39 protein-coding genes, 3 tRNA genes and 2 pseudogenes are annotated in these 49,294 nt (G+C 70.1%); 31 read left to right on the top strand and 13 right to left on the bottom strand.

The window, feature by feature from the left end; all coding sequences use genetic code 11:
* Both QM611_RS11520 and pepN read right to left on the bottom strand, forming a co-directional pair.
* A partial coding sequence (locus QM611_RS11520) for an ATP-binding cassette domain-containing protein (RefSeq protein ID WP_415080058.1) occupies positions 1-427 on the bottom strand: 427 nt, incomplete at its 3' end.
* 91 nt (positions 428-518) lie between these two features.
* Positions 519-3,101 carry an aminopeptidase N gene (pepN, locus tag QM611_RS11515; protein ID WP_415080057.1) on the bottom strand — a complete coding sequence of 861 codons (2,583 nt, stop codon included), beginning with the start codon at positions 3,099-3,101 and terminating at the stop codon, positions 519-521.
* 153 nt (positions 3,102-3,254) lie between these two features.
* Between pepN and QM611_RS11510 the strand changes: the two genes are divergently transcribed.
* From QM611_RS11510 to QM611_RS11485, 6 genes are all read left to right on the top strand, one after another.
* Positions 3,255-4,466 (top strand): ferrochelatase, encoded by a 1,212-nt coding sequence (locus QM611_RS11510; RefSeq protein ID WP_415080056.1) that lies wholly within the window; start codon positions 3,255-3,257, stop codon positions 4,464-4,466.
* 102 nt (positions 4,467-4,568) lie between these two features.
* On the top strand, positions 4,569-5,057 hold the full coding sequence (locus QM611_RS11505) for a ribose-5-phosphate isomerase (RefSeq protein WP_415080055.1): 489 nt from the start codon (positions 4,569-4,571) through the stop codon (positions 5,055-5,057).
* Positions 5,058-5,062: 5 nt separating this feature from the next.
* The gene (locus tag QM611_RS11500) at positions 5,063-5,767 is read left to right on the top strand and encodes a hypothetical protein (RefSeq protein WP_415080054.1); all 705 of its coding nucleotides are present in this window, start codon (positions 5,063-5,065) and stop codon (positions 5,765-5,767) included.
* Between the two features lie 22 nt (positions 5,768-5,789).
* A complete protein-coding gene (locus QM611_RS11495; protein WP_415080053.1) occupies positions 5,790-6,791 on the top strand; it encodes an Fpg/Nei family DNA glycosylase in 1,002 nt (333 codons plus the stop codon).
* A gap of 18 nt (positions 6,792-6,809) precedes the next feature.
* The gene (locus QM611_RS11490) at positions 6,810-7,454 is read left to right on the top strand and encodes an FMN-binding negative transcriptional regulator (protein ID WP_415080052.1); all 645 of its coding nucleotides are present in this window, start codon (positions 6,810-6,812) and stop codon (positions 7,452-7,454) included.
* Positions 7,444-8,955 carry an amidohydrolase gene (locus QM611_RS11485; RefSeq protein WP_415080051.1) on the top strand — a complete coding sequence of 504 codons (1,512 nt, stop codon included), beginning with the start codon at positions 7,444-7,446 and terminating at the stop codon, positions 8,953-8,955. Before QM611_RS11490 ends, QM611_RS11485 begins: the two co-directional genes overlap by 11 nt.
* Positions 8,956-9,032: 77 nt before the next feature.
* Here QM611_RS11485 and QM611_RS11480 read toward each other — a convergent pair whose 3' ends face one another.
* Positions 9,033-9,515, bottom strand: a complete 483-nt coding sequence (locus tag QM611_RS11480) for a Dps family protein (protein WP_415080050.1) — start codon at positions 9,513-9,515, stop codon at positions 9,033-9,035.
* A gap of 174 nt (positions 9,516-9,689) precedes the next feature.
* Here QM611_RS11480 and QM611_RS11475 point away from each other — a divergent pair, with 174 nt between their 5' ends.
* Together QM611_RS11475 and QM611_RS11470 are read left to right on the top strand one after the other, a co-directional pair.
* Positions 9,690-11,822 (top strand): acyltransferase family protein, encoded by a 2,133-nt coding sequence (locus tag QM611_RS11475; RefSeq protein ID WP_415080049.1) that lies wholly within the window; start codon positions 9,690-9,692, stop codon positions 11,820-11,822.
* 247 nt (positions 11,823-12,069) lie between these two features.
* Positions 12,070-12,606, top strand: coding sequence for a gamma carbonic anhydrase family protein (locus QM611_RS11470; RefSeq protein ID WP_415080048.1), 537 nt, complete (start codon positions 12,070-12,072; stop codon positions 12,604-12,606).
* A 68-nt stretch (positions 12,607-12,674) separates the two neighbouring features.
* Here the strand turns inward: QM611_RS11470 and QM611_RS11465 are convergent.
* Positions 12,675-12,748: transfer RNA gene (locus QM611_RS11465), tRNA-Gly, on the bottom strand.
* A 285-nt stretch (positions 12,749-13,033) separates the two neighbouring features.
* On the opposite strand from QM611_RS11465, the gene QM611_RS11460 reads away from it, so the two are divergent.
* The 5 genes from QM611_RS11460 (at position 13,034) to clpX (ending at position 17,342) form a co-directional block, all read left to right on the top strand.
* Positions 13,034-13,107 (top strand) — tRNA-Pro (locus QM611_RS11460).
* Between the two features lie 75 nt (positions 13,108-13,182).
* Entirely contained in the window at positions 13,183-14,541 is a 1,359-nt protein-coding gene (gene tig, locus QM611_RS11455; RefSeq protein ID WP_415080047.1) for a trigger factor, read from the top strand.
* A gap of 170 nt (positions 14,542-14,711) precedes the next feature.
* Complete coding sequence (locus tag QM611_RS11450) at positions 14,712-15,299, top strand: ATP-dependent Clp protease proteolytic subunit (protein WP_415080045.1); 588 nt, start codon at positions 14,712-14,714, stop codon at positions 15,297-15,299.
* A gap of 28 nt (positions 15,300-15,327) precedes the next feature.
* Positions 15,328-15,996: an ATP-dependent Clp protease proteolytic subunit gene (locus QM611_RS11445; protein ID WP_415080043.1), complete on the top strand. Its 669-nt coding sequence runs from the start codon at positions 15,328-15,330 to the stop codon at positions 15,994-15,996.
* A gap of 77 nt (positions 15,997-16,073) precedes the next feature.
* The gene (clpX, locus tag QM611_RS11440) at positions 16,074-17,342 is read left to right on the top strand and encodes an ATP-dependent Clp protease ATP-binding subunit ClpX (protein WP_415080042.1); all 1,269 of its coding nucleotides are present in this window, start codon (positions 16,074-16,076) and stop codon (positions 17,340-17,342) included.
* A gap of 110 nt (positions 17,343-17,452) precedes the next feature.
* Here clpX and QM611_RS11435 read toward each other — a convergent pair whose 3' ends face one another.
* Entirely contained in the window at positions 17,453-19,561 is a 2,109-nt protein-coding gene (locus tag QM611_RS11435) for a M3 family metallopeptidase (protein WP_415080041.1), read from the bottom strand.
* A gap of 235 nt (positions 19,562-19,796) precedes the next feature.
* Between QM611_RS11435 and QM611_RS11430 the strand changes: the two genes are divergently transcribed.
* Positions 19,797-20,474, top strand: a complete 678-nt coding sequence (locus QM611_RS11430) for a hypothetical protein (protein WP_415080040.1) — start codon at positions 19,797-19,799, stop codon at positions 20,472-20,474.
* Between the two features lie 25 nt (positions 20,475-20,499).
* On the opposite strand, the gene QM611_RS11425 is transcribed toward QM611_RS11430, so the two are convergent.
* The 4 genes from QM611_RS11425 to valS form a co-directional block, all read right to left on the bottom strand.
* On the bottom strand, positions 20,500-22,266 hold the full coding sequence (locus QM611_RS11425; RefSeq protein WP_415080039.1) for a PTS transporter subunit EIIC: 1,767 nt from the start codon (positions 22,264-22,266) through the stop codon (positions 20,500-20,502).
* Positions 22,267-22,275: 9 nt separating this feature from the next.
* Positions 22,276-24,864, bottom strand: coding sequence for a phosphoenolpyruvate--protein phosphotransferase (ptsP, locus tag QM611_RS11420; protein WP_415080038.1), 2,589 nt, complete (start codon positions 24,862-24,864; stop codon positions 22,276-22,278).
* Between the two features lie 108 nt (positions 24,865-24,972).
* On the bottom strand, positions 24,973-25,197 hold the full coding sequence (locus tag QM611_RS11415) for a hypothetical protein (RefSeq protein WP_415080037.1): 225 nt from the start codon (positions 25,195-25,197) through the stop codon (positions 24,973-24,975).
* Positions 25,197-27,779 (bottom strand): valine--tRNA ligase, encoded by a 2,583-nt coding sequence (gene valS, locus QM611_RS11410; RefSeq protein WP_415080036.1) that lies wholly within the window; start codon positions 27,777-27,779, stop codon positions 25,197-25,199. Before valS ends, QM611_RS11415 begins: the two co-directional genes overlap by 1 nt.
* Positions 27,780-28,157: 378 nt before the next feature.
* Here valS and QM611_RS11405 point away from each other — a divergent pair, with 378 nt between their 5' ends.
* From QM611_RS11405 to ndk, 5 genes are all read left to right on the top strand, one after another.
* Entirely contained in the window at positions 28,158-29,018 is an 861-nt protein-coding gene (locus QM611_RS11405) for an endonuclease domain-containing protein (RefSeq protein WP_415080035.1), read from the top strand.
* Positions 29,019-29,339: 321 nt separating this feature from the next.
* Positions 29,340-32,747 (top strand): isoleucine--tRNA ligase, encoded by a 3,408-nt coding sequence (locus tag QM611_RS11400; protein WP_415080033.1) that lies wholly within the window; start codon positions 29,340-29,342, stop codon positions 32,745-32,747.
* A gap of 133 nt (positions 32,748-32,880) precedes the next feature.
* On the top strand, positions 32,881-34,221 hold the full coding sequence (locus QM611_RS11395; protein ID WP_415080032.1) for a bifunctional folylpolyglutamate synthase/dihydrofolate synthase: 1,341 nt from the start codon (positions 32,881-32,883) through the stop codon (positions 34,219-34,221).
* Positions 34,218-34,631 (top strand): DUF4233 domain-containing protein, encoded by a 414-nt coding sequence (locus QM611_RS11390; RefSeq protein WP_415080031.1) that lies wholly within the window; start codon positions 34,218-34,220, stop codon positions 34,629-34,631. The genes QM611_RS11395 and QM611_RS11390 overlap by 4 nt, the downstream gene beginning before the upstream one ends.
* Position 34,632: 1 nt before the next feature.
* Positions 34,633-35,046, top strand: coding sequence for a nucleoside-diphosphate kinase (ndk, locus tag QM611_RS11385; RefSeq protein WP_415080030.1), 414 nt, complete (start codon positions 34,633-34,635; stop codon positions 35,044-35,046).
* A 31-nt stretch (positions 35,047-35,077) separates the two neighbouring features.
* On the opposite strand, the gene QM611_RS11380 is transcribed toward ndk, so the two are convergent.
* Positions 35,078-35,695, bottom strand: a complete 618-nt coding sequence (locus tag QM611_RS11380; protein WP_415080029.1) for a vitamin K epoxide reductase family protein — start codon at positions 35,693-35,695, stop codon at positions 35,078-35,080.
* Positions 35,696-36,104: 409 nt separating this feature from the next.
* Between QM611_RS11380 and QM611_RS11375 the strand changes: the two genes are divergently transcribed.
* Positions 36,105-38,477, top strand: coding sequence for an Rne/Rng family ribonuclease (locus tag QM611_RS11375; protein ID WP_415080028.1), 2,373 nt, complete (start codon positions 36,105-36,107; stop codon positions 38,475-38,477).
* On the opposite strand, the gene QM611_RS11370 is transcribed toward QM611_RS11375, so the two are convergent.
* A complete protein-coding gene (locus QM611_RS11370; RefSeq protein ID WP_415080027.1) occupies positions 38,440-38,742 on the bottom strand; it encodes a DUF4031 domain-containing protein in 303 nt (100 codons plus the stop codon). The two genes, QM611_RS11375 and QM611_RS11370, sit on opposite strands and share 38 nt — an antisense overlap.
* 160 nt (positions 38,743-38,902) lie before the next feature.
* On the opposite strand from QM611_RS11370, the gene rplU reads away from it, so the two are divergent.
* From rplU to QM611_RS11320, 10 genes are all read left to right on the top strand, one after another.
* The gene (rplU, locus tag QM611_RS11365) at positions 38,903-39,211 is read left to right on the top strand and encodes a 50S ribosomal protein L21 (protein WP_415080026.1); all 309 of its coding nucleotides are present in this window, start codon (positions 38,903-38,905) and stop codon (positions 39,209-39,211) included.
* 21 nt (positions 39,212-39,232) lie between these two features.
* Positions 39,233-39,490 carry a 50S ribosomal protein L27 gene (gene rpmA / locus QM611_RS11360; RefSeq protein WP_415080025.1) on the top strand — a complete coding sequence of 86 codons (258 nt, stop codon included), beginning with the start codon at positions 39,233-39,235 and terminating at the stop codon, positions 39,488-39,490.
* 80 nt (positions 39,491-39,570) lie between these two features.
* Positions 39,571-41,082: a GTPase ObgE gene (obgE, locus tag QM611_RS11355; protein WP_415080024.1), complete on the top strand. Its 1,512-nt coding sequence runs from the start codon at positions 39,571-39,573 to the stop codon at positions 41,080-41,082.
* Positions 41,079-41,891, top strand: coding sequence for a glutamate 5-kinase (gene proB, locus QM611_RS11350; RefSeq protein ID WP_415080023.1), 813 nt, complete (start codon positions 41,079-41,081; stop codon positions 41,889-41,891). Before obgE ends, proB begins: the two co-directional genes overlap by 4 nt.
* Positions 41,892-41,893: 2 nt before the next feature.
* Positions 41,894-43,153 (top strand): glutamate-5-semialdehyde dehydrogenase, encoded by a 1,260-nt coding sequence (locus QM611_RS11345; RefSeq protein WP_415080022.1) that lies wholly within the window; start codon positions 41,894-41,896, stop codon positions 43,151-43,153.
* Positions 43,154-43,221: 68 nt separating this feature from the next.
* Positions 43,222-43,458 (top strand): hypothetical protein, encoded by a 237-nt coding sequence (locus tag QM611_RS11340; RefSeq protein ID WP_415080021.1) that lies wholly within the window; start codon positions 43,222-43,224, stop codon positions 43,456-43,458.
* 9 nt (positions 43,459-43,467) lie between these two features.
* Complete coding sequence (nadD, locus tag QM611_RS11335; protein WP_415080020.1) at positions 43,468-44,067, top strand: nicotinate-nucleotide adenylyltransferase; 600 nt, start codon at positions 43,468-43,470, stop codon at positions 44,065-44,067.
* A complete protein-coding gene (locus tag QM611_RS11330; protein ID WP_415080019.1) occupies positions 44,064-45,107 on the top strand; it encodes a hypothetical protein in 1,044 nt (347 codons plus the stop codon). The genes nadD and QM611_RS11330 overlap by 4 nt, the downstream gene beginning before the upstream one ends.
* Positions 45,104-45,475 carry a ribosome silencing factor gene (gene rsfS, locus QM611_RS11325; protein WP_415080018.1) on the top strand — a complete coding sequence of 124 codons (372 nt, stop codon included), beginning with the start codon at positions 45,104-45,106 and terminating at the stop codon, positions 45,473-45,475. The genes QM611_RS11330 and rsfS overlap by 4 nt, the downstream gene beginning before the upstream one ends.
* A gap of 267 nt (positions 45,476-45,742) precedes the next feature.
* A tRNA-Ala gene (locus QM611_RS11320) sits at positions 45,743-45,815 on the top strand.
* Positions 45,816-46,419: 604 nt separating this feature from the next.
* Here the strand turns inward: QM611_RS11320 and QM611_RS11315 are convergent.
* Positions 46,420-47,463: pseudogene (locus QM611_RS11315) on the bottom strand (recombinase family protein); the annotation flags it as partial.
* Between the two features lie 406 nt (positions 47,464-47,869).
* Between QM611_RS11315 and QM611_RS11310 the strand changes: the two are divergent.
* On the top strand, positions 47,870-48,565 hold the full coding sequence (locus tag QM611_RS11310; RefSeq protein ID WP_415080017.1) for a hypothetical protein: 696 nt from the start codon (positions 47,870-47,872) through the stop codon (positions 48,563-48,565).
* Between the two features lie 33 nt (positions 48,566-48,598).
* Here the strand turns inward: QM611_RS11310 and QM611_RS11305 are convergent.
* A pseudogene (locus QM611_RS11305) lies at positions 48,599-49,294 on the bottom strand (MFS transporter); the annotation flags it as partial.

Below are 49,294 nucleotides of genomic sequence, written 5' to 3'. Positions count from 1 at the left end.
GCAGCGCTGACGCGATGCCGAGGCGCTGGCCCATGCCGAGCGAGAACTTCCCGGCGCGCTTGCGGGCCACCGTGTCGAGCCCGGTGAGCCCGATCACCTCGTCGACGCGGCGATTCGGGATGCCGTGGGTGGCCGCCATGGCCCGCAAGTGGTTGCGGGCGGTGCGCCCGGTGTGCACGGCCTTGGCGTCGAGCAGCACGCCGACCTCGGTCAACGGCGCTCGAAGCCGCTTGTACTCGCTGCCGCTGACTGTCGCGCGGCCCGCCGACGGGCGGTCCAAGCCGACGATCATGCGCATCGTGGTCGACTTGCCGGCGCCGTTCGGCCCGAGAAAGCCCGTGACCTTCCCGGGCTGGACGGTGAACGACACGTCGTCGACGGCTGTCTTGTCTCCGAACCTCTTCGTGAGGTGCTCTGCTGTGATCATGCTTCGACGCTATGAAGCGCCGACGTCGTCGCGCGTCCTCCCGAGGCGCCGTTCTCGCCCCGTCGGACTCATACCGCGGGACCACACGGGCTCAGCCTTCGGCGTCGCGCTCCTGCGCCGCGAGGGCTCGCTCGACGCCGGCGAGGTTCTCGCTCACGAGGCGCCGCAGAGCGGGGATCTCCTGGAGCTCTCGAAGCCATGCCCGGGTGGCGTCCCGCAACTCCTCGTTCGCGAGCGGCGCGGGGTACAGGCCGGAGACGAGGTAGGCCGCGATCTGGTAGGTGCGGTCCTTCCAGATCGGCTCGAGCGCCTCGAAGTACCGTGGGACGAAACTGTCGAGCAGATGGCGGCCGGTCGGATGCTGCAGGCCCACTGTCGTGGACCGCACGATCGTGTTCGGCAGCCCGTCGCTGTCCACGAGAGAGGCCCACGCCGCCGCCTTCGCCTCGATGGTGGGGATGGCGGCCTTCGCGGTGGCCGCGGCCTCCGCGCCCTTGGCCGTGTTGTCGAGGGCGAGCGCGGCGTCGATGTCGGCGGACGTTGCCGCTCCGCCCGCAGCCAGGCCGATGAGCAGTTGCCACGACAGGTCGGTGTCGATCTCCAAGCCGTCCAGCGAGAGCTCGCCGTCGCGGAGTCGGGACAGGACGGACGCGTGCTCGGCCGTGGCCACGGCCTGCGCGAACGCCGTGACGAACTGGAACTGGTTGTCGCTGCCGGCATCCGCCCGCTGCGCGAGCTCCCACAGGCCGTCCGCCACCTTCTCGCGCGCCGCGGCTCGCGTGTGCGGGGCGACGTACGAGTTCGCGGCGAGCTGCAACTGGGCGAGCGTGGTGCGCACGGTGGTCGACTCGGTCTCGCGGCCGATGTTTCCGAGCACGAGGTCGATGTAGTCGCTGGCCGACGACTCGGCGTCTCGGGTCTGGTCCCACGCTGCGCCCCACACGAGAGACCGGGCGAGCGGGTCGGAGATGTCGGAGAGGTGCGCGATCGCGGTCGCCAGCGACCGCTCGTCCAGACGGATCTTGGCGTACGCCAGGTCTTCGTCATTGAGCAGCACGAGGTCGGGACGGACGAGGCCCTTCAACTTCGGAACCTCGGTGAGGTCGCCGTCCACGTCGATCTCGACGTGGTGCACCCGCTCCAGCGCGCCGTCGCGCATGCTGTAGAAGCCCACGCCGAGGCGGTGCGGCCGGATGGTCGGATAGTCGGCCGGGGCGGTCTGCACGATCGCGAAGCGAGAAATCGTCTCGACGCCGGGCACGGCGCCGGCCGTCGAGGCGATCTCCGGCGACAGGGTGTTCACGCCCGCGGTCTCCAGCCACTTCCTCGACCACGTGTCCAGTTCCCGCCCGCTGGTGGTCTCGAGTTCGGCGAGCAGGTCGCTCAGCTCGGTGTTGCCCCACTGGTGCTTCTCGAAGTACGCGCCCACTCCGGCGAAGAACGCGTCGATGCCCACCCACGCGGCGAGCTGCTTGAGCACCGAGCCGCCCTTCGCATACGTGATGCCGTCGAAGTTGACCTGGACGTCCTCGAGGTCGTTGATCTCGGCGACGACCGGGTGGGTGGACGGAAGCTGGTCCTGCCGGTACGCCCAGCTCTTCTCCATCGCGTTGAATGTCGTCCACGCCTCGGTCCACTCCGTGGCCTCCGCGGTGGCGATCGTCGATGCCCACTCGGCGAACGACTCGTTGAGCCACAGGTCGTTCCACCACTTCATCGTGACGAGGTCGCCGAACCACATGTGCGCCAGCTCGTGCAGGATCGTGACGACACGGCGCTCCTTGACGGCATCCGTCACCTTCCCGCGGAAGACGTACGTCTCGGTGAACGTGACCGCTCCGGCGTTCTCCATCGCGCCCGCGTTGAACTCGGGAACGAACAGCTGGTCGTACTTCGCGAACGGGTAGGGGACGCCGAATTTCTCCTCGTAGTAGGCAAAGCCCTTGCGCGTGATGTCGAAGATGTAGTCGGCGTCGAGGTACTGCCACAGGCTCTTGCGCGCGTAGACGCCCAGCGGGATGGTGCGCCCGGACGCGCTCGTCAGCTCCGAGAAGACCTCCTCGTAGGGGCCGGCGACGAGCGCCGTGATGTAGGACGAGATCGGCGGCGTGGGCTCGAACCGCCACGTGGCCGTGCCGTCGCCGTGCCGCGTGGGGTCGGGCGTGGGGGAGTTGGACACCACTTTCCACGCCTCGGGCGCGGTGACGCGGAACTCGAACGTCGCCTTCAGGTCGGGCTGCTCGAACACCGCGAAAACGCGCCGCGAGTCGGGCACCTCGAACTGGCTGTAGAGGTAGACCTCGTCATCGACCGGGTCGACGAAGCGGTGCAGCCCCTCGCCGGTGTTGGTGTAGAGGCAGTCGGCGTCGACCACCAGCTCGTTGTGGGCGGCGAGGCCGGTCAGCGCGACGCGCGAGTCGGCGTAGGCCTCGGCGGGGTCGATGCTCCGGCCGTTCAGCGTGATCTCGCGCACGTCGCGCGCGATCAGGTCGATGAAGGTGTCGGCGCCTTCGGCCGCGGAGAATCGCACGACGGTGCGCGAGCCGAACACGTCGGCGCCTTTCGTGAGGTCGAGGTCGATCTCGTACGAGATCCCGGCTCCTGAGCGCGCCGAGGGGTCGACGATCGCGCGGCGCTCCTGCGCTTCGACGCGGGTGAGGTTCTCTCCAGGCACTGCGGATGCTCCCGTGGGTGAAGGTCGTGGCAAGCGTTGCGGCGGTCGGCCCCGGCGACAACCCTCACAGCCTACGCTCTGCGCGGACTCCGTCGACGTGCGCGGTGACCGGCGTCGCGCGAAAGGCGCTCAAGCCGATGACAGGATGGAGGGATGAGCACTCCGGGGACAGCACACGCGACGACGGCGACGGGCGCCGCGGCCGTGCCGTTCGCGTCGCCGGCGGCAGCGTCCGGCGCCCCGTTCGTGGAAGAGCCGGTCGCGTACGACGCCGTGCTGCTGGCGAGCTTCGGCGGCCCCGAGGGGCAGGACGACGTGATTCCGTTCCTGCGCAACGTCACCCGCGGGCGCGGCATCCCGGACGAGCGGCTGGAGGAGGTGGCGCACCACTACCGCCACTTCGGCGGAGTGAGCCCGATCAACGAGCACAACCGGCAGCTCAAGACGGCGCTCGAGGCCGAGATCGCGCGCCGCGGCCTGGGGCTTGCGGTCTACTGGGGCAACCGCAACTGGGAGCCCTACCTCGCCGACGCGGTGCGCGCGGCGCACGCGCGCGGCCACACGACGCTGCTCGGGCTCGCCACGAGCGCCTACAGCTCGTACTCCAGCGACCGGCAGTATCGCGAGGACTTCGCCCGCGCGCTGCTGGACACCGGGCTCGACGGCCAGGTGTCGATCGACAAGGTGCGGCTGTTCTTCGACCACCCCGGGTTCGTCGCGCCATTCGTCGAGGGTGTGCGCGACGCGGTCGCCGGGCTCCTCGCCGACGGCGTCGCGCCCGCGGCGGTGCGCGTGCTGTTCTCGACGCACAGCATTCCGGTCGACGACGCGAACCGGTCGGGTCCGCGTGACGTGGAGTGGCCGCACGGCGGAGCGTACGTCGCGCAGCATCGCGCGGTGGCCGAGCACGTGATGGGCGAGGTCGCGCGCGAGGTTCCGGGCGCCGCCGCGATCGCGTGGGAGCTGGTGTTCCAGTCGCGCTCGGGTCCGCCGTCGCAGCCGTGGCTCGAGCCCGACGTGAACGACGTGGTCGAAGGGTTGCCGGCGCGCGGAGTGGAGGCGGTGGTGATCGTTCCGCTCGGGTTCGTGAGCGACCACATGGAAGTGCTGTGGGACCTCGACACCGAGGCAATGCAGACCGCCGCCCGCGTCGGGGTGCGCGCGGTGCGCACGCCGACGCCCGGCATCCATCCCGCTTTCGTGGCCGGTCTCGTGGACTTGATCGAGGAGCGGCTCGACGGCATTCCCGCCGACGAGCGCCCGCACGTCACGCCGCTCGGCCCGTGGCACGACGTGGCCCGCCCCGGCTGCTGCGAGAACGCGCGCGCCGGCTTCAAACCGGCCGCCGCCGGCGTCGTCCCATAGGGGTGGATGTCGGAGAATCGCCTGGATGTCGGAGCATCCGCGCGGAATCCTCCGACATCCGGCCTATTCTCCGACGTTCGCGCCGTCCCTAGGATGGGGTCCATGCGCATCCACATCGGCACCGACCACGCGGGCCTCGAGTTCTCCCGCGACCTGCAGCAGCACCTGGCAGGCCAAGGGCACGACGTCGTCGACCACGGCCCGACCGAGTACGACCCGCTCGACGACTACCCGTCGTTCTGCATTCGCGCCGCGCTGGCCGTCGTGCGCGACCAGGAGGCCGGCGTCGAGGCGCTCGGCGTCGTCTTCGGCGGGTCGGGCAACGGCGAGCAGATCGCCGCGAACAAGGTGCGCGGCATCCGCGCCGCCCTCGTGTGGAACGCGTCGACCGCAGAGCTCGCGCGCCAGCACAACGACGCGAACATCATCGCGATCGGAGCCCGACAGCACACGTTCGACGAGGCCGTGGCGCTGATCGACCGGTTCGTCGCGACTCCGTTCTCGCACGACGAGCGGCACGCGCGCCGCATCGCGCAGCTCGCCGAGTACGAGACGACCGGCGACATCGCGGCGTACCCGATCCACGGCTAGCCGCGATGACCGCTGCCGTCGAGCAAGGCGCCGCGGTGGCAAACGCGCCGCGGCGGCGCGCCTTGATCGTGCCGGCGGTCGCCCTCGCCGCGGTCGCGGTCGGCGCGGTCGGGGTCTGGGTCGGCATCGGGGCGTCGGCCGCGAACAGCGTCGAGGTGTACCTGGACGGCAAGGCCGTGGTGTGCACAGGCCAGGACGCGACCTGGTGGTCGGAGGACGACCCGGTCGACGACGTGTCGCACACCGCGTACAACACGGCGCCGGCCATCCAGCTGCGCGAAGGCCTGGACTGCGAGATCCGGTATTTCGTGCACAACACGAGCGAGCTGGAGGTCACAGTGACCGCGCTGAGGCTGCACCTGATGGCGCCGCACAGCACCGGGATCGAGGCGGTCAGCGTCAACGGCATCCCCGTCGATCCCGAGCCGTCGGCCGACCACACAGACGCGACGCTCACGTTCGGCGAGCGCACGGAGCAGGCCGTCGGCATCGGCGCGGTCGTGCTCGAGGCGGACGAAGCGCTGCCGCTGGCCGTCCGCGTGCGCCTGAGCGACCAAGCCTGCTACGCACCGGGCGACAGCATGATCTTCGACGACGGCGCCATCTCCGTGTCGACCGCCGCCTGGGGGATCGACGCCACAAGGCCAGGAGCTCCGGGCTCGCTTATCGCCCTGGTCGGCACCGAAGACACGGACTGCTACCAGCGGTAGCTCCGTGCCGTAGCATCGAGCGGTGCCCGAGGGTCATTCCGTCCACCGCATCGCCCGCCAGTTCGACCGCAACGTCGTCGGTCGCGCCGTGGCGGCATCCAGTCCGCAGGGGCGCTTCGCCGAGGGCGCGGCGGTCATCGACGGCCGCACCGCGACGAGCGTGCGCGCCCACGGCAAGCAGATGTTCCTCGAGTTCGACGACGGGCTCTGGCTGCGCGTGCACCTCGGCATGTACGGCGCGTGGGACTTCGCGGGCGACATCCTCGTCGATCCGACGATCGCCTCCGCGAACGGCCGCATGGGCCAGACGAACCAGCGCGGCACGGTGCTCGACGACGAACCCGTGCTCGACAGTGCGGGAGAGAACTCGCTCACCTCGATCGGCGCCCCGCGGCGCGCGCGCGTGCACGTGCGGATGAGCGAGCAGACGACCGGACTGGCCGACGACGGCGACCAGTGGCCGCCGCCCGTGGTCGGGCAGGTGCGGCTGCGGCTCATGACCAGAACGACGTGCGCCGATCTGCGCGGCCCCACCGCGTGCGAGCTGCAGGCGCCCGACGAGATGCGGGCGACGCTCGCGAAGCTCGGGCCCGACCCGCTGAACGGAGATCCTGCCGAGGACGAGGAGCGGTTCGTCTCGGTGGTGCGGCGCAAGCCGACATCCATTGCCCTGCTGCTGATGGACCAGGCCGTCGTGGCCGGCATCGGCAATGTGTACCGCGCCGAGCTGCTGTTCCGCGCGCGGCTGAACCCGCATACGCCCGGGCGCGACGTGCGCGAGGAGGCCGTGCGCGACCTGTGGCGCGACTGGGTGCGGCTGCTGGCCGTCGGCGTGGAGACCGGCCAGATGATGACGATGGACGACCTGTCGCCCGACGACTGGCGGCGGGCGATGGCCAGCCGCGACGACCGGCACTGGGTGTACCACCGCACCGGCCTGCCGTGCCGGGTGTGCGGGACGCCGATCGCGCTGGAGGAGCTCGGCGGCCGCAAGCTGTACTGGTGCCCGTCCTGCCAGGCGTGAGGCTCGTAGGCTGAGTGCATGCGCCAGAACCCGAGCTTCGCGATGACGGATGTCGGCGAGCTGCGCCGCCTCGTCGACCGGAACCCGTGGGCGACGCTGGTCACCTCCACCGACGACGGGCTCGTCGCCTCGCACTACGCCGTGATGCTCGACGAGGGCCGCGACGACCTCACGATCGTCGGCCACGTCGGCAAGCCCGACGACATGGTCCACGGGCTCGGGCAGCGCGAGCTGCTGGTGGTGGTCCAGGGGCCGCACGGCTACATCTCGCCGGGCTGGTACGGCGGCGTCGAGTCGGTGCCGACGTGGAACTTCGTCTCGGCGCACTTGTCGGGAGTTCCCGAGCTGCTCACGGCCGAGGAGAACCTGCGGGTGCTCGACCGGCTCGTGGAGCGGTTCGAGAGCAGGATGCCGGATCCCCGCCTCATGTGGCGGCCACCGAACACGGCCGCGTACGTCGAGCGGCTCGAGAAGGGCACGGCCGGGTTCCGGCTGACGCCTGCCAAGGTGGTCGCCAAGCGAAAGCTCAGCCAGAACAAGCCCGCCGAGATCGTGGAGACGGTGATCGCCGAGCTGTCCGGCGACGGCCCGTACGCCCACGGCGAGCTCGCCGCCGAGATGCGCCGCGCCCACGAGCAGATGGCGGCCGGCCGTGGTGCTTGAGCGCGGCGCCTCGCCATCCGTCATCGCGAACGCGCGCCTGACCGGCCGCGACCGCGTCGACCCGTTCGGAGACGACCCGGTCGACGTGCACCTCGCCGACGGGGCCATCGTCGACATCGCCCCGGCCGGCGCCCTCGCGCGGCGAGGCGCGGTGCTCGACGCCGGGGGAGCGTGGCTGGTCCCGGGCCTGTGGGACCATCACGTGCACGTGGGCCCGTGGGCGCTGTCCGCGCAGCGGACCCCCCTCGGCGACGCGTCGTCGGCGGCTCACGCCGCGCGGATCATGGCCGACGCGCCGGTGCTCGCCGACGGCCGACGCGTGGGCATCGGGTTCCGCGACGGCCTGTGGCCCGACGCCCCGAGCCTCGACCTCCTCGACGCGGCGACCGGAGGCATCCCGACTTACCTGTTCAACGCCGACCTGCACAGCGCGTGGCTGAACACCGCGGCGCTGCTCCGCGAGGGCTTCGCGCCGGACGGCGACGGCGTGCTGCGCGAGGGCCCGGCGTTCGAGGTCGGCGGGCGAGTGAGCGAGGTCGGGCCGGCAGCGCTCGACCGCGCCGTCGGCGAAGCCGCGCAGGCCGCGGCAGGCCGCGGCGTGGTCGGCATCGTCGACCTCGACATCGCGTGGAACGAGGATGCCTGGGCCCGCCGCCTCGCCGGCGGGTTCGACGCGCTGCGCGTCGAGTTCGGTGTGTACCCCGACCACCTCGAGCGGGCCCTGTCCGAGGGGCTGCGCACGGGAGACCGGGTGCGCGGCGCGGCCTCGGACCTCGTGCGCGTCGGGCCGTTCAAGGCGATCACCGACGGGTCGCTGGGAACCCGCACGGCCGCGTGCTCGCACTCCTACCCGGGCGACCCGCACAACCACGGCGTGCTGGCCATCGGGCCGGAGCGGCTGCGCGAGCTGATGACGGCGGCGACCGCCGGCGGCTTGCGCTGCGCCATCCACGCGATCGGCGACGTCGCGAACACCCACGCGCTCGACGCGTTCGCGGCCACCGGAGCGTGGGGGTGCATCGAGCACGCGCAGCTGGTGGCGCACGCCGACATCCCACGCTTCGCCCGGCTGGGCGTGGCCGCCAGCGTGCAGCCCGAGCACGCGCTCGACGACCGCGACATGGCCGACACGATCTGGGCGGAGCAGACGGCGATCGTCTATCCGCTGCGCAGCCTCGCCGCCGCCGACGCGACGCTGCTGCTGGGCTCCGACGCCCCCGTGGCGCCGCTTGACCCGTGGGCGGCGCTCGCGAGCGCGGTGTGGCGCACGCGCGACGGGCGCGAGCCGTGGCGCCCGGAAGAGGCGCTGGATGCCGCGACGGCGCTCGCCGCCTCGACGCACGGCGGGTCGGGGCTTGACGCGGCCTCCATCGAGCCCGGCGCGCTCGCCGACCTCGCGCTGTGCGAGCACGACCCGCTCGCCGCGTCCGAGACCGAGCTGCGCGCCATGCGGGTCGCCGCGACGCTTCTCGCCGGCCGCCTCACCCACCTCGCCCTGTGACGAACGCGGGATGCGGGCGCGGCGCACACGACGAACGCCCCCGGTTTTGCGACCGGGGGCGTTCCTCGTGAGAGCTGTTACTCGGCGAGGTGCGCGAAGAGGAACCAGCGGTCCTTCTCCAGGCCCTCCTTGATGCCGATCGCGACGTCCTGGCTGGTCAGATCGACCTCGTCGAGGCCGTCGATGGCGGCCTGCAGGTCGGCGATGACGGCGTCGATGTCGGAGATCACGTCGCGGATCATCGGCTCCCACTGCGTGAAGCCGGCCTTGACCTCCGACGAGGTCTTCGAGGCGATCGTGCTGAGGCGGGCGTCGATCGGCAGGCCCAGGGCGACGACGCGCTCGGCGGCCTCGTCAGCCCAGTCCTGCGCGTGGTCGACGACGGAGTCGAGCAGCTCGTGGATCGCGATGAAGTTCGCACCGCGCACGTTCCAGTGGGCTTGCTTTCCGTTGACGGCGAGCGCCTGCAGTCCGAGCACGACGGGTGTGAGGAACTGCGCGGACCCGGCGGCGACCGTCGGGTCGACGGCGGCAGCGGGTGTGGTCTGAGTCTTGGTCATGTTGTTCGCCTCCGTGGGCAGATCGAGGGTGGCAGATCGTGCCTGGTGTCTTCAACGGTACTCAGCCCGGGGCATTCCGCAAGCAAGCTCAGGCTGGTCTTACTTGAGGCGTGACGACCGCTGTGAGCATCGTCGTTGCACCGTTCCGAGCGCTCCGGCGGGTAGCGTCGAGGGGTGCCATCCGCCGATCACGAACCCGCCGGCTCGCCCTCGCCCGCGCGCACGCGCCGAGGGCTGCGCGCAGACCGCGCGCGCGAGCACGCCCAGGCTTCGCGGTTCATCCCGCACGTGCAGGGGCTGCGGGCGATCGCGGTGCTGTTCGTGGTGCTCTACCACTTCTGGCCCGGGCGGCTGCCCGGCGGCTACGTCGGGGTCGACGTCTTCTTCGTGATCTCGGGCTTCCTGATCACCGCTCACCTCATGCGCGAGCTGGAATCCACCGGCCGCATCCGGCTCGGGCAGTTCTGGGCGCGCCGCGCGCGGCGGCTGCTGCCGGCATCCCTTCTCGTCCTGCTGTTCTGCGCGCTGTGCGTCATGTCGCCGTACCTCATGCCGACGTCCGCGCTGCCGAATGAAGTGCGCGAGATCGTCGCCTCCACGTTCTACGTCGAGAATTGGCACTTGGCGCTGAACTCGGCCGACTACCTCAACCACGGCGGCGACCCGACGACGGTGCAGCACTACTGGTCGCTGTCGCTGGAAGAGCAGTTCTACGTCATGTGGCCGCTGCTCATGCTGCTGGCGGCATGGATCGCGGTGAAGTGGATGCCGCGGCAGCGCTACCGCGCGGTGGTGTGGACCCTCGGCGTGGTCACGGCGGCGTCGTTCGCGTTCTGCGTCGTGTTCACGCTGACGAACCCCGCGCCGGCGTACTTCGTCACGTTCGGGCGCATGTGGCAGTTCGGGATCGGCGCGCTGATCGCGCTCGTGCCGATGCTGCGCGTGCGCAACGCGGCGGCGAGCTTCGTGCTCGGGTGGGGCGGCGTGCTCGTGCTGCTCTACGTCGCGTTCCGCTTCGACGCGCTGACCCCGTTCCCCGGCTACGCGGCGCTGCTGCCGGCTCTCGGCGCCGCGGCGGTCATCGCCGCGTCGAACGCCGATCGGTGGTGGCACCCAACCCGCATCCTGTCGCTACGGCCCGCCCAGTTCGTCGGCGACATCTCGTACTCGCTGTACCTGTGGCACTGGCCGCTCATCATCATCGCGCCGTCGGTGCCGTTCTGGGGCCTGACCATCTACCACCGGGTCGCGCTGCTCGTGCTGTGCTTCGTGCTCGCGTGGCTGACCAAGCGCTTTGTCGAAGACCCCGTCCGCGGCTTCGCGCCCTTGACCCGGCGGCCCGCGCGCGTGTCGCTGTGGGCGTCGCTGGTCGCGATGCTGGTGGTCGGCGGCACGGCCGGCGCGGCATGGGCGGTCAACGCGCCCGCTTACCAGCAGGGCGTGCAGGCGATCGCCCAGCTGCGCGAGAACCCGCCGGAGTGCTTCGGAGCGGCCGCCGTGCTCGACACGGAATGCGCGGGCGCCGACTTCGGCGGCGAGATCCTGCCCGCCCCGGGTTTCGCCGGCGTCGACCAGCCCTCGGACGAGCGCTGCTTCATGCAGCTCAACGACGCCCGGCCGGTGTCGTGCGAATTCGGGTCGGATGCCGCCGGAGCGCCCGTGATCGGCCTGATCGGCGACAGCCACGCCTACCAGCTGCTGCCCACGTTCCAGCGCATCGCGGAGGAGAAGGGATGGCGCCTGGTCACCTTCTTCAAGGGCGCGTGCCCGTGGAACACGACCCCGATCGCCGCCTCCGGCGCGTTCGGGGCGGCGTGCGGCCAGTGGCGCGACGCGGTGCGGGCGGAATTGGACGGCATGGAGTTCGACGCCGTCTTCACGGCGTCGCTGGCCACCACGCCGTTCTCGTCGGCCGGGCACGACTCGTCGTTCGACGCCGCCGTCGCCGGCTACCGGGAGGCGTGGCAGCAGTTCACCGACGCGGGCACGCCCGTTGTCACGGTCGTCGACAACCCGACGTGGGAGACCGACCCCAACAAGTGCCTGCGCACGCGCGACGAGGGCGAATGCGTCGGCGCGCGCGCCGACGTGCTGCACGACGACCCGGCGGCCGAGGCGGCGAAGGATGCCGCCGGCGTCACGCTGCTCGACTTCACCGACGTGTACTGCGACCAGGCGACGTGCTTCCCGGTGGTGGGCGGCGCCAATCTGTACCGCGACCAGGACCACCTCACCGTCACGTTCGCCGACACCCTGGCGCCCTGGATCGCCGAGGCGATCGAGTCCGCCCTGCCTGCGGCGCGCTGAGGCCGGCCCCTGGTCGCCGCTTGGCCGGGTGTCTACTCGGGCAGCCGGTGTCCACCCGGCCCCTGGTCTTGTCGAAGGGCCGCGGCACCTGTCCCGGGCGCAGGAGATGTGCCGCGGCACTTGTCCTGGGCGCAGGAAATGTGCCGAGCGGAGGGCCGAGCCGTGGCATCCGTCCTCCGCCGGGCGCATTTCCTGCGCTCGGCAGGGCGGGGCAGCGCGCGCTCCCGGGTTCTCCTAGAGTCAGACCATGACCATCGCCAAAGACGCCAGCATCCTCGCCGTCGAGGGAAAGATCCCCCAACTTGACCCGACGTCGTTCGTCGCGACCGGAGCGCGCGTTGTGGGCGCGGTGACGCTGGCCGCGAGCTCCAGCGTCTGGTACAACACGGTGCTGCGGGCCGACGTCGACACGATCACGGTCGGCGCGGGCAGCAACCTCCAAGACGGAGTGGCCGTGCACGTGGATGCCGGCCACCCCACCGTGATCGGCGAGAACGTGTCGGTCGGCCACAACGCCGTGGTGCACGGCTGCACGATCGGCGACGGCAGCCTGATCGGCATGGGCAGCGTCGTGCTCTCCGGCGCCGTGATCGGCGCGGGCAGCCTCGTCGCCGGGGGAGCGGTGGTGCTCGAGGGAACGCAGGTGCCGCCCGGGTCGCTTGTCGCCGGCGTGCCCGCGAAGGTGCGGCGAGCACTCACCGACGACGAGAAGGCGGGCATCCTGCGCAACGCCGAGAACTACCGCGACCTCGCCGCGCAGCACGGTTGGGCCGTGCCCGCGTAGGCTGTCGCGGCTCGACGTCACGCACGCGAATGGCCCGGCGCGGCGCTTGCGACGCCGCTCCGAGCCAGTGGAGGGGGTGACGGGAATCGAACCCGCACAACCAGTTTGGAAGACTGGGACTCTACCATTGAGCTACACCCCCGGGCGCTCGCGAACGAGCACCGCACAATCGTAGTACACGGGCCTTCGGCATCCCGCTTCTGCGTTCAGTTGCCGCGATCTGCTGCCCCGTCTGCCGAACGCGGCAACCGAACGGGCAGACGCAGGACGCGCCGCGCTCGATTGCCGCGATGCGCGCGTCTGGCCGTAGAACGCGGCAACCGGGCCGCGCAGCGAGGCTGCGGACCCGCAGTGTGGACGCGCACTTCGAGCCCGCGCACGGGTCGGCTAGACTTGCCGGGGTCGTTTCGGCGCCGACGCGCGCACCCGGGGCGTAGCTCAGCTTGGTAGAGCGCCCGCTTTGGGAGCGGGAGGCCGCAGGTTCAAATCCTGTCGCCCCGACAACGACCTCCACCGACATCCCACCCCTGCACCGGCGCACGCGCGTGCGGCACACCCCGAGGAGAACGAACAAGCATGGTGAACAGCACCGTCGAGCAGCTCAGCCCCACCCGCGTCAAGCTGCACATCGCGGTCACGCCGGAAGAGCTCAAGCCGAGCATTGCGCACGCGTACGAGCACATCGCGCAAGACGTGCAGATCCCCGGCTTCCGCAAGGGCAAGGTGCCCGCCCCGATCATCGACCAGCGCATCGGCCGCGGCGCCGTCATCGAGCACGCCGTGAACGAGGGGCTCGACAGCTTCTACCGCGAAGCCGTCGCCGCGCACGAGGTCAAGGTCATGGGCCGCCCGAGCGCCGAGATCATCGAGTGGCCGAGCGACAAGGACTTCACCGGCGACCTCGTCGTCGACATCGAGGTCGACGTGCGCCCCGAGTTCGAGCTGCCCGCCTACGAGGGCATCACGCTCACCGTCGACGCCGCCGAGGTCGACGACGCCGCGATCGACGAGGAGCTCGACCGGCTGCGCGCGCGCTTCGGCACGCTCGTCACGGTGGACCGCCCGGCCGCCACGGGCGACTTCGTCGAGCTCGACCTGGTCGCCACGATCGATAGCGCCGAGATCGACCGCGCCGAGGGCGTGTCGTACGAGGTCGGCTCGGGCGAGCTGCTCGAGGGCATCGACGAGGCCATCGACTCGCTCACCGCGGGCGAGGACGCGATCTTCCGCTCCACGCTCGTCGGCGGCGAACACGCCGGCGAGGAGGCCGAGGTCGCGGTCACGGTCAAAAGCGTCAAGGAGCGCGAGCTGCCCGAGGCCGACGACGACTTCGCGCAGATCGCGAGCGAGTTCGACACGATCGACGAGCTGCGCGCGAGCCTGGGCTCGACCGTGGCGCAGCAGTCCGCGTTCGCGCAGGGCGCCGCCGCGCGCGACGGGCTCGTCGAGCACCTGCTGGAGATCGTGGACATTCCCGTGCCGGCCTCGCTGATCGAGGACGAGGTGCACCGCCACCTCGAGTCGGAAGGCCGTCTCGAAGACGACGAGCACCGCGCCGAGGTCGCCGAGTCGAGCGAGAAGCAGTTCAAGACGCAGATCCTGCTGGACGCGATCGCCGAGCAGGCCGACGTGCAGGTCTCGCAGGACGAGCTCACGCAGTACATCGTGCAGTCGGCCGCGCAGTACGGCATGGCGCCGAACGAGTTCATCGAGATCCTGCAGCAGAACAACCAGCTGCCGGTGCTGGTCGGCGAGGTCGCCCGCAACAAGGCCCTCGCGGTCGCGCTGGGCCGCGTGAACGTCGTCGACTCGAACGGCGCGGCGGTCGACCTGTCGGGCTTCGTCGCCGCCGAAGACCTTGCGGCCGCCGAGGAGGGCGTGGTCGACGAGGCGGAGGAGATCGTCGAGGCTGCGGCCGACGACGAGAACAAGTAGCCGAGAACGGATGCCTCGGCCCCGCGGTGGGCCGAGGCATCCGCCCTTCGACAAGCTCAGGAGCCGGGGCCGGCCGTGCGCCGGCCCTCTCTGCCCACGGCGAACACGCGCGAGGCTGTGAAATCGCGCCGGTAGATTCGTTGGCGAACCACACCCGGACAGGAGCACACATGGCAGCCGAACCCCTTGTCGCGACGAGCGTCTTCGACAAGCTGCTGAGAGACCGCATCATCTGGCTCGGATCGGAGGTGCGCGACGAGAACGCCAACGAGATCTGCGCCAAGATCCTGCTGCTGGCGGCAGAGGACTCCCAGAAGGACATCTACCTCTACATCAACTCGCCCGGCGGCTCGATCACGGCCGGAATGGCGATCTACGACACGATGCAGTTCGTGCCCAACGACATCGTCACCGTCGGCATCGGCATGGCCGCCTCGATGGGCCAGCTGCTGCTCACCAGCGGCACCAAGGGCAAGCGCTACATCACGCCCAACGCGCGCGTGCTGCTGCACCAGCCGCACGGCGGCTTCGGCGGCACCGCCAGCGACATCCAGACGCAGGCGCAGCTCATCCTCGACATGAAGAAGCGCCTTGCCGAGATCACGGCGGCCCAGACCGGCAAGTCCGTCGAGCAGATCAACGAGGACGGCGACCGCGACCGCTGGTTCTCCGCGGACGAGGCGCTCGAGTACGGGTTCGTCGACCACATCCGCGAGCACGCCGTGGACGTGGCCGGCGGCGGCGGAACCAACCAGTAGGCAGACGGCGAAAGAGAGAGACACCCGGATGAACACCCCCACCTTCGCCGCCGCGCCGCAAGGCCTGCAGGTTCCGAACAGCCGCTACATCCTGCCCCAGTTCGAAGAGCGCACGGCCTACGGCTACAAGCGCCAAGACCCGTACAACAAGCTGTTCGAGGACCGCATCATCTTCCTCGGCGTGCAGGTCGACGACGCGTCGGCCGACGACGTCATGGCGCAGCTGCTCGTGCTGGAGTCGCAAGACCCCGACCGCGACATCATCATGTACATCAATTCGCCGGGCGGCTCGTTCACGGCGATGACCGCGATCTACGACACGATGCAGTTCGTGTCACCGCAGATCCAGACGGTCGTGCTCGGCCAGGCCGCGTCGGCCGCCGCGGTGCTGCTGGCCGCCGGCACGCCCGGAAAGCGCCTCGCGCTGCCGAACGCCCGCATCCTCATCCACCAGCCCGCGATGGGCGAGGCAGGGCACGGCCAGGCGTCGGACATCGAGATCCAGGCGGCCGAGATCCTCCGCATGCGCACGTGGCTGGAGGCGACGCTGGCCCAGCACTCGAACCGCTCTGCCGAGCAGGTCAACAAGGACATCGACCGCGATAAGATCCTCTCCGCGCAAGAGGCGGTCGAGTACGGCCTCGTCGACCAGGTGCTGACCACGCGCAAGCGCGGCCAAGCGGCGCTGACAAGCTAGAGCGTCGCAATGCCCGGCAATGTCGCCGCCTGCGGTTAGGCTCGAAGCACGCACGGCCCAGACCAGGAGGAAGCACGATGGCTCGCATCGGTGAGAGCGCTGATCTGTTCAAATGCTCCTTCTGCGGAAAAAGTCAGAAGCAGGTGCAGCAGCTGATCGCCGGTCCCGGCGTGTACATCTGCGACGAGTGCGTCGAGCTGTGCAACGAGATCATCGACGAGCGTGCGGCCGAGCAGGGCGCGGGCGTCGTCTCCGATTTCGACCTGCCGAAGCCCCGCGAGATCTACGCGTTCCTCGAGGAGTACGTGGTCGGCCAGCACGACGCCAAGCGCGCGCTCTCAGTCGCCGTCTACAACCACTACAAGCGCGTGCGCGCGCACGGCACGCTGCAGCCGGCCGAGCAGAAGGCCGACGAGGTCGAGATCGCCAAGAGCAACATCCTGCTCCTCGGGCCGACCGGCTGCGGCAAGACCTACCTCGCGCAGACCCTCGCCAAGCGGCTCAACGTGCCGTTCGCGGTCGCCGACGCGACGGCGCTCACCGAGGCCGGCTACGTTGGAGAGGATGTCGAGAACATCCTGCTCAAGCTGCTGCAGGCCGCCGACTTCGACACCAAGCGCGCCGAGACCGGCATCATCTACATCGACGAGGTCGACAAGATCGCCCGCAAGGCCGAGAATCCGTCGATCACGAGGGATGTCTCCGGTGAAGGCGTGCAGCAGGCGCTGCTGAAGATCCTCGAGGGCACCGTGGCATCCGTGCCTCCGCAGGGCGGGCGCAAGCACCCGCACCAAGAGTTCATCCAGATCGACACGACGAACGTGCTGTTCATCGTCGCCGGCGCGTTCGCGGGCCTGGAAGACATCATCTCGGCGCGGGTGGGCAAGCACGGCATCGGCTTCGGAGCGACGCTGCACCGCAAAGACGAGGACCTCAACCTGTTCGGCGAGGTGCAGCCGGAAGACCTGCACAAGTTCGGGCTCATCCCCGAGTTCATCGGCCGCCTGCCGGTCGTCGCGTCGGTGTCGCCGCTCGACCGCGAGGCGCTCATGGAGATCCTGACGGCGCCGAAGAACGCCCTCGTCAAGCAGTACCAGCGCATGTTCGAGCTCGACGACGTCGAGCTGCAGTTCGACGACGAGGCGCTCGAGGCGATCGCCGACCTGGCCGTGGCGCGCAAGACGGGCGCCCGCGGCCTGCGCGCCATCCTCGAGGACGTGCTCGGGCCGATCATGTTCGAGATCCCGTCCACCGAGGATGTCGCGACCGTCATCGTCACGCGCGACTCGGTGGAGTCGGCCGCCCCGCCGACGCTCGTGCTGCAGGAGAAGCGCAAGAGCGCCTGACAGACGGCGCTCGTGCGCGATCAGCGGGAGATTGTGCGAGTTGTCGCGGACGAGTTCGCGCAGCTCAAGGGAGATCACAGAGCCGGTTGACGCGCCCCGACTCGCGAGCGTCAGGCCGTCAGGCCGCGGCGGGCGAGCAGCGGCTGGATGTCGGCATCCCGCCCGCGGAAGTCGCGGTAGGCCTCGAGCGGGTCCTTCGAGCCGCCGACGCCGAGCAGCCGCTCGCGGAAGCGGTCGCCGTTGTCGCGCGTGAGGCCGCCGCGCTCGCGGAACCACTCGACGGTGTCGGCGTCGAGCACCTCGCTCCAGATGTACGAGTAGTAGCCGGCGCTGTAGCCGCCGGCGAACACGTGCGCGAAGTAGGTCGACGAGTAGCGGGTGGGAACGACCGGGTTGTCGAGGCCGATGTCGGCGAGGGCGGATGCCTCGAACGCGGCGATGTCGATGTCGGCCGCCGCCTGCTCGGGGGTGAGCGAGTGCCACGCCTGGTCGAGCCACGCCGCCGCCAAGTACTCGCTCGTGGCGAAGCCCTGGTTGAAGGCCTCCGACGCCCGCAGCCGCTCGACGACGTCGGCCGGCAGCGGCTCGCCGGTGTCGACGTGCCGCGCGTAGTTCGCCAGCACCTCCGGCCACAGGATCCACATCTCGTTCACTTGGCTGGGGAACTCGACGAAGTCGCGGAACACCGCGGTGCCGGCGAAATGCGGGTAGGTGACCGTGGCGAACAGGCCGTGCAGGGCGTGCCCGAACTCGTGGAACAGGGTCGTCACCTCGTCGAGCGCGAGCAGGGTGGGCTGCCCCGGCGCGGGCTTGGGCACGTTGAGGTTGTTCACCACGACGGGGTCGGTGTCGCGCAGGCGCGACTGCGTCACGATCGAGTTCATCCACGCGCCGCCGCGCTTGGAGTCGCGCGTGTACAGGTCGAGGATGTATGCGCCGAGCGTCGAGCCGTCGGCATTGCGCACTTCGAAGACGCGCGCTTCGGGATGGTACGCGGGCAGGTCGGGCCGCTCTGTGAACGTGATGCCGTAGAGCTGCGTTGCCGCGTGGAACACGCCGTCTCGCAGCACGCGCTCGGCCTCGAACCACGGCCGCAGAGCCGCGGTGTCGATGTCGTATGTCGACGCGCGCACCTTCTCGGTGTAGTACGCCCAGTCGTGCGCCTCGAGGGGGAACGGCCCTTCGACAAGCTCAGGGGGCGGGACAAGCTCAGGGGGCGGGACAAGCTCAGAGGCCGAGGCGTCGATGATCGCCTGCAGCGCGGCCTGCTCGCGCCGCGCGTTCGCGGCCGCCGGCGCCGCGAGTTCGCGCAGCATCGCGTGCACGGCCGACGGGCTGCCCGCCGTCTGGTCCCACGTGGTGTACTCGGCGTGCGACGCGAAGCCGAGCAGCGCGGCGCGCTCCGCGCGCAGCCGCACGATCTTGCGCAGCGTCTGGCCGTTGTCGTTCGCGTTGCCGCGTGAGGCGCGTGCGCGCGAGGCATCCATGATCCGCTTGCGGCTCTCGCGGTTGGTGAGGCTGGCGAGGTAGGGATGCCCCGTGAACAGCGTCAGGGTGACGACGTGCTTGCCCTCCAGCCCGCGGTCGGCGGCGGCCTGCGCGGTGGCAGAGATCGCGCCGGCATCGAGGCCGTCGAGCTCGGCCGGGTCGTCGAAGACGACGGCGAGGTCGTTCGTGTCGGCGAGCAAGTGCTTCTCGAATGCGGTCGTGAGCACGGCCAGGCGCTGGTTCAGCTCGACGAGTTTCTCCTTCGCCGCGCCATCCAGCGCGGCGCCGGCGTGCGTCATCTCGCGATAGTGGCGCTCGACGAGGTAGCGCTGCTCGGGCGTCCACTCCGCGTCGTCCCGCTGCGCGTGCAGGGCCGTGATGCGCGCGTACAGGCGATCGTCGAGGCGAATGGCGTCCTGGTGGGCGGACATGAGCGGCGCGAGTGCCTCCTCGACGTCCTGGATCGGCCCGGTCGCGTGCGCCGAGCTCACGGTGTAGAACGCGCGCGCCACGTTGTCGAGCAGCTCGCCACTGGCCTCGAGGGCGCGCATCGTGTTGTCGAAGGTCGGCGTGGAGCTGTCCGCGGTGATCGCCGCGATCTCACGCCGGTGCTGGGCGAACGCCTCCTCAAACGCGGGCAGGTAGTGCTCGGGACGGATGAGCGCATAGTGGGGCAATCCGAACGGCAGCTCGGAGGGGGAGAGCAAGGGGTTCGCCGCGGCATCCGTCATGCGCTCAAGCGTAAAGGCGACCAACGCTGCGGCGCCGGGCTGGGGCGAGGAAAGGGAGTCCTGAGGCAGGCGGGCGCATCTTGAGCATTCCTTGACGGGAGGAAGCGGTGTCCGCTGAGGTCGGCGCGACAGACTCGTATCGCACGACAGGTGAGACGCGGCCACGGGGCTGCCGCCTGTGGGGGGCCGATCGACGCGCATGCGCGTGGCTCGCGTGCGCGTTCCGGGGGGAATCATGACGAACAACACGATCACGAACGAGGGCAACAACCTCGACCGCGCACAGCAGGCCGACGACCGTGACTGCGTGGGGTCGGAGGACGCGCAGGACACGGGTGGGTCGACCGAGGCGGAGACCGCGCCGGAGACGGATGCGGAGACCGCGCCCGAGGAGGAAACCGAGGTCGAGCCGGAGCCCGAGCCTGAGCCCGAGGAGGAGTCGGAGCCCGAGCCCGAGGAGGAGGCCGAACCCGAGGAGGAGCCCGAGCCCGAGGTCGAGGAGGAGCCCGAGCCTGAGCCCGAGGAGGAGCCCGAGCCTGAGGTCGAGGAGGAGTCCGAGACCCCGGTGCAGCCGGAGTACCGGAACGACCCGGAGCCCGAGGAGGACCCGGAGCCCGAGGAGGACCCGGAGCCCGAGGAGGACCCGGAGCCCGAGGAGGAGCTCGAGCTCGACGCGGTGTCCGTGCCCGAGCAAGAGGTCGAGGTCGAATACCCGCTCCTGCTCTCCTCGCAGGGTGTGGACGGGGTCACCACGGGCGTGGAGACCGCGACGCAGGTCGCCACGCAGCCCGAGGTCGCCACGTTGGCGAACACCGGCGCCGACGTGTCGCCGCTGTTCGCGATCGCGATGATCGTGACGGTGGCGGGCACGCTGCTGCGCATCTGGGGCGCTCGCCGCGGCATCCGGGTCTGACGCCCGCGCAGAGCCCTTCTTCGCGCTAGACGGACGCCATGAGCCTTCGCCGCATCCCCTCCGCGTACTGGTCAGCGGTGAGCCCGGCGACCAGGTGCCACACTCCCGGCGACACCTCGACGGCCGCGGTGAGCCCCGCGCGCTGCAGCGCTTCGACATCCACCGGCGACGAGTCCTTGACCTCGACGCGGATGCGGGTCTCGGCGATCGGCTGCACCTCGACGATGTTGTCCTCGCCGCCGAGGGCGGCGACCCACTGCTTCGCCTGGTTGGTCTCGACGTCGCCGACCACGATGACCTTGGCCTCGGGGACGGGAGCCTCCTCCAGCTCGTTGCCGGCACGCCGCGCCGCGGCCTTCTGCTCCGGCGTGCGGTAGTCGAAGAAGACGACCATGAAGAACGCCGAGAAGAACGCGACGCCGATCGCCAGCGCATACAGCCCGATGTTGGAGAACGCCGGAATCGTCAGAAGCGACGTGAACACGAATGCGTTGGTCGTCACACTTCCGCCGATGCCGAGCACGAGCCCGCCGAGGAAGCAGCCGACGAGCATCCGCGGATAGATCTTCTTGAACCGCAAATGGATGCCGTACAGGGACGGCTCGGAGATGCCGCCGAGCAGGCCCGCCGCCAGCGCACCGGTCGCGGTCTGCCGCATCTGCTTCTCCTTGTCGCGCCACGCGTGGAACAGCACGCCGGCGGTGGCGCCGAAGCACGCGAAGTTCCACGCGCCCATCGGGCCCTGGATGAAGTCGTAGCCGAGGGTCTGGATGTTCAGCAGCATCACCGCGTTGAGCGGCCAGTGCAGTCCGAGCGGCACCATGAACGGATAGATCATGGGGATCAGCAGGGCGAAGATGAACGGCGAGAAGCCGTTCACAGCGCCCAGGACACCGGCCAGCCACGCCCCGACGTACACTCCGATCGGGCCGATGAGGAACGCCGTCAGCGGCAGCATCACGAGCATCGAGAGGAACGGCACGAAGATCAGCTGCAGGTTGTCGGGGATGATCTTGCGCAGCAGCTTGTAGAGCGGGCCGAGCACCGCGGCCATGAGCAGCGGCGGGAAGACCTGCGAGTTGTAGGAGAAGATCGTCAGCGGCAGCCCGAACACGTCGATGAGCGTGACGTCGCTGCCGGCGATGCTCGCCTGGTACGCGGCGTCGTTCTGGCCCAGCGCCGTGAACCCGGGCAGCATCACCAGGGCCATCACGGCGAAGCCGACCCACGGGTCGGCGCCCAGCTTCTTGGTCGCGTTGTAGGCGACCATGAGCGGCAGGAATACGAACACCGACTGCCACAGCAGGTTCACGAACTGCCAGCCCGGGGGCAGCACCGTGCGCGGGTCGGCCCAGTTGCCGATCACGCCGAGCGTGGACATCAGCGCCATGAAGGTGATGAACAGCGACGCGCCCAGCAGCGCGCCGAGGATCGGGCGGAACGAGTCGGAGAGGAACTCGAAGAACGAGTCGATCCACGCGAACTTGCCGCGGACCCCGCCCGCGCGGGCGGCGGCCTTCAGCTCTTCGTCGGTGAGATCTTTCTTGCTCGACATCTCGGGCAGGGCGTTGATGTCGTTGAACGCGGTCTGCACCGCGCCGCCCATGATGATCTGGTAGCGCTCGCCGGCCTGTGGAACGGCCCCCATGACGCCCTTGATCGATTCCACCTGGCCCGTGTCGATGCCGGACGCGTCCAGCAGCTGGAAGCGCAGTCGCGTGGCGCAGTGGGTGAGGCTGACGATGTTGTCGGCGCCGCCGACGGCCTTGACGATTTCCTGTGCGGTGCTCATGGCTGCTCCTTAGACCTCGTCCATCGGGACGAGCGAACGGACTTGCTGCGGGGTCGAGCAGGTCAGCGCCTGCGCGGCCAGCTCTTTGCACGTCTCCAGCGAGTAGGCGCGCACGCGCGCCTTGATGGACGGGATGGCGGGGATCGAGCAACTCAGCTCGTCGACGCCGAGCCCGACGAGAATCGGGACGGCCTGTGGATCGGATGCCACGCCTCCGCAGATGCCGAGCCACTTGCCGTGGGCGTGCAGCGCTTCGGCGGCGCCGCCGATCAGCGCGAGCACGGCGGGATTGCACGGATCGACCTGCGACGCGAGCTTGGGATGGCCGCGGTCCATCGCGAGGGTGTAGCTGGTGAGGTCGTTGGTGCCGACGCTGAAGAAGTCGCATCCCTCCTCCGCCGCGAACTGCTTCGCCATCACCGCCACCGACGGCACCTCCATCATGATGCCGACGCTCACGTGCGCGGTGACGCCGCTGGCGGCCCGCTCTTCGTCCCAGATCGCCTTGCACCAGCGCCAGTCGTCCATCGTGGCGATCATCGGGAACATCACGTGCAGCTCCGCGCCGGCGTCGGCGGCGGCGAGGATCGCCCGCAGCTGCGTGCGCAGCACGTCGGGCTTGTCGAACCCGACCCGGACGCCGCGGATGCCGAGGAACGGGTTCTCCTCCGCCGGGATCGGCAAGTAGTCCAGCGGCTTGTCGCCGCCGACATCGAGCGTGCGGATGATGAGCGGCTGGCCCGGCGACAGGGCGCGCGAGCAGTCGGCGTACACCTGCGCCTGCTCCGCCTCGGTGGGGGCGGTCGCCCGGCCCATGAAGACAAATTCGCTGCGCAGCAGGCCGACACCCTCCGCGCCGCCGGCGGCGGCGTTGCGCGCGTCCTCGACGCCGCCGATGTTGGCGACGACGGCGACCTGGTGCCCGTCTGTGGTGAGGGCGGGCTCGTCCTTGCGGGCCACGTCGCGGGCCTTCTGCTCCGCGAGCGTGCGCTGGCGCACGAAGATGCCCTCGACCTCGTCGTCGGTGAGGCCGAGCTGCACCGTGCCCTTCGAGCCGTCCAGCACGACTCGCGTGCCGTCGGCGATGTCGAGCGCGCGCGACTCGACGCCGGCGACGGCGGGGATGTCGAGGGAGCGGGCGATGATCGCGACGTGGGATGACGCGCCGCCCCCGGTGGTGGCGAAGCCCACGACCTTGCTGCGATCGAGTTGGGCGGTGTCGGACGGCGTGAGGTCTTCGGCGATGAGGATCGTGCCCTCCGCGAGCTCGGGCTTTGCGCTGCGCTGGCCGGTGAGCTCTTCGAGCACGCGCTGGCCGACATCCCGCACGTCTCCTGCGCGGCCGGCGAGCACCTCGTTCTGCAGCGACGCGAGCTGGTCGGCGAACGTGTTGTACGCGGCGCGCCACGCGAAGGCCGCGCTCTTGCCCTTGTCGATTGCGCTCGCGGCGATGTCGAGCAGTTCTGGGTCGCCGAGGATCTCCTGGTGGGCGGCGAAGATCGCCGCCTTGTCCGGCGACGAGTCCTGTTCCAGCTTGTGCTGCAGGGCAGACAGGTCGAGCAGGGCGCGGTCGATCGCGGAGTTGAGCTTGCGGCGCTCTTTGTGGTGGTCGTCGGCGAGCTCGTCCACCTCGATGTCGTCGTGCCGAAGCTGCAGCACCGTGCCGACGCCGAGGCCGGGAGACGCCGACACTCCGAGCAGGAGGTTCCCGTCGCCGGAGCGCGGGCCGGCGGGCTCGGGCTCCGGCTCGGGCTCCGGCGGAATGAGCGTGCGCACCGGCTCGGTGTCGTCGGTGCCCGACACCGGCGGGCAGTCTTCGCCGAGGCCGTTCTTGACCCCCTCCGCCAGCGCCGCGACGGCCTCTTCGGCGTCGGGGCCGTGCGCGGTGATCACGATCTTCTGGCCGAGCCCGACCGCGAGCTTCAGGATGGAGACGATGCTCTTCGCGTTGGCGGAGTCGTCGCCGCGGCGCACGCGGATGTCTGAGCGGTACTGCTTGGCGAGCCCCGCGAGGGTGGCGGCCGGACGCGCGTGCAGACCGGTCGGGTTGGGCACGACCAGGCCCGCCGAGCTCGCGGTGGTCGCGGCGCCGGTGTCGTCCCCGGCGTCGGCGCCGGGTTCGGCGACATCCACTTCCGCGGCCACGTCCGTGCCGGCCGTGACCAGCCCGGCCACCGGCCGGATCGCGCTGATCCGCTCGGTGTTCGTGACGACGACCTGGGTGAGCAGGCTTTTCGCGGCGCGGCCGACGGCATCCAGGTCGAACTCGATGAGCGGGTCGCCCGCTTGCACCGACTGGCCCTCCTTCACCCGGGGCGTGAAGCCCTCTCCCAGCAGCGACACGGTGTCGAGGCCAATGTGCATGAGGATCTCGAGCCCGTCCGCGGTGCGGAGCGTGACGGCGTGGTGGGATGGCTGGAGGTCGGCGATCTCGCCCGCCACCGGCGCGACGAGCAGCCCTGCCAGTGGGTCGATGGAGAAGCCGTCGCCGACCATCTTGCGTGCGAACACGGGATCGGGCACTTGGTCGATGGGCACCATCACGCCGGTCAGCGGCGCGAGGAGGTCGAGGCGGACGCTGGTGGATTGCTCGGTCATGGGGACTCACTCCCTCGCCAGCGCGAAGGGCGCGGATCGCCCTCGAAGTGCGCGCGTGTGCCACAGCGTAGCGCGACCGCCGTGCGCGCGCTCGGGGTCAGGCGGGCGTCAGTCCTCCCACGCTCGGGACACCACGTCGCCCGCGTGGTCGACGAGCACCTCCCAGCCGGTGTCGAGCTCGGCGATCGGCCGGCCTTCGAGCCACGTGAGCGTCCAGTGCGCCCGGCTGCCGGGCTCGACTGCGCGATCGACGTCGGCGATCGCCGCCCGCAACACGTCCGGCACCGCCCGGGGCGGCTCATCGCCGGAGGCCCAGCGCGTGCCCAGCTGCATCAGCCGGCGTCCGCGGAGACCAGCGCGATGTCGGTCACGGCCAGCTCGTCGCCGTCCGCGTAGACGATCTGCTCGACGCGGCCCACCGCCCGCAGGTCGCCCTCGGCCAGACGCAGCGCCTCGATCGTCGCCCCCGGGGCGGCGATGGTCAGGCTCGAGACGGGCGTCTTCTGCGACACCTTCGCCTCCGTCTTCGCGCGGCGGACGCCGATGAGCGCGGCGCTCACGGCGGTCAGGATGCCGGGGTCGCCGTCGAGGTCGAGCGTCGCCGGCCACTCAGCGTTGTGCACCGACCCGTCGTTGAACCACGACCACGCTTCTTCTGTCGCGAAGGCGAGCACCGGGGCGAGTAGACGCAGCAGTGTCGAGAGGGCGAGCCGCAGGGCGAGCGCGGCGGATGCCTGGCCGACATCGGTGCGGTCGTAGGCCCGCTCCTTCACAAGCTCGAGGTAGTCGTCGCAGAACGTCCAGAAGAACGCCTCGGTGACCTCGAGCGCCCGCGCGTGGTCGTACGCGTCGAACGCCCTGGTCGCCTCGCGCACCACGTCGTCGAGGGTGGCCAGCATGCTGGCGTCGAGCGCGTGCGTGATGCGCGCGTCTTCGGGAACGGGGAAGGACAGCACGAACTTCGCGGCGTTGAGCACTTTGATAGCGAGGCGCCGGCCGATCTTGACCTGCGTCGGATTGTTCACGTCGAACGCGGCGTCGGCGCCCAGGCGGCTCGAGGCGGCCCAATAGCGCACGGCATCCGTCCCGTGCTGGTCGAGGATGTCGGCGGGCGTGACCACGTTGCCCTTGGACTTCGACATCTTCTTGCGGTCGGGGTCGAGGATGTAGCCGGAGATCGCGGCGTCCGTCCACGGGATGCCATCGCCCTCGAGCGCCCCGCGCAGCATCGTGGAGAACAGCCACGTGCGGATGATCTCCTGCCCCTGCGGGCGCAGATCGAACGGCGCCACCAGACCCCACAGCTGCTCGTCGCGCTCCCAGCCGCCGGCGAGACGGGGGGTCAGCGACGAGGTCGCCCACGTGTCGAAGATGTCCTTCTCGCCCTCGAAGCCGCCGGGAACGCCCCGCTGCTCCGCGCTGTAGCCGGGCGGCACGTCGATCGTCGGGTCGACGGGCAGGCTCGCGGCATCCGGAGCCAGCACGCGGTCGTAGTCGCGCTCGCCGTTCTCGTCGAGCGCGTACCAGACCGGGATCGGCACACCGAAGAAGCGCTGCCGCGACACGAGCCAGTCGCCGGTGAGTCCGTTCGTCCAGTTCTCGTAGCGCACGCGCATGAAATCGGGATGCCACGCGACCTCACGCCCCATCGCGATGAGCCGGTCGCGCAACTGCTCGTCGCGGGCGCCGTTGCGGATGTACCACTGGCGCGTCGACACGATCTCGAGCGGGCGGTCGCCCTTCTCGTAGAACTTCACGACGTGCGTGAAGGGCTTCGGGTCGCCGATCAGCTCGCCCGACTCGCGCAGCAGCTCGGCGACGCGCTTCTTGGCGCTGAACACGGTCTTGCCCGCGAGCTCCGCATAGGCGGCCTTGGCGGCATCCGTCGTGATCGCCTCGGGCGGGTCGGCGATGACGCGGCCATCCTGGCCGAGGATGGTGCGGTTCGGCAGGTCGAGCTCGCGCCACCACACGATGTCGGTCACGTCGCCGAACGTGCAGATCATCGCGATGCCCGAGCCCTTGTCGGGCTGGGCGAGCGGGTGGCTGAGCACGGGCACCTCGACGTCGAACAGCGGCGTGCGCACCGTCGAGCCGAACAGCGGCTGATACCGCTCGTCGTCGGGGTGCGCCACGAGGGCGACGCACGCCGCGAGCAGCTCGGGGCGCGTGGTCTCGATGTGGACATCGCCTGTGCCATCGGCCTTGTGGAACGCGATGCGGTGGTACGCCGCGGGCTGTTCGCGGTCTTCGAGCTCGGCCTGCGCGATGGGCGTGCGGAAGTCGATGTCCCACATCGTCGGCGCGTACGCGTGGTACGCCTCGCCGCGCTCCAGGTTCCGCAGGAACGACAGCTGGCTCGTGCGCATCGTGTCGTCGGAGATCGTGCGGTAGGTCTGCGTCCAGTCCACGCTCAGGCCCAGCTGGCGGAACAGCGCCTCGAAGTGCTTCTCGTCCTCGACGGTGAGCTTCTCGCACAGCTCGATGAAGTTGCGACGGCTGATCGGCTTCTGGTCCGCGGCGCGGCTGCTCTTGTTGTCGCCGCCCTCGTGGGGCGGCACGAAGTCGGGGTCGTACGGCAGCGACGGGTCGCAGCGCACGCCGTAGTAGTTCTGCACGCGCCGCTCGGTGGGCAGGCCATTGTCGTCCCAGCCCATCGGGTAGAACACGGTCTTTCCCCGCATCCGCTCGAACCTCACCTTGAGGTCGGTGTGTGTGAACGAGAACACGTGGCCGATGTGGAGTGATCCGGATGCCGTCGGCGGCGGCGTGTCGACCGAGTAGACGCCGGCGCGGCCCGTGGCAGCGGCGCGCGCCCGGTCGAACAGGTATGTGCCGCGCTCGTGCCACGCGGCATCCCACTTCTGCTCGAGACCTTCGAGAGCGGGTTTGTCGGGAATGTGCGCGTTCGACATCGAGGTCTCCTTGAGCGATATAGGCGGCACTGTGTGAGCGTGCCTGAGTGTGGGATGCCCGTCCATTCTATCGGCGCGCCGGGCCGGTGTGTGTTGCGGCCGGGGCGCGTGGGCGGGGGCGCGTGGTCTGGGCTGTGCGAGCTGGGGGCAGGAGATGTGCCCGGGGGAGGGCCCGGGCGCGCGCAGGATCCTGTGCCGGGCACATCCCCTCTCGCGGGGACGCCGGTTGCGCGCGGGCAGACGGTGCGCGTGGGAGGCTACGCGGGCGCGGGATGTCTGCGGGCCGGCTGTTCCTGCACAGGGAGCGTGCGATGCGAGTTGTCCACCGATCGCGGGGGAGGCGCCCGCGGGCCGCTGTGCCCGGTCGAGGATTGCCTCGTGGATGCCGAGATGAGAACCGAGCTTGCCATGGCTGCCGTGCTGGCCGAGGTCGAGAGCAGTGGCGGTATCGCGCGGAGTGCGCGACTGGTCGCAGCCGGGCACGCGAAGCGGGCCATCGCGGGCCTCGTCGCGGCGGGCCGGCTGGTGCGCGTGCGAAGGACATGGGTCGCGGTGCCGGGGGCGGACACGCAGTTGCTGCACGCCGCGCGCGTGGGCGTGGTGCTGACGTGCGTGACCCAGGCGGCCAGACTCGGGCTTTGGGTGCTCGACGTCTCGTGCGCGCATGTGGCGGCCAGGCCGCACGCGTCGCGGGTGGACGTGCGCGACGGCACCAGGGTGCACTGGTCGCGTCCGCTCGTGCCGCGGCATCCGGACGCGTTGGCCGACCCCATCGAAAACGTGCTGTCGATCGTCGCATCCTGCCAGCCGTTCGAGGCGGCACTTGCCGTGTGGGAGTCGGCGCTCTCGCAAGGACTCGTCGACGCGCTGGCGCTTCGGCGGCTGCCACTGTCGAGCACGGCGAGGGGCTTGCTCGACGTGGCCGATCCGTTCGCCGGCTCGGGGCTTGAGACGCTCGTCCGTTCCAGACTGCGTTGGCTGCGCTTGCGCATCGTGCCGCAAGCATGGATCGCGGGGCACCGCGTGGACTTCCTGATCGGCGAGAGACTGGTGCTGCAGATCGACGGCGGCACGCACGTCGGCGCGCAGCGCACGTCCGACATCCGCCACGACGCGCTGCTCATGCTCCGGGGCTACCACGTGATCCGCGTGGGCTATGAGCAGGTGATCAATGACTGGCCGGGCGTGCAAGAGATGATCATGCGGGCCATCGCCCAAGGGCTGCACCGGGCCGCGTGAGCAGTGCCGCGCGCCGGCGCGGCGTGCCGAGCAGAGGAGATGTGCCCGGCGCAGGACGGGTGCGCCCGTGGCATCCTCTCCTCGGCGCGTCTCCTCTCTCCGGAACTGGACCCACCCCGCGCAACCGGTAGAATCGTCGGAAAGCGTCGATCCGGCCATCACCGGGGAGCTCTCGGAAGAACGGCGCGAGCCCAGTAGAACCGAGCGGGGCAGGCCCGTCACAGCCGCGGTGAAAGAGGGCGCGCGAGCGTCAAGCGAGGTGGTACCGCGATCCGCGAGGGTCGTCCTGGCAGGCAACCGACACCGACCTGCGAGAGACCGATGACCTACCCCCGCCCTTCGACAAGCTCAGGGACCGCTCCGACCGGTTCCGCCGAGCCCGTCGTTCCGAGCCCGCGCTTCCCCGACGTCGAGCGCGACGTGCTGGAGTTCTGGAAGCGGGATGACACGTTCCGCGCGTCGATTGCGAACCGTGACGGCGCCGAGGAGTGGGTGTTCTACGACGGGCCTCCGTTCGCGAACGGCCTGCCGCACTACGGCCACCTGCTCACCGGCTACGCGAAGGACCTGTTCCCCCGCTTCCAGACCATGCGCGGCAAGAAGGTCGACCGCGTGTTCGGGTGGGACACGCACGGGCTACCCGCCGAGCTCGAAGCGATGAAGCAGCTCGGCATCACCGAGAAGGACGAGATCGAGGCCATGGGCATCGACGCCTTCAACGCGAAGGCGCGTGAGTCTGTGCTCGCCTACACGCGCGAGTGGGAGGACTACGTCACCCGCCAGGCGCGGTGGGTCGACTTCGAGCGCGGCTACCAGACGCTCGACTCGTCGTACATGGAGTCGGTGATCTGGGCGTTCAAGACGCTGTACGACAAGGGCCTCGCGTACGAGGGCCACCGCGTGCTGCCGTACTGCTGGCGCGACGAGACGCCGCTGTCCAACCACGAGCTGCGCATGGACGACGACGTCTACAAGATGCGCCAAGACCCGTCGGTGACCGTGACCTTCCCGCTTGTCGGCGCGAAGGCGGAGGCGCTCGGGCTCACCGGCGTCCGCGCCCTCGCCTGGACGACCACGCCGTGGACGCTGCCGACGAACCTCGCGCTCGCGGTGGGCCCTGGCATCCGCTATGCCGTTGTGCCGGGCGGTCCGCGCGGGGCGGCCGACATCCCTTCGACAGGCCCTTCGACAAGCTCAGGGGGCGGGGCCGGGATCGCAATCCACGACCCGGCCGAGGCGACCGCGCACCGCTACCTCATCGCGGAAGACCTCCTCGCGCCGCACGCGAAAGACCTCGGCTACGAGTCGGCCGAGTCGGCGCGAAGCGCCATTGAGCGCACAGTGCTCGGGGCCGAGCTGCAGGATGTCTCGTACGACCGCCTGTTCGACTACTACGCGGACGCCGACACGTGGGGCACCGGCACGGCCTGGCGCATCCTCGTCGACGACTACGTGACGACCACCGACGGCACCGGCATCGTGCACCAGGCGCCGGCGTACGGCGAGGACGACCAGCGCGTCACGGAGGCTGCCGGCATCCCCTTGATCATGAGCCTCGACGACGGCGGGCGGTTCCTTCCCGCCGTGACGGATGTCGCGGGCGAGCTGTGGATGGACGCCAACACGCCGCTGGTCAGACTCATCCGGCAGAGCGGGCGCCTGCTGCGCCTGGCCTCGTACGAGCACTCCTATCCGCACTGCTGGCGCTGCCGCAGCCCGCTCATCTACAAAGCGGTGTCGAGCTGGTTCGTGCGCGTCACCGACTTCAAAGACGGCATGCTCGCCGGCAACGAGCAGATTACGTGGGTGCCCGAGAACGTCAAACACGGGCAGTTCGGCAAGTGGCTCGAGGGCGCGCGCGACTGGTCGATCAGCCGCAACCGGTACTGGGGCTCGCCGATTCCGGTGTGGAAGAGCGACGACCCCGCGCACCCGCGCGTGGACGTGTACGGCTCGTTCGAAGAGCTCGAGCGCGACTTCGGGCGGCTGCCGCAGGGCCCTGACGGCGAGGTCGACCTGCACCGGCCGTACATCGACGAGCTCACCCGCCCGAATCCGGACGACCCCACCGGGCGCAGCACGATGCGGCGCATCGAGGACGTGCTCGACGTGTGGTTCGACTCGGGCTCGATGCCGTTCGCCCAAGTGCACTACCCGTTCGAGAACCACGAGTGGTTCGACACGCACTCTCCGGCGGACTTCATCGTCGAGTACATCGGGCAGACCCGCGGCTGGTTCTACGTCATGCACGCGCTGTCGACCGCGCTGTTCGACCGGCCGGCGTTCACCGGGGTGAGCTGCCACGGCATTGTCCTCGGCTCCGACGGGCAGAAGATGTCGAAGTCGCTGCGCAACTACCCCGACGTGAGCGAGGTGTTCGACCGCGACGGCTCCGACGCGATGCGCTGGTTCCTCATGTCGTCGTCGGTGCTGCGCGGCGGCAACCTCGTCGTGACGGAGGAGGGCATCCGCGCCGGGGTACGGGAGTTCATGCTGCCGCTGTGGAACGCGTGGTACTTCTTCGCGACCTACGCCAACGCGGCGCGCCCCGGCGGGTACGAGGCGAGCTGGCGCACCGACTCCGCACACGTGCTCGACCGCTACATCCTCGCGTTGACCGGCGAGCTCGTCCGCGACGTCGCGGCAGACCTGGAAGGGCTCGACTCGACGTCGGCGGCGGCGAAGCTGCGCGATTTCGCCGAGGCGCTCACCAACTGGTACATCCGCCGCTCCCGCGACCGCTTCTGGGAGGGGGAGTCGACCGACGCGTTCGACACCCTCTACACGGTGCTCGAGACGCTCACGCGCGTGGCCGCGCCGCTCATCCCGCTCGTCTCCGAGCGCGTGTGGCAAGGGCTCACCGGGGGCCGCAGCGTGCACCTGCAGGACTGGCCGGATGCCGACGCTTTCCCGGCGGCGGCCGACATCCGCTCCGCCATGGACGCCGTTCGCGAGGTGTCGTCCGTCGCCAACGCGTTGCGCAAGAAGGAAGGCAAGCGGGTGCGCCTGCCTCTCACGCGGCTCACGGTCGTGACGAGGGATGCCGCGTCCCTCGCGCAGTTCGAGGACATCCTGCGCGACGAGCTCAACGTCAAAACCGTCGAGCTCGTCGAGCTGGCCGAAGGCGCCGCCGCGGAGTTCGGCGTCACGCACCGGCTGTCGGTGAACGCGCGCGCGGCCGGTCCGCGGCTCGGAAAGCGCGTGCAGCAGGCGATCCAGGCGGCGAAGGCCGGCGACTGGTCTGAGGCCGACGGCGTGGTCACGGCGGGCGGCATCGAACTGGCGGCGGGCGAGTTCGACCTCGTGCTCGAGACGACCGGGCGCCCGGAGGGCGAGGCCCTCGCCCTCCTCGCAGGCGGCGGCTTCGTGCTGCTGGACACGACGACGACCCCGGAGCTGGAGGCCGAGGGCCTGGCTCGCGACGTCATCCGCGCCGTGCAGGACACGCGGCGGGCGGCGGGCTTCGACGTGAGCGACCGCATCGCCCTCGACCTGCGCTTTGACGACGGCGCCGACGCCGAGGCGGTGATGCGCGCGTTCGAGACCGCGGGGGTCGCGGCGGAGACCCTCGCGCGTGCCTGGTGGGTGCGCACGCCCGAGGCGACGCTGGCATCGGGCGGCCTCGCGGATCGCCCGCAGCCCGAGTTCGAGGCTGTCGTCGCCGCGGGCGACTACGCGAACCGGGGCAGCTTCACGGTTTCTGTCGCGCGGACGGGGGAGCGCGCGTGACTCTCCTCTTCGTCCCGGCGCCAACTCAGCCTCGGCGCTTGGCGCGTCGCTCGGCATCCGCGGAAATCCGCGGCGCGAGGCTGGGGCGCTCGGCCCGGAGGCTGAGTTGCGCCGCGACCTCGGAGGGCACCCCGTGAACGACCGCCAGCGCGCAGACGCCGTGTACGCCCAGCTGCTCACGCGGCAGGGGGAGCGGTGGGTCGAGCCGCGCGTCGAGCGCACCCGGCGCGTGCTCGAGCTGCTCGACGACCCGCAGCGCACGTATCGCGTGGTGCACATCACCGGCACGAACGGCAAGACGTCCACCGCGCGCATCGTAGAGAGTCTGGTCCGCGCCCTCGGGCTGCGCACCGGGATGTTCACGAGCCCCCACCTGGAGCGGTTCACCGAGCGGATCCTGATCGACGGCGAGCCGGTCGCGGATGCCGTGGTCGCCGACGCGTGGGACGAGATCGAGCCGTTCGTCGGCATCGTCGACGCGGAGTTGCAAGCGCGCGGCGACGCGCCGCTCACATTCTTCGAGGTCTTGACCGTTCTGGCCTTTGTCGTCGCTGCCGACGCTCCGGTCGACGTGCTCGTGCTGGAGGTGGGAATGGGCGGCTCGTGGGATTCCACCAACACAGCCGACGGGGATGTCGCGGTCTTCGCGCCGATCGACATCGACCACGCCGACCGGCTCGGGGTGACGATCGCCGAGATCGCCGCTGTGAAGGCGGGGATCATCAAGCACGGCGCCCTGGTGGTCTCGGCGCGGCAGGACGCGGCGGCCGAGGCTGCGCTGCGTGCCGCTGCGGCCGAGCGCGGTGCGACGATCGCGTTCGAGGGCGGCGAGTTCGAGCTGACCGACGATCGGCTCGCCGTCGGCGGGCAGCTGATCTCGGTGCGGGGGCTGGCGGGAACCTACGACAGCGAGTACCTGCCCCTGTACGGCGCCCACCAGGGGGCCAACGCGGCCCTCGCGATCGCGGCGGTCGAGTCGTTGATCGGCGCCGGTTCGATCGCGTTGGATGGCGATGTCGTCGCCGAGGGCCTCGGCCAGGTGGCCTCGCCCGGGCGGCTGCAACTGATCGGGGTCGAGCCCACCGTGGTCGTTGACGCGGCGCACAACCCGCACGGGGCGCGGGCGCTGGCCGCGGCGCTCGGCGACGCGTTCGACTTCGACGAGTGGGGCCTCGTGCTTGGCGCGTTCGTCGACAAAGACGTCGATGGCCTTGTGCGGGCGCTGGCCCCCGCCGTGGCGCGGGTCTTCACAACGCCGCTCCCGTCGGAGCGCACCGCCGGTGCGGACGAGCTCGCCGCGCTTGCCCGTGGAGCGGGGCTCGAGGCATCCATCCACGACGATCTCTTCGACGCTGTCATCGCCGCGCGCGACTGGGCCGCACACGACGATCGGCGTGCCGTCGTCATCGCGGGGTCGGTCGTGCTGGCGGGCGAGGCGATCGGGCTCGCCGCCGACGAGGGGTACAAGCCATGACCGCCGCCGCGGAGCCCGCCCGCCCGCGCCGTCGCCGTGGCGCCGCGGAGTCGCTGGGCTCGATCGTGCTGGGGTTCGAGTCGGTGGTGGTGTTCTTGTCGGGGCTTGTCGTCTTCGGCCTGCGCGCGATGCCCGCTGCCGTTCCCGACTGGTGGGGCATCGTGGCCGGGTCGGTGCTGGCGGTGCTGATGCTCACGACCGCCAGGCTGCTGAAGCGGCGCTGGGGCTTCGTGCTGGGGTGGACTCTGCAGGGCGTTCTGGCACTCGGTGCGCTGCTCGTTCCTGCCATCCTCATCGTCGCGCTGATTTTCGGCGGCCTCTGGGCGTATGCCACCATCAAGGGTGCGCAGCTGGACGCGCGCAACGCGCGGCTGGCGGCCGAGACGCCCGACACTTCGAACGGAGACTGACATGCCCACGGAAGAGACGCTTGTCCTGGTGAAGCCCGACGGCGTCGCGCGGGGTCTCACCGGCGCGATCCTGGCGCGCGTCGAGGCGAAGGGCTATTCGCTCGTCGACATCCGGCTCGTCGAGCCCGATCGCGCGCTTCTCGAGCGCCACTACGCCGAGCACGAGGGCAAGCCGTTCTACGAGCCGCTGCTGGAGTTCATGATGTCGGGCCCGATCGTGGCGATTCGCGTCGCGGGCGACCGGGTGATCGAGGGCTTCCGGTCGCTCGCCGGAGCGACCGAACCGACGACGGCGGCCCCGGGAACCATCCGCGGGGACTTCGGCCGCGACTGGGGCTTGAAGGTGCAGCAGAATCTCGTGCACGGCTCCGACAGCCCCGAGTCCGCCGCGCGCGAGCTCGACATCTGGTTCTGAGTCGAGCCGCGCAAGCGGGGCGAGTCGAAACCTACCCGAACAGCCCGCCGAAGATGTTCGTGAGTGCGTCCAGGCGGATCTGCGCGATCGCCGCGATGACCGCGTAGCTGACGAACGTGATCAGCGGCACCCACTTCATGAGCGACGCGGCGCCGCGGCGCACGCTCGCCGACGCGGGCAGGATGCCGGAGCGCAGCAGGTGCAGCGTCACGACGTAGAACGTGGGGATGGTCACCGCCCACGTCGCCATGCACCACGGGCACAGCGTGCCGAGGGCGAAGATGCTCTGCGCGATGAGCCACACGACGAACACGAGCGCGAGCGTCAGCCCGAGCTCGAAGAGCCACCAGAACCAGCGCGCGAAGCGCGCGCCCGCCAGCAGCGCGAAGCCGACCACGACGGGCGCCATCCACGCCGTGAGGCCGATGATCGGGTTCGGGAAGCCGAACACGCTGCCCTGCGGCGAGGTGAGGTTCGCGGTGCACTGCACGAGCACGCTGAAATCGCACGACGCGTTCGTCTCCGGGTTCGCCAGCACGTGCAGCTTCTCCAGGGTGAGCTGGAAGGCGGCCCACCAGCCCACGGCTCCGGCGATGATGAGCCACACGGCCATGACGGTCGGGCGCGAGGTCGAGCGGTCATCGGGCATGGATCGGATTATCGCAGGCGGGACTGTGCGGAGCCCGCGCCACGGTGCGCGGCGCCCGCCGCGAGACCCACCGACCGCCGCGAGACCCACCGACCGCCGCGAGACCCACCGGTGCCGGAGGGGTCTCGGCACGAAAGGCGGGTCTCGGCGCGGTTCGCGTGTCTGGTGTGGCGGGAATGCCGTGTTGCGCCATTCGGCATGCGATAATGGCTGTCGATGCACCGCGCGGCCGCGCCGCGCACCGCATCGCCTGAAGACTTCGGGCAACGAATGCCCGCGCAGCACGGCCCTCCGCCCCAGGAGCGCCTGCTGCAGACCGAATGAGTTCGCGACCACGGTCAGCACTGACTGGGCCGCAAGAGATTTGCCGGGTGACGCGCGGCGGCACCCCGCAGGGAGTGCGCCAGTGATGGCAGATGAGACACACGACAACGACGAGCAGCACCCCGAGACTTCGCAGGACAGCGCCCCGCTGAGCGAAGCCGCGCCCGAGGCGGCGCAGGACGCTCCCGCCTCCGACGACGCGTCGTCGGAGGAGCCCGTTGACGCGGACGAGCAGGAGGACGCTCCCGCCGAGACGGCCGCGAAAGAGATGGATGGCGCGCCCGAGAGCTCGACGCCGCTGACCGCGGTCGGCCTCGGGCTGCTGCCCGAGGTGTTCGTGTCACAGGTGTCGACCCAGCTGCACTTCTACGCGCCGGAGATCGCCCCCCTTCCCGCGCTGCCCGAAAGCGAGCAGTCGCCCGAGGGCGGCTCGTCGCAGCGCCGACGCAACCGTCGGCGTGGGGGAGAGGGCCGCGGCGACTCAGGAAACGGCGCAGGTGACGGCGGCCCTTCGACAGGCTCAGGGAACGGGACAGGCTCAGGGAACGGGACAGGCTCAGGGAACGGGACAGGCTCAGGGAACGGGACAGGCTCAGACGCAAGGGCCGGATCAGGCTCGGGCAACGAGCGACGGGGCCGCAAGCGCGCCGTCGAGTACGTCACCGAGCCGCAGCGCATCAAGGGCTCCACGCGACTCGAGGCCAAGAAGCAGCGCCGTCGCGACGGGCGGGAGGCCGGGCGCCGTCGCACTGTCGTGACGGAGGCGGAGTTCCTCGCGCGCCGTGAGGCGGTCGACCGGGTCATGGTCGTGCGCTCGAAGAATGGCCGCGTCCAGATCGCGGTGCTCGAAGACAACGTGCTCGTCGAGCACTACGTCGCCCGGGCCCAAGACGCGTCGCTCATCGGCAACGTGTACCTCGGGCGGGTGCAGAACGTGCTGCCGAGCATGGAGGCCGCGTTCGTCGACATCGGGCGTGGCCGCAACGCCGTGCTGTACTCGGGCGAAGTGGACTGGGATGCCGTCGAGACCGGCAACCAGCCGCGCCGCATCGAACTCGCCCTGAAGTCGGGCGACCGCGTGCTCGTGCAGGTCACGAAAGACCCGGTTGGCCACAAGGGCGCGCGCCTCACGAGCCAGATCTCGCTTCCCGGCCGCTACCTCGTGTACGTGCCCGGCGGCGCGATGAACGGCATCTCGCGCAAGCTCCCCGACACCGAGCGCGCGCGGCTGAAGAAGATCCTCAAGGAGGTGCTGCCCGAGTCGTCCGGCGTCATCGTGCGCACTGCGGCCGAGGGCGCCACCGAGGAGCAGCTCACGCGTGACGTGCACCGCCTCACCGCGCAGTGGGAGTACATCAGCCGCCAGGTCGAAACACAGCAGGCGCCCGCCCTGCTGCACTCCGAGCCCGACCTCCTCGTCAAGATCGTCCGCGATGTCTTCAACGAGGACTTCACCCGCATGTCGATCCAGGGCGAGGACGCGCACCACACGATCACGAAGTACCTCGAGAGCGTGGCTCCCGACCTGCTCGAGCGGGTCGAGACGCACGAGGGCGAGAGCGACCCGTTCGACGAGTTCCGCATCACCGAGCAGATCGAGAAGGCACTCGACCGCAAGGTGTGGCTGCCCTCGGGAGGGTCTTTGGTCATCGACCGCACCGAGGCGATGACAGTCGTCGACGTCAACACGGGGAAGTTCGTCGGCTCCGGCGGAAACCTCGAGGAGACGGTCACGAAGAACAACCTGGAGGCCGCTGAGGAGATCGTGCGCCAGCTGCGCCTGCGCGACATCGGCGGCATCATCGTGATCGACTTCATCGACATGGTGCTCGAGTCGAATCGCGATCTGGTGCTGCGGCGTCTCGTCGAGTGCTTGAGCCGCGACCGCACCAAGCACCAGGTCGCCGAGGTCACCTCGCTCGGCCTCGTGCAGATGACTCGCAAAAAGCTCGGGCTCGGCCTGCTCGAGACGTTCAGCGAGGCGTGCGATGTCTGCGCGGGACGCGGTGTCATCGTGCACCACGACCCCGTGGTCAAGCACCGCTCGTCCGGCGGCGGCTCGAACCGCCGCTCGCGCTCGAGCGCCCCGGCCACTCCCGCCAACGGCACGCACGTCATCACGGAGGGCGTGAAGTCGGCACTGGCCCAGATCGCGGCGTCGACCATCCACCACGCCGAGGAGGCGGAGGCCGCCGGCGGCGAGCCGGTCGTCATCGAGCTGCCCGCGGCATCCTCCACCCCCGTCGAGCCTGTCGAGGGGGAGGCGGCCAAGCCCGAGCGGAAGAAGCGCAAGAGGCGGAAGGATGCCGCGCGCCCGAGGACCGAGAAGGACCTGCTGCTCGACTCGGTGCTGAGCGCTCTTCCCGAGCCCAAGGCGCCGGGTCAGGGCCGCTCTCGCCGCCGCGTGACGACGGCCGCCCTCACCGGGACTCCGGTCGTGCGGCCCGAGAACGAGTGACCCTCCGGTCGCGGGCGCGCACGCGCAGACCGGAGGCGATCAGGCGCCGCACCAGGGTGTGGCCGTCGACGCGCTCGGCGCCGGCCGCGACGAGCCGGTCGACCGACTCGTCGGGCACGTCGTAGTGGTCGAGATCGAACCCCCGCGGGGGGATGCCGTTCGCGGCCGCGAACGCGTGCAGCTCGTCGAGATCGGTGTCGCTGACCAGGTGCGCCCACCAGCGTCCGTGCGCCGGCCACATCGGCTCGTCGACAAGAATGGCCACGACGCCGAGTCTAGGCATTCCACCTGGCGGCGACACGCGTCCCGGTCGCTTTGCGGGAGCTTTCCCGATCGGGTAAAGTAGACCCTTGGTGCGTCGAGACATCCGCACCCGGTTTTCGAGACATCCGAGCGCCTGCGCTCCCCGAAGAAACAGGTATGAAGTGGTTTACGCAGTTGTGCGCGCCGGCGGCCGGCAAGAGAAGGTCGAGGTCGGCACGGTTCTCCAGCTCGACCGCGTGAAGGCGGCTCAGGGCGACACGATCGAGCTGCCGGCCGTCCTCCTGGTCGACGGTGACGCGGTCACGACCGACGCCGACAAGCTCGCGAAGGTCACGGTCACGGCGGAGGTCCTCGGCGACCTGCGCGGCCCGAAGATCGTCATCCAGAAGTTCAAGAACAAGACCGGGTACAAGAAGCGCCAGGGGCACCGTCAGGAGCTCACGCGCGTCAAGGTCACCGGCATCAAGTAAGACACCGAGAGGCACGAAGAGATGGCACACAAAAAGGGCGCAAGCTCCACCCGCAACGGGCGTGACTCCAACGCGCAGCGACTCGGCGTCAAGCGGTTCGGCGGCCAGGCAGTCAACGCCGGCGAGATCATCGTCCGCCAGCGCGGCACGCACTTCCACCCCGGCGTGAACGTCGGGCGCGGCGGCGACGACACGCTGTTCGCGCTGGCCGCCGGGTCGGTGCAGTTCGGCACGAAGGGCGGCCGCAAGGTCGTCAACATCGTGGCGGCGGCCGAGTAACACGTCGCACACACAGCTTTCGTGACGGGGCGGGCTTCGGCCCGTCCCGTCATTTGCTTTCCACACCCGCAGGAGCACCCATGGTCACGTTCGTCGACGAGGTGACACTGCACCTGCGCGCGGGCAGGGGTGGCAACGGCTGCGTGTCGGTGCGCCGCGAGAAGTTCAAGCCCCTGGCCGGCCCCGACGGCGGCAACGGCGGCAACGGCGGAGACATCGTGCTCGTCGCCGACCCCCAGGTCACAACACTGCTGTCGTACCACCACTCGCCGCACCGCAACGCCGGCAACGGCGGCTTCGGCATGGGCGACAACAGATCCGGCGCGGCGGGCGAGTCGCTCGAGCTGCCCGTGCCGGTGGGAACGGTCGTGAAGGATGCCGCGGGCGACACCCTCGTCGACCTCGTCGAGCCGGGCACGCGCTTCGTCGTCGCGCCCGGAGGCCAAGGCGGCCTCGGCAACGCCGCGCTCGCCTCGCCGAAGCGCAAAGCTCCCGGGTTCGCGCTGCTGGGCACGCCGGGCTGGGAGGGCGATGTCGTCCTCGAGCTGAAGACGGTGGCCGATGTCGCACTGGTCGGCTTCCCGTCGGCGGGCAAGTCCAGTCTCATCGCCGCGATCTCTGCGGCCCGCCCGAAGATCGCCGACTACCCGTTCACCACCCTGCATCCGAACCTCGGCGTCGTCCAGGGGGGCGACGTGCGCTTCACGGTCGCCGACGTGCCCGGCCTCATCGAGGGCGCGAGCGAGGGCCGCGGACTCGGGCTGGAGTTCCTCCGCCATGTCGAGCGCTGCACCGCTCTGGTCCACGTGCTCGACTGCGCCACCCTCGAGCCCGGGCGCGACCCGGTCAGCGACCTCGACGTCATCCTCGCCGAGCTCGCCGCCTACCCCGTCGCCGAGGGCCAGACGCCGCTCGTCGACCGACCCCAGCTGGTGGCGCTGAACAAGACCGACGTGCCCGAGGCGAAAGAGCTCGCCGATCTCGTGCGCCCCGACCTGGAAGCACGCGGATTCCGCGTGTTCGACATCTCCACCGTCTCGCACCACGGGCTGCGCCCGCTCACCTTCGCGCTGGGGGCGATCGTCGACGAGCGCCGCGCCGCCGCGGCGGCGGCCCCGGCCGCGCCGCGGGTGGTCATCCGCCCCCAGGGAGCGGAGCGCGAGTACACCGTGCGCGTCGAGGGCGGCAGCTACGGCCCGGTCTACCGCATCCTCGGCGACAAGCCGGTGCGCTGGGTGCAGCAGACCGACTTCCGCAACGACGAGGCGGTCGGCTACCTGGCTGACCGGCTGCAGAAGCTCGGCGTCGAGGACGAGCTGTTCCGGGCGGGCGCGACCCCCGGGGCCACGGTCGTGATCGGCGAGGGCGACGGCGTCGTGTTCGACTGGGACCCCGCGCTGAGCTCGGCCGCGGAGTTGGTCACCGCGCCGCGCGGCACCGATGCGCGCCTCGACCAGAACGCCCGCCGCACGACCGCGCAGCGGCGCGAGCAGTACCACGACCTGATGGACGCGAAGGCGGCCGCCCGCGCCGAGCTCGAGGCGGAGCGCCGTGCCGCGGGGTGGCACACCGACGACGAGGGAGACGAATGACCGCGTGGGAACGCCGCGACCTGGCCGCAGCGCGGCGCGTCGTGGTGAAGGTGGGATCGTCGTCGATCAGCGGCGAGAACGTCGGACGCATCGCGTCGATCGTCGACGCCCTCGCGGCCGCGCACGCCCGCGGAGCGCAAGTGGTGCTCGTCTCGTCGGGAGCGATCTCCACCGGCATGCCGTTCCTGAGCCTCGATTCGCGCCCCACCGATCTGGCGACGCAGCAGGCCGCCGCCGCGGTGGGCCAGAACGTGCTCATCTACCGGTACCAGGACAGCTTCGACCGCTACTCGATCGTGGCGGGCCAAGTGCTGCTGACGGCGGGCGACCTGGAGAACCCCGTGCACCGCTCCAACGCGCAACGCGCGATGGAGCGGCTGCTCGGGCTGCGCATCCTGCCGATCGTCAACGAGAACGACACGGTCGCCACGCACGAGATCCGCTTCGGCGACAACGACCGGCTGGCGGCGCTCGTGGCGCAGCTGATCGGCGCCGACGCGCTCGTGCTGCTCAGCGACATCGACTCGCTGTACACGCGCCCGCCGGAGGAGCCCGGCGCTGAGCCGATCGACCGCATCGCGGCCGGAGACGACCTGGCGGGGCTGGAGTTCGGCTCCGTCGTGGTCAACAGCGTCGGCACCGGGGGAGCGGCCACCAAGGTCTCGGCGGCGCGACTGGCGGCGGCATCCGGCATCGGCGTGCTCGTGACCAGCGCCGACCTCGTCGACCAAGCGCTGGCCGGCGCGGAGATCGGCACGTGGTTCGCCCCGCACCCCGCCGCCGTGACCAGCCCCGTCGATACACTGTAGGGATGACGGCGATCGCGACCTCGGCCCGCGAACGGATGCTGCTGGCCAAGGACGCGGCGCGCAGTGTCGGACTGCTGTCCGACGCCCGCAAGCGCGACGCCCTGCTGGCGATCGCGAGCGCGATCGAGGCAGCTGCGCCGCGGATCGTCGCGGCCAACGCCGAGGATCTCGAGCGCGGCCGCGAGAGAGGCCTGTCCACGGCGTTGCAAGACCGGCTCCGCCTCGACGAGCCCCGCGTGGCGGCGCTGGCGGCCGCGGTGCGCGACATCGCGGCGCTGCCCGACCCTGTCGGCCGTGTGCTCGACGAGCGCGAGTTGCCCAACGGCGTGCGCCTCACCAAGGTCGCGGTGCCGTTCGGCGTGGTCGGGTCGATCTACGAGGCCCGGCCGAACGTCACGGTCGACATCGCCTCTCTCGCGCTGCGCTCGGGCAACGCGGTCGTGCTGCGGGGCGGGTCGGCCGCCGAGCGCACGAACGCGACGCTCGTCGAGGTGATGCGGGAGGCGCTGCGTGCGCTCGGCGTCGACCCCGAAGCCATCCAGACCGTCGACGACTACGGGCGCGACGGTGCGCGCGAGCTCATGCACGCCCGCGGCATCGTGGACGTGCTCGTGCCGCGGGGGAGCGCGCAGCTGATCGAGACGGTGGTCACCGAGTCATCCGTCCCCGTCATCGAGACGGGCGCAGGCGTGGTCCACATCGTGCTCGACGCGTCGGCGCCGCTGGACTGGGCGCGCGACATCGTGGTGAACGCGAAAGTGCAGCGGCCGAGCGTGTGCAACGCGGTCGAGACGCTGCTCGTGCACCGCGACGCGGCTGCCCGCCTCGTGCCGCCGGTCGTGGCGGCGCTGCGCGAGAAGGGCGTCACGGTGCACGGCGACGCGGCGGTCGCGCGCCTCGCCGACGGCGTGGTTCCGGCGACCGACGAGGACTGGGCCGCCGAGTACGGCAGCCTCGACCTGGCGATGCGCGTCGTCAACGACCTCGACGACGCGCTCGATCACATCCGCCGCTACTCCACGCACCACACCGAGTCGATCGTCACTCAAGACGACGCGGCGGCCGAGCGGTTCCTGGCCGAAGTGGACTCGGCGGTCGTCATGGCCAACGCGTCGACGCGGTTCACCGACGGCGGCGAGTTCGGCTTCGGCGCCGAGGTGGGAATCTCCACGCAGAAGCTGCACGCGCGCGGCCCGATGGGGCTCGGCGAGCTCACGAGCAGCAAGTGGCTTGCGCGAGGCGCCGGACAAGTTCGCCCATGACCCCTAGACTGGGGTGCGCGCCTCGTCGCACGACGACAGCCGAACCCATCTGACCCGATCGGAGTGACATGCACCTGGCAACACTGGTCGCCGCTGCCGCTGAGGCGGAGGAGCACCACGGCAACGTCATGCTCGAGACTCTGTGGATCGGACTCCTCGCGCTCGCGGTCTTCGGACTCCTCGCGCTCGTGACCTTCTCGTACCGGGATGTCGCCAATCGCCACGCCGCGAAGGCGGAGGCGTACGCAAGAGCGCACGGCGCGCAGGGTGGGAACGGCGATCACGGGGCGGGACACGGCCACTAGGTCGCCTGCATGACAGATGCAGGCCGGCCCGCGCGGATCGGGGTCATGGGCGGGACGTTCGATCCCATCCACCACGGACACCTCGTTGCCGCAAGCGAGGTCGCCCAATCGTTCGACCTCGACGAGGTCGTGTTCGTTCCCACGGGTCGGCCGTGGCAGAAGGCCGAGGTCACCCCGAGCGAGGACCGCTACTTGATGGCGGTGATCGCGACAGCATCCAACCCGCGCTTCACGGTGAGCCGCGCCGACATCGACCGGGACGGCCCGACATACACGATCGACACGCTGCGCGACCTGCGCGAGGAGCGGCCGGACGCGGAGCTGTTCTTCATCACCGGGGCAGACGCCATTGCGCAGATTCTCAGTTGGAGAGACCATGATGAACTCTGGAACCTCGCGCATTTCGTCGCCGTCTCCCGTCCCGGACACGTCTTGAGCATCGAGGCCCTCCCGGCGGGGAAGGTTTCCCGACTCGAGATACCCGCGCTCGCGATCTCCTCGACCGACTGTCGAGAGCGCGTTCGCGACGGACACCCGGTGTGGTACCTCGTGCCAGACGGCGTCGTCCAATACATTGCAAAGCACCACCTCTATCGGAGCAAGGCATGAGCACACCCGACCACCCGAACGGTCCGGTACTCACCCGCAAGAAACTGCGGGAGATGCGGATGACGGGCGTCACACCCGTCATCGACCCGGACGCCGCCGCGGCGGCGCAGACAGACGCCCCCGAGGCGCCTGCGCCCGCGCCCGCGGTGCACCTTCCCAAGGCCGCAGACCCCGCCGTTGCTGCCGCCGCCCCCCGCCTTGACGCGCACGTCGACCTCGGCGTCGTGCCGTTGACGCGCAGGCAGGCGCGCGAGCAAGAGCGCATCCGCACGGCGTCGGTGCCTGTGATCACGCCAGACATGGCCGACGCGCAGCCGCACAGCTCGTGGGCTCCGCCCGCGGAGGACGTCGTCGAGGCGGACGTTGTGGAGGCGGAGGCTGTCGAGGAGGTCGAGCCCGCTCTCGACGAAGCGCCCGCCGACGACACCCGAGACGCCGAGTCGTCGAGCGAGACAGACGAGCCGGCGGAGGCCATCGCGGCCGAGCGTGAGGCCCCCGACGACGAGGAGCGTTCGGACGAGGCATCCTCCGACCGCCCGCTCTTGCGCACCGAGTTCGGCTCCGAACTGCTCGCGGGCGCCGAGGCGGCCAATCCCCCCGTGTCGTCGTTTGACGACCTGATCGCGCGCGGGACGGCATCCACCGGATCGGTCGCCACACCGAGCGCGCTCATCCTGACGCAGTCGCCCACCGCGGGGCCGCTGACCACCCCGGTCGCGGCCACCGGCGAGGTGCTGATCACGGGCACGTACGAGCTTCCGGATGGGCTGGGGTCGCACGGACACCTTCCGGGGACGGCGGACGGGAAGGATGTCGACGCGGTGCTCGTCGACGGAGAGCTGCCCGCCGCATCCTCGCCGACGCCGATCGCGGCCAGCGCCGCCATCAGCACCGCCAAGGGGGCCGAAGAGCTCATCCGGCCGCCGGCGCCCGAGAAGGGCGGCAAGCTGATGCTCGGCCTCGCGATCACCGCGGGCGTGCTCGCCGTCGCCCTCGTGGGGGTGCTTATCCTCGCGTTCACGACCGGGCTGTTCCGATGACCGCGAGCCCCCAGTCGCACGACATGCTCGCGGTCGCCGCGAAGGCGGCTGACGCGAAGGGTGGCGAGGACCTCGTCGCGATCGACGTCTCGGGCCCGCTGCCGCTCGTGGACATCTTCCTCATCGTCACTGGGCGCAACGAGCGCAACGTGGCGGCAATCGCCGACGAGATCGAGGAGAAGCTGCTCGTCGCCGGGCACAAGCGCCTGCGCCGCGAGGGCCGTGAGGAATCGCGGTGGGTGCTGCTGGACTTCGGCGACCTCGTGGTGCACGTGTTCCACGAGCAGGAGCGCGTCTACTACGGGCTCGAGCGGTTGTGGAAGGACTGCCCGCTCGTTCCGATCGAGCTTCCCACCGCCGCTGCGTAGCCCGGCAACCGTGCCGATGCCCGGGTCCGCGCAGGGCCGTGTCCCCTTCCCTGGCGCGGGACCCACCTCGTGCCGCGAGACCCCCCACATGTCTCGACGCCCACCCCTCGCGTCGGCGCCCGTGTCAGAACACGGCGGTGCCGACGCGCGACAGGGGTCTCGCGTGGAACAGCGGGTCTCGCGACGGGAAATGGGTCGTGCGGTCAGCGGAATCCGGACGATGTAGTAGCCTATTGAAGTTGCCTCGCGCTTGTCGGGGCAGCGTCCGGGCCTGTGGCGCAGCTGGTAGCGCACCTGCATGGCATGCAGGGGGTCAGGGGTTCGAGTCCCCTCAGGTCCACCCAAAGTGTCTTACGGGAACACTCGACATCAGTAGATGTTGAGTGTTCCCGTTTGGCTTCCTTGCCTTCGTCGCCGCTCGCGTGTGCTTCGCGGAAGATGGTCGCGAAGGGTTCGGCGAGGTGTGGGCGGAGTTGTTCGTCGTCGGTGATGTCGAGTCGGGTGTAGAAGGCTTGGTTCGCGAGTCGCCTGTCGGCGTCCCCGGAGTGGGTGTAGGCGCGGTGCGCGTCGGTCAGCAGCCGCAGACTGTCGTGGAGGAACGCGCGGCCTCCGGTGTGGTGTTCGTTGTGTTCGGCGAGGCGGCGGTTCACGTCCGCGAGGCCGGTGCGGATGCGGTCTTGGTGGCGTTTCAGGGTGGTGAGGTCGATGGCGTCGGCGAAGTGCGCGGCCAGGAGCTTGTCGGACTCTGCTTCGAGGCGTGCTCGGTTGGCGGTCAGGTCCGCGACCTCTTGATCTTGGCCTGCGTTGCGCTTGTCGAACGCGGCATCCACGTCGGCGGCGAGACGCTGGTAGGTGGCGTCGCTGATCGTGAGGGGGGCATAGGAGTCCGCGACGAGGCGTTCCGCGACCGCGACTGGCACGGCGCGTCTCGTGCAGTTCGTCTTCTTTGCGGCGCGGCCGGAGCACACGAAGTAGGCGTAGGTCACCCCGCGCGGGTTGGTGGCGAAGTCCAGCAGCATCCGCGACCCACAGGTACCGCAGTGCAGCAGCCCTTTCAAGTGATGAGCATGCTGAACATGCCGGGTCATCTTCGCGCGGCGGGCATGCAGGAGCGACTGCACCTTATCGAACAGCGCGGGCTCGATGAGCGGTTCGTGCGCTCCCGGATGCAGCGCACCCTTGTAGCGAATGACTCCCGCGTAGTAGGGGTTCGTCAGCAGCTTGTAGAGCGTGTTCTTCCCCAGCGGCTTCGACGGTCGCTTCGGCGTCGCCACCGTCAACAACCCCCGCGCGGTCAACTCGCGCAGCAGCCCGGTGACGGAAGTCTCACCGGTCGCGTAGTGCTCGAACGCGAACCGGATCAGCGGGGCGCGGTGGGGATCGACCTCAACGGTGCGAATCTCGCGGCCCGCGTCGTCGGTGCGCCGCACGTTCAAGTAGCCGATAGGCGCGCGCATCGGGGTGCCGCCCTGCGCGACCTTCTGCGTCAATCCCTTGGTGACTTCGGTGGCGAGGTTGCGGCTGTAGAACTCCGCGATGGAGGACATGATGCCGTGGACGAGCATCCCCGAAGGCGTCTGATCGATGGACTCCGTGGCCGAGACGAGGGTGACCCCGGCACCGATGAGGGCTTCGTGAATCTTCACGTCATCGGCGCGGTTACGGGCGAGCCGGTCGAGCTTATGCACGATGCAGAACTGCACCCGCGTCGCCGTAATGAACGCGAGCATGTCCTGGAGCCCGTCACGATCCGCCGACCTGGCGGACTCGCCCGCGTCCACGAACTCCCGCATGACCCTTGCGCCCAGCTCGTCGGCCTTGCGGTGGTTCGCCTCACGCTGCGCGGGGATGGAGAACCCTTCCTCGGTGCCGCCGCGCTCTGCCTGCTCACGGGTCGAGACGCGCAGGTAGGAGACGGCCAGAAGCACCGACTTGTCCTCCGCGCGCTCATTGGTCGCGGTAAGGGTGGGAGCGGTGGTGGTGATCATGCGGTGCTCCTTCGATGGTGCGCTGGCTCTTCCTCTACTCTGCCCCGCGCATCTGACATCAGGCTCAGATTCGCAGGAGCGGGGAGCCCGTACGGGTCGGGCTGGCCGTTGCGGTAGGCGTCGTAGCGGGTCTGGGTGATGTTGAGAACCCACTGCACCAGCTTGCTCACGTCCGGCTCCGCACGCCGGATCGCCCTGAGCCGAAGCTGTCCCGGATCGCTCCCCGCGCCTGTTCCGAGCACACCCTGGTCCTGCGCCGCGCGGTAGTGGCGCTGACGGGTCGGGGTTGGGGTCAGGACACTCACCTCAATCTCATGCGATAGCAGTTACGCCATATCAAGGTAACACACTCATGGCGTAACGGCCAATATTTGAGATGAATCACAGCTTCCACTACCCTGGAGGCATGAGTCAAGACGTGGAGGACGTGCCGCTGCTGGTTCCCGAAGACCTGCCAGCGGGCTGGGTCATGCCCGACCCTCCCGTGATCGAATCCTCCGCCGACTCGGTAGCCATTGATGCCGCGCTCAGATACGACAAGCGGGCCTACCCCACGCCGGGGCCGGACGGTGAACTGACCGGATACAACGATGGCCGCGATGGTCGCTGGTTCCTCATCGAGCATGTTCAGTCACATACGCGCGTGCTGCTACGCCTGCAACGCCAGTACGTCATGATGCAGGAGCCGATGGGTGAGGTGCGGATCACGGGGATCATCTACTTGCCCGAGCAGGCCGGTGACTCGGTGGCAAGCCCCATGTTGCGGAATCTTCCGACGTCGCGGATTGAGGCGGCGATCAACCGCCGCCAGTTTGTCGTCACCGGTGCCACCCGGTTCGAGGGCGGCACGCTCACGATGCCCTCCGGTCGTATCCTCCACGCCGAGGAGGTCATGAAGCCGCTGGGGAATCCGAAGCGTGTCGCGGACTTCTATGAGGTCGTCGCCCTCCAGCACACCCGCCTCATCGACGACGGGGAACCGAACCCGACGGCGAAGATGGCCGAGATCAGCCGAGTGCCGCTCTCGACCGCACAGGGCTGGGTCGCCCGCGCCCGCGCCAAGGGGCTGCTGCCTCCGGGGCGACGAGGGCGAGCCGGGTAGCGGGTCGGAGCATGTGCGCGTCCACGGCGAGCATCATGCGCTCGCTGGGCGTGATCTACGTTCGTTTTCGCTGTGGTCGTTGACCTCGCGCTGACGGCTGCGGGCGATACCCCAGGCCACGAGCAGGGCCGCGAGTACCGTGAGGATGATTCCTGCCCAGGTGACGGCGGTGTTGAACTGTTCGGCTTGGGTGTCTGTCCAGTTGCCGTCGGTGAGGGTGCCGGTGAACATGGTTGCGAGGATCGTGCCTGACAGGGCGATGCCGATGCCGGTGGCGACTTCGCCTGCGGTGTCGGCGAGTGCGGCTCCCATCGTGGTGCGGTTCTCGGGTACGCCGCGCATGATGTTGTTCCCGGCCACGACGCCGACCACGCGCATGCCCGCGGCGACGAGGACAAGCGCGAGAGCGATCCAGGCGTATCCGAAGGTGCCAAGGAGTGCGTAGACGCCCAGGCCGATGACGACGGCGATGGAACTGAGCCAGGCCGCGACACGCAGCCCCCATTCCTTCATAAGCGGGCCGATGATCCAGCCGCCCGCGATCAGGACGACGACCTGCGGGAGCATGCCGAGCGCGGCCTGCCCGGCCGTCCAGCCCCAGGCAAGTTGGAGTTGCAGGGTGATGAGGTAGCCCATGCCCGCGACCGCGAGACTCGACGCGGCCTTGAACGCGAGCCCGCTCGACACGAGCGCCCCGGCGACGAGACGGAAGTCGATCAGCGGGTGATG

Origin of the sequence: Microbacterium sp. (assembly GCF_047606685.1) — a bacterium.
Lineage (GTDB): Bacteria > Actinomycetota > Actinomycetes > Actinomycetales > Microbacteriaceae > Microbacterium.
This window is presented reverse-complemented; position numbering and strand designations above follow the sequence as displayed.

Excerpts from the sequence above, each read along its gene's own strand:
- QM611_RS11505 (WP_415080055.1), top strand. The coding sequence starts at position 4,569 with ATGCGCATCCACATCGGCACCGACCACGCGGGCCTCGAGTTCTCCCGC.
- ptsP (WP_415080038.1), bottom strand. The coding sequence starts at position 24,864 with ATGACCGAGCAATCCACCAGCGTCCGCCTCGACCTCCTCGCGCCGCTG.
- tig (WP_415080047.1), top strand. The coding sequence starts at position 13,183 with ATGGTGAACAGCACCGTCGAGCAGCTCAGCCCCACCCGCGTCAAGCTG.
- QM611_RS11510 (WP_415080056.1), top strand. The coding sequence starts at position 3,255 with ATGAGCACTCCGGGGACAGCACACGCGACGACGGCGACGGGCGCCGCG.
- QM611_RS11375 (WP_415080028.1), top strand. The coding sequence starts at position 36,105 with ATGGCAGATGAGACACACGACAACGACGAGCAGCACCCCGAGACTTCG.
- QM611_RS11310 (WP_415080017.1), top strand. The coding sequence starts at position 47,870 with ATGAGTCAAGACGTGGAGGACGTGCCGCTGCTGGTTCCCGAAGACCTG.
- QM611_RS11380 (WP_415080029.1), bottom strand. The coding sequence starts at position 35,695 with ATGCCCGATGACCGCTCGACCTCGCGCCCGACCGTCATGGCCGTGTGG.
- clpX (WP_415080042.1), top strand. The coding sequence starts at position 16,074 with ATGGCTCGCATCGGTGAGAGCGCTGATCTGTTCAAATGCTCCTTCTGC.
- QM611_RS11345 (WP_415080022.1), top strand. The coding sequence starts at position 41,894 with ATGACGGCGATCGCGACCTCGGCCCGCGAACGGATGCTGCTGGCCAAG.
- rsfS (WP_415080018.1), top strand. The coding sequence starts at position 45,104 with ATGACCGCGAGCCCCCAGTCGCACGACATGCTCGCGGTCGCCGCGAAG.
- QM611_RS11480 (WP_415080050.1), bottom strand. The coding sequence starts at position 9,515 with ATGACCAAGACTCAGACCACACCCGCTGCCGCCGTCGACCCGACGGTC.
- proB (WP_415080023.1), top strand. The coding sequence starts at position 41,079 with ATGACCGCGTGGGAACGCCGCGACCTGGCCGCAGCGCGGCGCGTCGTG.
- nadD (WP_415080020.1), top strand. The coding sequence starts at position 43,468 with ATGACAGATGCAGGCCGGCCCGCGCGGATCGGGGTCATGGGCGGGACG.
- QM611_RS11415 (WP_415080037.1), bottom strand. The coding sequence starts at position 25,197 with ATGCAGCTGGGCACGCGCTGGGCCTCCGGCGATGAGCCGCCCCGGGCG.
- QM611_RS11340 (WP_415080021.1), top strand. The coding sequence starts at position 43,222 with ATGCACCTGGCAACACTGGTCGCCGCTGCCGCTGAGGCGGAGGAGCAC.
- obgE (WP_415080024.1), top strand. The coding sequence starts at position 39,571 with ATGGTCACGTTCGTCGACGAGGTGACACTGCACCTGCGCGCGGGCAGG.
- QM611_RS11425 (WP_415080039.1), bottom strand. The coding sequence starts at position 22,266 with ATGAGCACCGCACAGGAAATCGTCAAGGCCGTCGGCGGCGCCGACAAC.
- QM611_RS11330 (WP_415080019.1), top strand. The coding sequence starts at position 44,064 with ATGAGCACACCCGACCACCCGAACGGTCCGGTACTCACCCGCAAGAAA.
- QM611_RS11400 (WP_415080033.1), top strand. The coding sequence starts at position 29,340 with ATGACCTACCCCCGCCCTTCGACAAGCTCAGGGACCGCTCCGACCGGT.
- QM611_RS11390 (WP_415080031.1), top strand. The coding sequence starts at position 34,218 with ATGACCGCCGCCGCGGAGCCCGCCCGCCCGCGCCGTCGCCGTGGCGCC.
- QM611_RS11470 (WP_415080048.1), top strand. The coding sequence starts at position 12,070 with ATGACCATCGCCAAAGACGCCAGCATCCTCGCCGTCGAGGGAAAGATC.
- rpmA (WP_415080025.1), top strand. The coding sequence starts at position 39,233 with ATGGCACACAAAAAGGGCGCAAGCTCCACCCGCAACGGGCGTGACTCC.
- valS (WP_415080036.1), bottom strand. The coding sequence starts at position 27,779 with ATGTCGAACGCGCACATTCCCGACAAACCCGCTCTCGAAGGTCTCGAG.
- QM611_RS11430 (WP_415080040.1), top strand. The coding sequence starts at position 19,797 with ATGACGAACAACACGATCACGAACGAGGGCAACAACCTCGACCGCGCA.
- QM611_RS11490 (WP_415080052.1), top strand. The coding sequence starts at position 6,810 with ATGCGCCAGAACCCGAGCTTCGCGATGACGGATGTCGGCGAGCTGCGC.
- QM611_RS11445 (WP_415080043.1), top strand. The coding sequence starts at position 15,328 with ATGAACACCCCCACCTTCGCCGCCGCGCCGCAAGGCCTGCAGGTTCCG.
- QM611_RS11450 (WP_415080045.1), top strand. The coding sequence starts at position 14,712 with ATGGCAGCCGAACCCCTTGTCGCGACGAGCGTCTTCGACAAGCTGCTG.
- QM611_RS11435 (WP_415080041.1), bottom strand. The coding sequence starts at position 19,561 with ATGACGGATGCCGCGGCGAACCCCTTGCTCTCCCCCTCCGAGCTGCCG.
- ndk (WP_415080030.1), top strand. The coding sequence starts at position 34,633 with ATGCCCACGGAAGAGACGCTTGTCCTGGTGAAGCCCGACGGCGTCGCG.
- QM611_RS11500 (WP_415080054.1), top strand. The coding sequence starts at position 5,063 with ATGACCGCTGCCGTCGAGCAAGGCGCCGCGGTGGCAAACGCGCCGCGG.